The following is a 54,013-nucleotide window of genomic DNA, read 5'->3' as shown; positions in this document are numbered from 1 at the left end:
CATGTACTCCACCGGTCGCATGCTGCGTGACCTGGCGCTCAACAGCCAGGGCCCGAAGATCTTCACCAAGCTGACGAAGAGCGGCACCCCGCTCGTCGGCACCACCTTCTCGGCCCTGCTGATGCTCGTCGGCGTCTGGATCAACTACCAGTGGCCGGGCGAGGCGTTCAACTACGTCGTCTCCTTCGCGACGATCTCCGGCATGTGGGCCTGGATCATGATCCTGGTCTGCCAGATCCGCTACCGCGCCAAGGCCAACCGCGGCGAGCTGCCCGAGTCCGAGTTCAAGGCGCCCGGCGCCCCGTGGACCAGCTGGTTCGCCCTGCTGTTCATCGGCATGGTCATCGTGATGATGGGCATCGACAAGGACGCGCGGATCTCGCTGTACTGCGCGCCGCTGTGGGGCCTGATCCTCGGCGTCTCGTACCTGGTGCTGAAGTCCCGCAACCCGGAGGGCGCGGCCTTCGCCAAGCGCTCGTAGCGCCCGCTCCGTAGCCCCGCCGCACGGCGCGCTTCTGGGTGCTGTCCAGCATTCGGGCCGTCCCGTACCACTCCTCGGTACGGGACGGCCCCTTTGCTTATCCTGTCGGACATGCTGACCATCACCCGCGCCCTGTACGACCAGATCGTCGAGCACTCCCGCGCGGACCACCCCGACGAGGCCTGCGGCGTGGTCGCGGGCCCGGCGGGCACCGGCCGCCCCGAGCGCTTCATCCCGATGCTGAACGCCGCCCGCTCGCCCACCTTCTACGAGTTCGACTCCGGCGACCTGCTGAAGCTGTACCGCGAGATGGACGACCGAGACGAAGAGCCGGTGATCATCTACCACTCGCACACGGCGACGGAGGCCTACCCCTCCCGCACGGACGTCTCGTACGCGAACGAGCCCGGCGCGCACTACGTCCTGGTCTCCACGGCGGACACCGACGGCACGGGCCCCTTCCAGTTCCGCTCGTACCGGATCGTGGACGGTGTGATCACCGAGGAAGAGGTCGAGGTCGTCGAGGCGTAGCCGACGCTCCGATCGAGGTCAGGCCCCTGGGGCGGGCGGCGCACCGGCCGCCCGCTCCACGGGCAGTCCAAGAGCTGAACGCTCACCATCCGGCATGTGAGATCACATTCCGGAACCCGGACCGGGAATCGATACGATGTGCGCATGGTTTCCCACGACGTGAGCGAACAGATGCCGGGCACCTCGCTGCCCGCTCCGCTGCGCTCCGCCTCCACTCTCTTCCTGGGAGCCTTCGGATGTGGATCGGCGCGGCTGCACGTCGACCTGTGCCGCCTCGCCAGCGCGATGTGTCCGTCCCGCGCCTCGCTCTGACCACGGCCTGAGCACAGTCAACACGCACCACCACCGCACCACCCCACCCGCGCGGGGGCAAAGAGCCGCGCGCCCTTCTCGCCACTCCCGACAGGAGCCCACGTCATGGCCATCGAGGTCCGCATTCCGACCATCCTCCGCACCTACACCGACGGCGCCAAGGCCGTCGACGGCAGCGGTGAGACCATCGCCGAGCTCTTCGCCGACCTCGAGACCCGCCACACGGGCATCCAGGACCGACTCATCGACAAGGCGAACGGCGAGCAGCTGCGCCGCTTCGTCAACGTCTACCTGAACGACGAGGACGTCCGCTTCCTGGACGGCATCAACACCAAGCTCACCGACGGCGACAACGTCACGATCCTCCCGGCCGTGGCCGGCGGCATGGTCTGACATGCGCTACGACTCCCCGCTGGCGGCCGTCGGCAACACGCCCCTGGTCCGCCTCCCCCGGCTGTCCCCGTCGGACGACGTCCGCATCTGGGCCAAGCTGGAGGACCGCAACCCGACCGGCTCGGTCAAGGACCGCCCCGCCCTGCACATGATCGAGCAGGCGGAGAAGTCGGGCCGGCTGACGCCGGGCTGCACGATCCTCGAACCGACGTCGGGCAACACGGGGATCTCCCTGGCCATGGCGGCGAAGCTCAAGGGCTACAAGATCGTCTGCGTCATGCCGGAGAACACCAGCGAGGAGCGCCGCCAGCTGCTCGCCATGTGGGGCGCCGAGATCATCTCCAGCCCCGCCGCCGGCGGCTCGAACACGGCCGTCCGCGTCGCCAAGGAGCTGGCCGAGCAGAACCCCAGCTGGGTGATGCTCTACCAGTACGGGAACCCCGACAACGCGGGAGCCCACTACGCCACCACCGGACCGGAGATCCTCACCGACCTCCCGTCCATCACGCACTTCGTCGCGGGCCTCGGCACCACCGGCACCCTCATGGGCGTCGGCCGCTATCTGCGCGAGCACAAGCCCGACGTCAGGATCGTCGCCGCCGAGCCGCGCTACGACGACCTCGTCTACGGCCTGCGCAACCTGGACGAGGGCTTCGTGCCCGAGCTGTACGACGCCTCCGTCCTCACCACCCGCTTCTCGGTCGGCTCGGCCGACGCGGTGACCCGCACCCGGGAACTGCTCCAGCAGGAGGGCATCTTCGCGGGCGTCTCCACCGGCGCGGCGCTGCACGCCGCGATCGGCGTCGGCAACAAGGCCGTCAAGGCCGGCGAGAGCGCCGACATCGTCTTCGTCGTCGCCGACGGCGGCTGGAAGTACCTCTCCACCGGCGTCTACACCGCCGCCACCACGGAAGAGGCCATCGAGACGCTGCAGGGCCAGCTCTGGGCGTAAGACCCCACGAGCACAAGCACGAGCACGCTACGAGGCGAGGTGGCGGACCTGGTCCCAGACCACCGGGTCCACCACCCCCGCCCGCCTGCGGAACTCCCACACCGGAACGTCCCGCAGCTCGTCCGTCTCCAGGAAACTGGCCCGCCCCCGCGTGTCACCCACCGACCCCGGCGGCAGGGCGACCACCCCGCGCCGCTCGTCGCGGTACTTGCTGGTGATCTTGGCGACGAGGGCGCTGTCACCCCGTACGGCCATCACCAGACAGGGCCGGTCCTTCGCGCCGGGCCCGTCCTCATAGGGCACTCGCGCCCACCAGATCTCCCCCGGCCGGGGCGCCCGCGCGGGCGCGCGCCGTGGGCCGGAGGGCTTCCCGGGAGGCCGGGTCACCTCCTTGGGACGCCCGCCCCCGGAAGAGCGGCCGCGGGAGGAGCGGCCCCCGGGACGCCGGTCACCGCGCCGACGGCCGTCGGCGACCGCGACCACCAGTGCGATCACCACCACCCCGGCCAGCGCCGGCCACCAGGACGTGTCCATACCCCAGGACGTTACCGGCGCGCGCCGCGCCACGCCCGCCCGCCCCGCGCGGGCCCCGGGTCCATCCGAACCGGTGACAGCGCAGGTGAGTTCCCCCACAACGGGCCACCACTGAGGAGCGGCCGCCCCCGCCGCGCCTTACGCTCGACAGATCGCACGACCTCCCTCCCCCAGCGACCGCCCCGCTCCCGTCCACGGAGGTTCTCGCTCCATGAAGCTCACCGTCGTCGGCTGCTCCGGGTCGTTCCCGTCCGCGGAATCGGCCTGTTCGAGCTACCTCGTAGAGGCCGACGGCTTCCGGCTGCTCCTCGACATGGGCAACGGCGCCCTGGGTGAGCTGCAGCGCCACATCGGTCTGTACGACCTCGATGCCATCTTCCTCAGCCACCTGCACGCCGATCACTGCATCGACATGTGCGGCTACTTCGTGGCCCGCTACTACCGCCACGAGGGCGGCCGCTGCGACGCGCTCCCGGTCTACGCCCCGGAAGGTGCCGAACAGCGCCTGACCACGGCGTACGCGGACACCCCGTCGCCCACCTCGATGAGCGAGGTCTTCGCCTTCCACTCCCTCAAGTCCGGCACCTTCGACATCGGGCCCTTCCAGGTCCGTACGGAGAAGGTCTGCCACCCGGTCGAGGCGTACGGCATCCGGATCGAGCACGGCGGGAAGGCGCTCACGTACTCCGGCGACACCGGCGTCTGCGACGCGCTGGACGAACTGGCCGCCGGGAGCGACCTCTTCCTGTGCGAGGCGTCCTTCACCCACGGCAAGGAAGACATCCCGGCGCTCCATCTCAACGGCCGCGAGGCCGGCGCGCACGCGCGGCGCGCGGACGTCGGCCGCCTGGTGCTGACCCACATCCCGCCCTGGACGGACGGCGCCCAGAACCTGGCCGACGCGCGGGCGGTCTACGAGGGGCCGGCGGAGCTGGCGTACCCGGGCGCGGTGTACGAGATCTGAGCGCGGCCACGAGCATGGGGCCACAAGCATGGGGAAGGCCCCGGAACCGTACGGTTCCGGGGCCTTCCCGTCGCTCTTGGGGACTCACGCCTTGGTGAGGTCCTCGATCTCCTCCTCGGGCTCGCGGCCCGGGGTGGGGAGGTTGAACTTGGTGATCGCGAAGCGGAAGACGGCGTAGTAGATGGCGGCGAAGACAAGGCCGATCGGGATGATCAGCCACGGCTTGGTGGCCAGGTTCCAGTTCAGGGCGTAGTCGATGAAGCCGGCGGAGAAGGTGAAGCCGGCGTGGACGCCCAGCGCCCAGGTGACGGCCATCGAGATGGCGGTCAGCACCGCGTGGATCACGTACAGGAGCGGCGCGATGAACATGAACGTGAACTCGATCGGCTCGGTGATACCGGTGACGAAGGAGGTCAGCGCGAGCGACACCATCATGCCCATCACGGCCTTGCGGCGCTCGGGGCGGGCAGCGTGCGCGATGGCGAGCGCGGCGGCCGGGAGACCGAACATCATGATCGGGAAGAAGCCCGACATGAACTGGCCGGCGGTCGGGTCGTGGGCGAAGAAGCGGTTCAGGTCGCCGTGGACGACCTTGCCCGCGGCGTCGGTGAAGTCACCGAGCTGGAACCAGGAGACCGTGTTCACGAACTGGTGCATGCCGACCGGGATCAGCGCGCGGTTGATCAGGCCGAACAGGCCCGCGCCGACGGCGCCGAGGCCGGTCATCCACTCGCCGAAGCTGCTGATGCCGTTGCCGATGGGCTCCCAGACCAGGCCGAACACCACACCGACGAGAGTGCCGACGAAGGCCATGATGATCGGGACCAGGCGGCGGCCGTTGAAGAAGCCGAGCCAGTCGACCAGCTTGGTGCGGTGGAACTTCTGCCACAGCACCGCCGCGATCAGGCCCATGATGATGCCGCCGAGGACACCGGGGTTGTTGAACTTGGCGGGGGTGTCCTCGCCGGCCTGGATGACGGCCTCGGAGACCGGGAAGGCCTTGAGAACGTTGCTGTAGACCAGGAATCCGACGAGGGCCGCGAGAGCGGTGGAGCCGTCGGCCTTCTTGGCGAAGCCGATGGCCACGCCTATGCAGAACAGCAGCGGCAGGTTGTCGAAGACCGCGCCGCCGGCGGTGGCGAAGACGGACGCAACCTTGTCCCAGCCGAGACCGTCCTTGCCGAACACATCGGGCTGGCCGAGACGGAGCAGAATACCCGCGGCCGGCAGTACGGCGATCGGCAGCTGCAGGCTGCGACCGACCTTCTGCAGGCCCTGGAACAGGCCGGATCCCCGCTTCTTGGCGGGTGCGGCGGCCTGGGCGGTGGCCGTACTCATCAACTTCCTCCAGTAGGCAAGGCGCCGCCCGGGGCATGATCTACGGGGGACGGCGGCGTCTCAGAAGAACGCGGTGGACTGGACCGCGTGGTCTACACCAATGAGTGGTGTAGACCAGTTTTAGCACGTGAGACTTAGATAAGGAACCTTCAAATCCGTCACCCGTTCCCTACGCCCCGTGCCCGCCCGCCGGGGCATGCGGAAAGGCCCCCGGACCGACGGGTCCGGGGGCCTTTCCGACGTCTTTCGGAGCCTTGCGGGAGGCGGCCTACGCCTTGACGTTGTCCCGCTCGAACGCCTCCCCTTCTTCCTCCGGCTCGCGTCCCGGAGTGGGGATGTCGAATTTGGTGATCGCGAATCTGAAGATCGCGTAGTAGACGACGGCGAAGGCGAGGCCGATCGGAATGATGAGCCAGGGCTTCGTCGCCAGGCCCCAGTTGATGACGTAGTCGATCAGGCCGGCCGAGAAGCTGAAACCGTCCTTGACGCCGAACGCCCAGGTCACCGCCATCGAGACACCCGTCAGTACCGCGTGGATCGCGTACAGGACCGGGGCGATGAAGAGGAACGAGTACTCGATCGGCTCGGTGATGCCGGTGACGAGCGAGGTCAGGCCGACCGAAAGCATCATGCCGCTGACCTCCTTGCGCCGGTGCGGCCTGGCGCAGTGGGCGATCGCCAGGGCGGCCGCCGGGAGGGCGAACATCATGATGGGGAAGAAGCCGGTGGTGAACTGGCCGGCGTTCGGGTCGCCCGCCAGGAACATGTTGATGTCACCGTGCACGACCTGGCCGTCCGGCTTGGTGTAGCTGCCGAACTGGAACCACACCGGCACGTTGAGGAACTGGTGGAGCCCGATGACGAGAAGGGCGCGGTTGGCGACGCCGAAGACTCCGGCGCCCCACGCCCCGAGGCCCACCAGCCAGTCGCTGAAGCTCTCCAGCGCGTCGCCGACCGGCGGCCAGATCCACAGGCAGAGCGCGGCGAAGGCGATGGCGACGAACGACATGATGATCGGGACGAGCCGCCGGCCGTTGAAGAAGCCGAGCCAGTCCACCAGCTTCACCCGGTGGTAGCGCTGCCAGAACCAGGCCGCGAGCAGGCCCATGATGATGCCGCCGAAGACGCCGGGGTTCTGGTACGTGTAGCCGGCGAAGGTGTCGGCCTGTCCCAGGCAGCCGCCCCCGACGTCCTTCGTACCCTCCGGGCAGTCCTTGGGGAAGGCATGCAGAACGCCCCGGTAGACAAGGAATCCGGCCACGGCCGCGAGGGCGGTGGAACCGTCCGCCTTCTTCGCCATGCCGATCGCCACGCCGATGCAGAACAGCAGGGGCAGCCCGAGGTCCGCGTCGAGGAGCGCCCCACCGGCGCCCGCCATCACCTTCGCGACGTCGGTCCAGCCGAGCCCGTCCTTGCCGAAGACGTCCGGCTGGCCGAGCCGGTTGAGGATGCCGGCGGCCGGCAGGACCGCGATGGGAAGCTGCAGGCTGCGGCCCATCTTCTGCAGCCCCTGGAACAGGCCCTGCCACCACCTCTTCTCCGGCACGGCGGCGGCGCTCTCGGAACTCATCGCATCCTCCCGGAACAAGCCAGTCTGGCCGGCGGGGCAACTGGTGTAGACCAGTTGCGATAGGCTCTCGGAGCCCGGCCGCGGGCAGGACTCCGGTGATCGTCATCATTCGGGACGCCCTGGAATACCGCTCGCGAAGATGGGCCAACCGTGCGTTACCGTGACAAAGCGGACCTACGGTGCGCCGAGACTGCGCTCTTTGACTGCGCTTCGAAGGACAGGGAGAAAGACATGGCCAGCAAGGCTGAGAAGATCGTCGCCGGCCTCGGCGGCATCGACAACATCGAAGAGGTCGAGGGCTGCATCACCCGCCTCCGCACCGAGGTCATCGACCCGGGCAAGGTCGACGAAGCCGCGCTGAAGGCCGCAGGCGCCCATGGCGTCGTCAAGATGGGCACCGCGATCCAGGTCGTCATCGGCACCGACGCGGACCCCATCGCCGCCGACATCGAAGACATGATGTGAGCTGACCCCGGCACACCTCCGCAAGGGCCCGCCCCGACACCGGGACGGGCCCTTCGCGTACCTACGACTAGGCTCAGCACCATGTCTCGAATCGACGGCCGCACCCCCGAACAGCTCCGCCCGGTCACCATCGAACGCGGATGGAGCAAGCACGCCGAGGGCTCCGTCCTCATCTCCTTCGGCGACACCAAGGTCTTCTGCACCGCCTCCGTCACCGAAGGTGTCCCGCGCTGGCGCAAGGGCAGCGGCGAAGGCTGGGTCACCGCCGAGTACTCGATGCTGCCCCGCTCCACCAACACCCGGGGCGACCGCGAATCCGTCCGCGGCAAGATCGGCGGCCGTACGCACGAGATCAGCCGGCTGATCGGCCGCTCGCTGCGCGCCGTCATCGACTACAAGGCCCTGGGCGAGAACACCATCGTCCTCGACTGTGACGTCCTCCAGGCCGACGGCGGCACCCGCACCGCCGCCATCACCGGCGCCTACGTCGCCCTCGCCGACGCCGTCGCCTGGGCCCAGGGCAAGAAGCTCGTCAAGGCCGGCCGCAAACCCCTCACCGGCACCGTCGCCGCCGTCTCCGTCGGCATCGTCGACGGCACCCCGCTGCTCGACCTCTGCTACGAGGAGGACGTCCGCGCCGAGACCGACATGAACGTCGTCGTCACCGGCGACGGCCGCTTCGTCGAGGTCCAGGGCACCGCCGAGGCCGAGCCCTTCGACCGCAAGGAACTCAACGCGCTCCTCGACCTGGCCACCGGCGGCTGCGCCGACCTCGCCGAGATCCAGCGCAAGGCGCTCGACACCACCCTGTAGCAACCACGGACGCCCGCCGCGGCGTCCCACACGACACGGGCGTACGGGCCGAACCGTACGCCCGTCCGTACACCCGCGCACTGCCGCGCGTCCGTACATCCGTGCACTCCTGGGGGAGGACCCGTCCCATGCGCCGTCGCCGTACCGCCGCACTCGCCACCGCCACCGTCGTACTCGCCCTCACCGGCGCCGTCGGCTGCGGCGCCCTCGACAAGGCCATGGACTGCGTCCAGACCGCCGACGCGATAGCCACCAGCGTCGACAAGCTCCAACAGGCCGTCTCCAACGCCTCCAACGACCCCACGCAGCTCAACGAAGCCCTCAACGACATCACCACCGAGCTGGGCAACCTCAAGAACACCACCGACAACGCCGACCTGTCGAAGGCCGTCGACGACCTCGGCAAGGGCGTCGAGAGCGTCCGCACCGCCGTCAAGAACGGCGACAACACCCCCGACCTCAAGCCGGTCACCGACGCGGCCACCGAGATCGGCAAGGTCTGCACTCCCGGATAATCGGCGCATGACCCGTCTGATCCTCGCCACCCGCAACGCCGGAAAGATCACCGAACTGCACGCGATCCTCGCCGACGCAGGGCTCACCCATGAGCTCGTCGGCGCGGACGCCTTCCCGGAGATCCCCGACGTCAAGGAAACCGGCGTCACCTTCGCCGAGAACGCCCTCCTCAAGGCCCACACCCTCGCCCGCGCCACCGGCCTCCCGGCCGTCGCCGACGACTCGGGCCTGTGCGTCGACGTCCTCGGCGGCGCCCCCGGCATCTTCTCCGCCCGCTGGTCCGGCGCCCACGGCAACGACCGCGCCAACCTCGACCTCCTCCTGGCCCAACTCGCCGACATCGCCCCCGAACACCGCGGCGCCCACTTCGCCTGCGCGGCGGCCCTGGCCCTCCCGGACGGCACGGAAAGGGTGGTCGAGGGCCGCCTGCGGGGCGTCCTGCGCCAGGAGCCGGTGGGCGCGAACGGCTTCGGCTACGACCCGATCCTCCAGCCGGACGGCTACGACGTGACGTGCGCGCAACTGACGTCGGAGGAGAAGAACGCGATCAGCCACCGGGGGGAGGCGTTCAGGGCGCTGGTGCCGGTGGTGCGGGAACTCCTGGGCTGAGACCCGCACAAGCCGAAGGGCGCGACACCATGCGGTGTCGCGCCCTCTGTAAGTTTCGGTGCGCGAGGAGGGACTCGAACCCTCACGCCGCTAGGGCACTGGTACCTAAAACCAGCCTGTCTCACCAATTCCAGCACTCGCGCCTGCCGGCATCCTACAAGGCGCCGCCGAAAGCGCGCAGAGGTCTACGGGACGGTGCGCGCCCCACGCCGGTTACGACACCAGGCGTCGGTGAGGGCGTGACAGTTCGGGCACAGGTAGCGGAGATTCTCGGGGCGATTGTCCAGCCAGTCCCCGCTGATGTGGTCGATCTGGAGCGTGACCGGTCGTCCCAGCCATTCGCCCGGATTCCCGCACGAGGTGCAGCGATAGGGCACACCGATCTCCTGCAGGGCCCGATGGAGGCGAGCCCGGTTCGTCCGAGGGGAGCCCTCAGGGAGGGGCACCAGCGTGTCCGCAGCCTGCTTCCGCGGCGCCGCACCCCTTGTGGAGCGCGAGGTACGCCGCTTGAAGTGGGCGGTGTCGAGCTGGAGTTGCGCCACCCGGCGCTGTACGCGACGGTGGTTCGTGTCGTTCACGGCGAGGCCGAGGACGCGCATGACGTCCGCGTAGCTCGTGGCCTGTGGCACCGCGGCGCGCAATGCATCCTCGGGAGTGGTGACGCGTGAGTTGCGGAAGTGGCTCGTGTCGATTCCCTGCTCATTGAGCATCCGGCCCAGTGCGGCGCGTGACCGGCCGTCCTCGGGGACGCCGAGTGTGCGGGCCACGCCCCGGATGCTGTTCGCCGATGCGACGGCGCTCGTGAGTTCGTCGGCGGTGAACGGCAATTCGATCCGCTCACGGTTCACACCGGGAAAGTGGCTGATGTCGATCCCGGCAGCGGCGATGCGGCGCCTGATGTGCGAGAGCGTGCCCGTGGCGGGAGGCGCACCGAGCTTGGAGACGACCTCGCGGAGCGTGGTGGAGGAGGCTACCGCCCGGGCTATCGCGGCATCCGGATACTTGAGCCAGGGGCTGCGCTGCTTGAAGTGTCCGGTGTCCAAGCCATGCTCGGCGACCTGCTGTTGCAGGACGCGACGCCGGCCACCGCTCGGCCTGAGGCCCAGCCGCCGCATCAGGTCGGCCCACCCATGGGATGCGGCAACGGCCGCGGCGAGTTCACCGCGCTCGTAGCGGTTATGCATGACGACTCCTCATCGTGCCCCTCCGTCCGGTCGTCTGTTCGCGACCTCGCACGGAGTAACGAACCGAATATCGGATGGTCACGTCCGACATGCGGAAGGGCCTCCACCGCTCGGCGGTGGAGGCCCTTCCGGGACGGTGGAATCTCTCCCCGGAGCCCGGAGCCCGGAGCCCGGAGCCCGGAGCCCGGGGAGCGGCGTCTCAGACGCCCAGGTCCTTGATGATCTTGGCCACGTGGCCGGTCGCCTTCACGTTGTACAGCGCACGCTCGACCTTGCCCTCCTCGTCGACCACGATCGTCGAGCGGATCACACCCGTCACCGTCTTCCCGTACAGCTTCTTCTCGCCGAACGCGCCGTACGCCTCCAACGTCGCCTTCGACGGGTCGCCGACCAGCGTGACCTTCAGGGACTCCTTCTCACGGAACTTCGCCAGCTTCTCCGGCTTGTCCGGAGACACGCCGATCACGTCGTACCCCGCGCCCGCCAGCAGCTCCAGGTTGTCCGTGAAGTCGCAGGCCTGCTTCGTGCAGCCCGGGGTAAGTGCCGCCGGGTAGAAGTAGACGATGACCTTGCGGCCCTTGTGGTCCGCGAGCGAGACGTCGTTGCCGTCCGCGTCGGGAAGGGTGAAGGCGGGGGCGGTGTCGCCGGGCTGCAGTCGCTCGCTCATGACTCTCCTCAGGGATTCGCACGTACGCCGCACGAGCCTAATGGGGGTCTGTGACAACCTGCGGGCCACTGAGCTGACAGACTGTCCACAAGAGACCGTTCAGAGACCGAAGCGACGACCGGAGGCAGCGCAGTGTCGGATGCCAGGACCCCTGCGCAGATCGAGGCGGACATCGTCCGCCGGCGCGAGCAGCTCGCCGTCACCCTCGACGAGATCGGTGTGCGGATGCACCCGAAGACGATCATCGGGGACGCCAGGGCCCGGGTGGCCTCGACCGTCGACCAGACCGCCGGCCGGGCGTTCGTCGCCGTGAACCGGACCCTCTCCGATGTGAAGTCCCGCTTCACCCACGAGGACGGCGCCCCCCGTCTGGAGCGCGTCGTTCCCGTGGCCCTGGTCGTGGTCGGAATCGTCGGTGCGCTGGCTCTCTCCTCCCGTAAGCCGTCCCGTAAGACCTCCCGTAAGCGCAAGGGCTGACCGGAGCATGACCCGGCGGGCGTGTAGGTTCGTGGCGTGAGCGAGAACACCCACGACAAGCTGCCCATCCGGATGCTCCATGACCGTGTGCTGGTCAGGACCGACTCCCCCGAGGGTGAGCGGCGCTCCGGCGGCGGGATCCTGATTCCGGCGACCGCCGCCGTCGGGCGACGGCTGGCCTGGGCCGAGGTGGTCGCGGTCGGCCAGAACGTACGGACGGTCGAGACCGGGGACCGTGTGCTGTACGACCCCGAGGACCGCGCCGAGGTCGAGGTACGGGGCGTGGCGTACGTACTGATGCGGGAGCGCGATCTGCACGCTGTCGCCGCCGACCGGTTCCAGGGATCCGAGGACTCGACCGGTCTGTATCTCTGAAGGATCTCTTAGGGGATCTCCAGAGGATCCCAGAAGATCCGTAGTAGGGCGGGCCGGAAGGCTGAGGCCTGGTGACCATGGTCACCAGGCCTTTGCGCTGCCGCGCCCTTTGTTACGTTGGGGGGACCCCGACGAGACGCGCCGTACCGGGCTGACGCAAAGACGACGCACCGCTGTTGTTCCGTCTCTCGGAGGTGCCGTCATGGCCTGGGTTCTGCTCGTTGTCGCCGGTCTGCTCGAAGTCGGCTGGTCGATCGGGATGAAGTACACCGACGGTTTCACCCGGCTGTGGCCCAGCGTGTTCACCGGTCTCGGGATCGTCGCCTCGATGATGCTGCTGTCGCACGCGGCCAAGACGCTGCCGATCGGTACGGCGTACGGCGTGTGGGTCGGTATTGGCGCGGCCGGTGCGGCGGTGCTGGGGATGGTCGTGCTGGGGGAGCCGGCGAGCGCCGCCCGGATCTTCTTCGTCTGTCTGCTGCTGGTGGCCGTGGTGGGGCTGAAGGCGACCTCGGGCCACTAGCCACAGCCCACTGGCCGCTGGGGCGTGGGCCTGGGACTGCCGTGAGCTTTGGAGGGCCGGGCCTGCCGGGGACTCGGCGGACCTGCCATCGGCTGCGGTCCCCGGCTGCGGTCCCCGGCTGCTGTCCGTGGCCTGCGGGCTGCGCCCTAGGTGCCCGGAGGTCGGCCTCCCGGGTTCGCCCCGTCCCCGTCCCCGCCGCCGGGCGATCCACCAGGCCCGCCCGGCCCGCCCGGCCCGCCAGTCTCGCCATTCCCACCATTCCCACCGGGCCCGCCGGCCCCTTCGGCTCCGCCGCTCGTCGGTGTGCCGGGTGTCAGCCCGCCGGTGCCGGGCCCGCCCGTGTCCGTGCCCCCGGCCGGTGACCCGCCCGTCGCGGGCCCGCCGGTGGCCGGCCCGCCCTGGGTCTGGCCGCCCGCGACGGGCCCCCCGGTGATCGGACCGCCCTGGGTCTGGCCGCCGGTGATCGGCCCGCCTGTCGTCGGACCGCCCCGCGCCGCGCCGCCGGACGTGGGCGTGCCGGGCACCTGTCCTCCGAGTCCCTGTCCGCCCTCCGCGCCGCCGTCCCGGCCGGGGTGGTGGGGGTTGTGCGGACCCGGGCGCTGGTCCGGGTCCGGCATCTCCTCCGCACCTTCTGCCAGCTGGAGGTCGAAGTCCTGGACGGGGGTGCCGTCGAGCGCGTCCCTGGTGAACTGGCCCCAGATCTCCGCCGGCGCCCCGCCCCCGTTGACCCGCTCCACTCCCATCGCCCCGTACAGCGGCATCTGCGTTCCGGTGTCAGGGTCCTGGCCCATCACCGTGACGACGGTGGCGAGGTCCGGGGTGTAGCCGGCGAACCAGGCCGCCTTGTCGTCCTCCGCCGTGCCGGTCTTCCCGGCGGCGGGCCGTCCGGCCGACAGCGCGGCGGTGCCGGAGCCGCCTTCGACGACGCTCCGCAGCATCGCGGTGGTGGTGTCGGCGGCCTCGCGGCTGACGACCTGCTTCATGCCGGCCGCCGGGAGTTCGACGTCCGCGCCGTCCTTGGTCATCTTCTCGACGAGGCTGTATGTGCCGTGTCTGCCGTGGTTGGCGAGGGTCGCGTACGCCTCGGCCATGTCGAGGGCGCTCGCGGTGGCGGGGCCGAGCGCGATCGAGGGGTAGGCGCCGAGGTCGGGGGTCGACGCGGGCAGACCGAGGGCGACGGCGGTCTGCTTGACCTTGTCGGGGCCGACGTCCACCGCCATCTGCGCGTACACGGAGTTGACCGAGCTGTCGGTGGCGGCGCGGACGGTGACGAGGCCGTAGCCGGCGTCGTCCTCGTTGGAGGGGGCGTACTCGCCGCCGCTCCAGCCCTGGACGGGCCGCTTGTCGGAGCCGTCGTAGATCGTGTTCGGGGTGATCCGCAGGCCGTCCTGCGTCACCGAGCCGTGCTCGACGGCGGCGGTGAAGACGAACGGCTTGAAGGTGGAACCCACTTGGTAGTCGCGGCGCGTGGCGTTGTTGACGTACTGCTTGGTGTAGTCGATGCCGCCGTACATCGCGACGACCTTGCCGGTGGCCGGCTCGATGGCGGCTCCGCCGACCCGTACGTTCCGGTCGATGCCCCCGCCCCTGTTCAGCTTGGACATCACCTGGTCGTCGACGGCCTGGACGAAGGCGTCCTGCTTCGACCGCTCCAGGGTGGTGGTGATCCGGAAGCCGCCGCCGGCCAGGGTGTTCTCGTCGATGATGTCGTTGCTGGTGAGGTAGTCCTCGACGGCCTGGACGACATAGCCGCGCTGTCCGGACAGGCCGATCGCGGGCCTGGCCTTCTGCGGGGGCGGGAAGGCCGTCCGGGAGCGGTCGGCGTGGGTGAGCCACTTCTCCTTGACCATGCCGTCGAGTACGTAGTGCCAGCGGGCGAGCGCCTCGGTCCTGTTCTCGGGGTGGGTGGCGATGTCGTACGCGCTGGGGGCGTTGAGCAGAGAGGCGAGGTAGGCCCCCTGCGCGGTGTCGAGGGCGGCGACGTCCTTGCCGTAGTAGGCGCGGGCGGCGGCCTGGATGCCGTAGGCGTTGCGGCCGAAGTAGCTGGTGTTGAGGTATCCCTCGAAGATCTCGTCCTTGCTCTTCTCGCGGTTGAGCTTGATCGCGATGAAGAACTCCTTCACCTTTCGGGTGACGGTCTGTTCCTGTCCCAGGTAGTAGTTCTTGACGTACTGCTGGGTGATGGTGGAGCCGGACTGCTTGCCCTTCCCGGTCACGGTGTTCCAGGCGGCGCGGATCATCGCCTTGGGGTCGACGGCGCGCTCGGTGTAGAAGTCGCGGTCCTCGGCGGCGAGTACGGCGTGCTGGATGCTCTTGGGGATCCGGCCGAGCCGGACGTTCTCGCGGTTCACCTCGCCGTCGCGGACGATCTGGCTGCCGTCCCTGTAGAGGTACTGGTTGGACTGCGCGGTCGCGGTGGCGTTGGCGGGCGGGATGTGGACGAGCATGTAGCCGGCGACGAAGCCGCCGACCAGCAGCAGTGTGAGGAACAGGAACGTGCCGAGCGTCGTCCGCCAGGTCGGCAGCGCGCGGCGCCGGCCGGTGCGCCGGGGGCGCTTCCCGCCCTTGCGTGCCTTCGGGCCCCGCGGGGCAGGGGCGGGGTCCGGGACGGTGGGGTCGCGGGGTTCCCAGCCCTGCTGCTGCGGCTCGTCGCTCATGACTGTGGAGACTCCTCGGGCGCGGTCGGCATTCGCTCTCCGGCATAACGGCGTCGTATCGGGTGATTACCGTGATCGCCCCATAGTGCACTTCTTCGGGTGATCACCCCTGGAACAACTCGGCTCCCAAATCGGTCGCGGGCGTCCGGGCGGGTGAGTAGGCTCGTGGGCTTTGGTGTCCGCTGCGGAGAGGGGCATGACGTGCGGCTATACGCGGTCGTCGCGGCGGGTGGGTTCCGGCGCTATGCGACGTACCGGACGGCGACGGCGGCGGGGGTGTTCACCAACACCGTCTTCGGTTTCATCATGGCGTACACGTATATAGCCCTCTGGGACGAGCGCCCGCGGCTGGGCGGCTACGACCAGTCCGAGGCGCTGACCTATGTGTGGCTCGGCCAGGTGCTGTTGATGACCTGCGCGATGCTGGGTGGTGGGTTCAGTGACGAACTGGTCGAGCGCATCCGTACGGGTGACATCGCCATCGACCTGTACCGCCCCGCCGACCTTCAACTGTGGTGGCTGGCGGGCGACCTGGGCCGGGCGGCCTTTCACTTCCTGGGACGGGGACTGCTCCCGCTGGTCCTGGGCGCGCTCGCCTTCGACCTGGTCCTGCCCGCCGATCCGCTGACCTGGCTCGCCTTTCTGGCGTCGGTGGCGCTGGGCGTGGTGGTGAGCTTCGGGGTGCGCTATCTGGTGGCGCTGTCGGCGTTCTGGCTGATGGACGGCTCGGGCGTGACTCACATCGCGTCGCTGGCCGGGCTGTTCTTCTCCGGGATGCTGCTGCCGCTGACGCTGTTCCCCGGCGTGCTGGGCGAGGTGGCACGGGTGCTTCCCTGGTCGTCGCTGCTCCAGGTGCCGGCGGATGTCTTCCTCGGCAAGCACACGGGGTGGGGGCTGGTGGGGGCGTACGCCTTCCAGGCCGGGTGGGCGGTGACGCTGCTCGGCGCGGGGCGGTTGCTGCAGTCGCTCGCGACGCGGAGGGTGGTGGTGCAGGGTGGCTGAGCCGGGGGTGGTCGAGGCAGGTCGGTCCGGGGTGGTTGAGGCGGGCGGGGCAGGAGTGGTCAGCGGGTCCGGGGCGGTCGGCGGGTCCGGTCGTCTCGCCGTGCTGTGGGCGGGGCTCGGCGCGTACGGGCTGATCGCCATGATGTGGATCCGCTCGACGATGGCGTACCGCGCCTCCTTCGCGATGACCGTGTTCGGGAACTTCACGGCGACCGCCTTCGATTTCGTGACGATCATGCTGATGTTCACGCACACGAAGGCACTCGGCGGTTACGGCCTCGCCGAGATCGCGTTCCTGTACGGCCTGTCCGGCACGGCCTTCGGGCTGGCCGACCTCTTGATGGGCTCCATGGACCGGCTGGGCCGGCGGGTGCGCGACGGCACCCTGGACACGCTCCTCGTACGGCCGGTACCGGTGCTCGCCCAGGTGGCGGCCGACCGGTTCGCGCTGCGCCGGCTCGGCCGGATCGCGCAGGGGCTGCTGGTCCTCGGATACGCCCTGGTGGTCCTGGACATCGACTGGTCGCCGCTGAAAGTGCTGATGGTGCCGCTCGCGCTGCTGAGCGGCGCGGCGATCTTCTCGTCGTTGTTCGTGGCGGGCGGGGCGTTCCAGTTCGTGGCGCAGGACGCGGCGGAGGTGCAGAACGCGTTCACGTACGGCGGGAACACCCTCCTTCAGTACCCGCCGTCGATCTTCGCGAAGGACCTGGTGCGCGGGGTGACGTTCGTGGTCCCGCTCGCCTTCGTGAACTGGCTGCCCGCGCTGTACGTGCTGGGCCGGCCGTATCCGCTGGAGCTGCCGGAGTGGCTGGCCTTCCTGCCGCCGGTGGTGGCGGCGGTGTGCTGTGGACTGGCGGGAGTGGCGTGGCGCGTGGGACTGCGTTCGTACCGGAGTACGGGGAGCTGAACATGGACGGCAGGGAATCGGACGTGGCGGAGCTGGGCGGCGAGGGGTCGGGGCTCGTCGCACCGGGTGGCGAGGTGCCGGGGCTCGTCGAACCAGGTGGCGAGGCGTCGGAGCTCGTCGAACCGGGTGGCAGGGAGTCGGGGTTCGTGGAACCGGACCGCGCGGGGGAAGGGTTCATCCAGCTTGACGGGGTCGAGAAGGTCTTCGACGTACGGCGCCGGGTCGCCGGCAGTCGGCTGCGCCGGGAGAAACACCAGGTCAGGGCCGTCGACGGGATCAGCTTCCGGGTCGAGCGCGGGGAGATGGTCGGCTACATCGGCCCCAATGGCGCCGGCAAGTCCACCACCATCAAGATGCTGACCGGCATCCTCACCCCGAGCGGTGGCCGGCTGCGCGTCGCCGGCATCGATCCGTCACGGGAGCGCACCCGGCTGGCGCGGCGGATCGGCGTGGTCTTCGGGCAGCGCACCACGCTCTGGTGGGACCTGCCGCTGCGCGACTCGTACCGCCTGGTCCACCGGATGTACCGGATCCCGGATGCCCGCTACCGGGAGAACCTGGACCGCTGCGTCGAACTACTTGACCTCGGCGAGCTGTTGGACGTCCCCGTGCGACAGCTCTCGCTGGGCCAGCGGATGCGCGGCGACATCGCGGCGGCGCTGCTGCACGACCCGGATGTGCTCTACCTCGATGAGCCGACGATCGGCCTCGACGTCATCTCGAAGGCGAAGGTCCGTGACTTCCTGAAGGACTTGAACGAGGAGAGGGGCACGACCGTACTGCTGACGACCCATGACCTCACCGACATCGAGCAGTTGTGCAAGCGCGTCATGGTGATCGATCACGGGCGCCTGATGTACGACGGTGCGCTGGCCGGGCTCCATGAAGTGGGGGAGAGCGAGCGCACGCTGGTGGTCGATCTCGAACGGGAGAGCGAACCGATCGCGCTCGACGGCGTACGGGTGGTCAAGGTGGAGGGGCCGCGGCAGTGGCTGGCGTTCCCGGCGGCGGAGTCGGCGGCGCCGCTCGTGGCGGCGATCGCCGCGAAGTACCCCCTGGTGGATCTTTCGGTGAGGGAGCCGGACATCGAATCGGTGATCGCGAAGATGTACGCCGAGAGGTCCTGACCTCCGCGCACTAGGCTGATCGTATGACGAGTGAACTCCCTGAGATGCGAGCGTCGGATGCCGAGCGGGAGAGGATCGCCGAGCGGTTGCGTGACGCGGTCGCGGAGGGTCGGCTCGACATGGAGGAGTTCGAGGAGCGGCTGGACGCGGCCTTCAAGGCGCGTACCCGGGGCGAGTTGGAGCCGCTGGTCCGTGACCTCCCCGCGCCGGGCGGTGCGTTGGACACGGGCAGTGCCGTTGCCCCGGGCGGGATGGCGGGATCGGCCGTGGCGACAGGCCCGGGCGACTGGTCCTCACGTATCGGCAAGCAGCCCACGTCGAAGGGCGCGTTCGCGTTCTGGGGAGGCTTCGGGCGGGGCGGCACATGGACCGTTCCCCGGATCTTCAACGCCGCGGTGTTCCAGGCGGGCGGCGAGATCGATCTGCGCGAGGCGAACTTCGAGGACCGCGACGTCGTCATCCGGTGCGTGACGGTCATGGGCGGGATCGAGGTGGTCGTACCGCCGGATCTGCATGTCGAGGTCACGGGCTTCGGTTTCATGGGCGGCTTCGACCACCGGGGGGCCGGGGAGGGCACGCCGGGCTCACCGCGGGTGCGGATCACCGGATTCGCGCTGATGGGCGGCGTCGGGGTGGTACGGAAGTTGCGGAAGGCGGACAAGCTGCGGCAGAAGGAGGAGCGTCGGCTCGAGGATGAGCGGCGCCGGAAGGAGCTGGGCTGAGGGGCTGGGCTGCGGGACTGGGGGCTGGGGGCTTGTGAGGCTGGTGGGACTTGAACGGGGGTGGGCGGGGGGCCCGGGGCCGGAGAGGCCCTATGAGGTGAGGGTCGGGGCCGGTGTGGCAGGGCCTCGCCCGGCCCGGGGGAGCAGCGCTTCCAGTGGGATGTACGCACCCATCCGGCGGTACCCCGCGTCGTTCGGATGGAGCCCGTCCCCGGAGTCGTAGGCGGGGCTGAGCCGCTCGGGCACCCGCGGATCGCGCAGCACCCGGTCGAAGTCCAGTACGTCGTCGAAAAGGCCGCCGCTCCGGATCCTCTCGTTGACCGCCTTCCGTACCGGCTCCAGGTCACTCATGTCCCCGCGCCGGCCGCCGAACGGTGGCAGCGTCGCCCCCACGACGTGCAGCCCGCGCGCCCTGGCCTGCCCGGCCAGCGCGGCGAGGCCCTCGGCGATCCGGCCGGGGTCGTGCTGGTGCGGCCCGCGCAGGATGTCGTTGACTCCGAGGGCGATGACGACGGTCCTGGTACCCCGGCGGTCCAGCACGTCGCGCGCGAAGCGTGAGACGCCGCTCGGGCCCTTGCCGTCGAGCAGCAGCCGATTGCCGCCGATGCCGGCGTTGAGCACACCGTACGGCTGAGAGGCCCGGCGCAGCCGGTCGGCAAGGACATCGGGCCAGCGGCGGTTGGTACCCGGGGTGGAACCGGTGCCCGCCGTGATCGAGTCCCCGATGGCGGTGATCGCACCGGGGGAGTCGGGATTGAGTACGTCGACGGCGGTGAGGTGGTGCCATGAGGTGGTCCGCCGGGTATACGCGCCGGGTGCGGGGTCCTGAGTACGGTCGCCGTCGGCGAGGTACGAGGTCTGCTGCGCTCGGGTGTGACGGGTGGCCGGTCCGTGCGGCGCGTAGACGGTGACGAGGAGATCCCCGTCGTCGGGGACGCGGAAGGCGAGCGGGTCGCTGACGGCCTCTCCGTGGGCGGGCACGGCCACCGACGGGTGACCGGCGAAAGTCACGGCCCGCAGGGTGCCGGGAACGGCGGCGGCGCCCTGCGCCCGTACGGCCAGGGACACGTGCTCGACGTGGAGTGTCTCCCGGCCGAAGAGGTTGGAGAGGGTGAGCCGGGCGTGGGTACCGCCGATGCTGGTGTGGACGACGTTGCGGACGGAGCGGGGGGTGGAGGGGGCCTTGGTGGAATCGACGGGGGCGGCGGCCCAGGTCCCGACCCAGCGCTTCTCGGCCCGGTGCCGCTCGACTCGGCGCTCCTGCCCGTGGCCCTTCGTCGCCCCGTCGGGCGAGGCATCGCCCACGGCGCCGCAGGCGACGGCGGCGATGACGGCGAGGAGTACGCCGATCAGGGCGGCGCTGTGGCGTCGTGTGGTCATGGCACATCCATCCCCCGGTGTCGTGGTGCCGGGAACTCGATGTGCGCCCCGGGAGTACCTCAGGTAGGGACAATACGTATATGTACGCGGCACACGCGGACGGGTGGAGTGGATGGACCGTACGGACCACAGCGACGACCCCAACAAGCCCGGCCAGAACGCGTCGGGCGAGAGCGCGGCGGGCGAAACCGGGTCTGGCCAGGCCGGGCAGGGCCAGACCGGGTCGGGCGTCAGTAAGGCGGCACTCGGCGGGTCGGACCTTGACGGGTCGGACCTCGGCGGGACGGGCCTCGGCGGGGCGGAGGGGGCGGCAGGCGTTGGCGTGAGGGCCCGTCCGCCGCTCGTCGCGTTCGCCTACACCGCCGCGGACGAGGAGCGACAGCGCGGCGTCCGCCGTATGAAGACGACGGCCACCGGCATGCTCCTCCTGGTCGCCCTGATCTACGTCCTGGCCACCTGGGCGGACAACGCGGACCTGGGCGGCTGGCCCCCCTATGTCGCGGCGGCGGCCGAGGCGGGGATGGTGGGCGCGCTGGCGGACTGGTTCGCGGTCACGGCGCTGTTCCGCCGCCCCCTGGGCCTGCCGATTCCGCACACCGCCATCATTCCGACGAAGAAGGACCAGCTGGGGAAGACCCTCGGCTCGTTCGTGGGGGAGAACTTCCTTTCCTCGGAGGTCGTACGCGGCCGGCTCAGCGCCTTCGGCATCGCCGGCCGCCTCGGCGCCTGGCTCGCCGAGCCGGTCCACGCCGACCGCGTCACCGCCGAACTCGCCACGGCCCTGCGCGGCGCGCTCACCGTCCTGCGCGACTCCGATGTCCAGGCCGTCGTCGGCGAGGCGATCACGCGGCGTGCGGACGCGGCGGAGGTCGCGCCGGGCATGGGCAAGACCCTGGAACGGATCGTCGCGGACGGCGCCCACCACCGCGCCGTCGACCTGGTCTGCGGGCGCGCCCACGACTGGCTGGTGGAGCACCGCGACTCGGTGATGGACGCGGTCGAGGGCGGCGCCCCGGGCTGGACGCCCCGCTTCGTCGACAAGCGGGTCGGCGAGCGGGTCTACAAGGAACTCCTGCGCTTCGTCACAGAGATGCGCGACATGACGGGCCACCCGGCACGCGGCGCGATCGACCGCTTCCTGACCGACTTCGCCGCCGACCTCCAGGCCGACACGGACACCCGCACGCGGGTCGAGCGCCTGAAGTCGGAGCTGCTGGCCAGGCCCGAGATCCAGGACATCATCGCGTCGGCCTGGGCATCGATCCGAGGCATGATCATCTCGGCGGCGGAGGACGAGCGCAGCGAACTGCGCCTGCGGGCCCGCGCCTCGCTCATCTCGCTCGGTGGCCGGCTGGTGACCGACGGCCGTCTCCAGTCGAAGGTGGACGCGTGGGTCGAGGACGCGGCGTCGTATGTCGTCACGACGTACCGCGGTGAGATCACCTCCCTGATCAGCGACACGATCGCCGGCTGGGACGCCGACCAGACCTCGAAGAAGATCGAGGCCAATATCGGCCGGGACCTGCAGTTCATCAGGATCAACGGCACGGTTGTCGGTGCGCTGGCGGGCCTGCTGATCTACACGGTCTCGCACGCGCTGGGCGGGTGAGTCGGCCGGGTTGGAGGTACCGCCTTGCCGGGCAGCGCGTCGTGGGGTGCTGGGCCGGTGGGCCGGGGGCGGGGCCCTGAAGAAGCTCATGGCCCCAGGGGCCCGTGGTGCGGCGCGGGGCGGGCCGGTGGGCGAGGGCGGGTGAACGGGCCCTGCCCTTCCCGTTCACCCGCCCGGCCACTGTGGGGAGGCGCTCTTCAGTACGGACGGCGGGGCCGCCGCGTTCAGCCCCGACCGGACAACCTCACGCAGCCGGACACTTCGCTCAGCGGTGGTCGTCGCGGGTGACGGCCCAGGAGGCCACCGCGACCGCCCCGGCCACGGTGAACACGGCGGGCCAGGCGCCGACCTTCTTGGCCAGCGGATGCGACCCGGCGAAGGCCGCTACGTACGCGGCGCTCAGCCCGACGGCGGCCTTGTTTCCCGCCTGCCGCTGCCAGTCCCGCGCCGCGACCGCCCCGGCGGCGGCGAGGGCGATGCCTCCGAGGGGCCGCTTCTTCGTCCACCGGGCCACGCCGTACCCGCCGACGAGTCCGCTCGCCGCCACGACCGCCGCAGGAATCTTCGCCATCGTCGTACCCCTTCACTGACGTTCACTCACGCTGTGGTGCTGCCGACCGCCACGGTACGCGCGCCCCGCGCACCGCCGACGCGGCGCCCCAGCGGGGCGAGAGCGAGCAGGTAGCAGAGGCCGCCGACCGGCATCAGGTCCAGGCTGGCCGCCATCGCGACCGTGCCGAGTACGACGAGGATGAGCGAGCGGACGGCATCGCGGCCGGTGAGTGCGGCGAGGAGAGCGATGATCCCTATGTACAGGAAGACAGGTCCCACGGTGTACACCACCGGCATCACGCCGGGTATGTCCTGCACCTGCGCGAACATCTCCCTCATCTCGGGCTTGTCGGCCGCCCGGAGGCCCACGACGAGGTCGATCCCCGCCTGGGCGAGCGCCGCGCCCACACCCACACATGCGGCTATCAGCCCGGCCGACGCGACGCGCCGCCGTACCGGGCCGCCGGAGTCGGCTGCCATCCGACGCAGTCCCACGCAGGCAGCCCCGAAGAACAGCACACTCACGAAGAAGGCGATGTGCCCGGTGGTCCAGCCGACCCCGGGGGCCTTGGACCCCTCGACCAGCAGCCGGATGGAGCCGTAGGTGATGAGGAGGACGGGTGCGGCGATGAAGGAGAACCGGGTGAGCGCTGCTCGATCTGTCATGACTCAAGCGTGCCGCTCACCCGGCCCTCGTCACTATGGGTGATCACCACGACAACACCCTGATGCCGACCCTTAGGTGACTTCGGGTCAGCCCTGGATCACTCGCAGCCGACCCCGTCCCCATCGCGGTCGAGATGCCTTCCGTACCCGGGGTCCCCACGATGTACGGGCGCGGCGCCGGCGGCACGTGCGGCAGAGCAGTTCGCGTAGTACGTACTGCCACCGCCTCCGCTCCCGCCGCTGTCTCCGCCGCCCCCGCTCGTACTGCTGCCCCCGCTGTCGCCGCCACCGGAGTAGGGCTCGCAGCCGATCCCGTCCCCGTCGCGGTCGAGGTGGCTCCCGTACCCCTCGTCACCCCGTCGCACGGGCGCGGCGCCCGCCGCTCGGGCCGCGTCACAATTGCGGTAGTACACCTCATGCTTCGGAGCGACGGGCTTCTTCGACGCAACCGGCGTGGGCGTGGGCGTGGGCTTCGGCTTCGGCGCGGTGACGGTGATGCGCACAATGGCGGTGCCACCCACCGCCCCCGGCTCCGTGGGGCTCAGCCGGTACGTGAACTGGTCCTCGCCGCTGTACCCGGCTGTCGGTGTATAGGTGACCTGAGCACCCTTGAACTCCGCGGTGCCGTGACTGGGCGCGGAGCCCACCGTGAGGCGGTACTCGGTCTCCTTGAGCACCTCGGTCAGCGGTTGAGAAACTGCCGAACCAGCCGTTGTGGCGGTGTCGTTGTCGAGTACGGCGATGACCAGAGGCTTCCCCGCGTGGGCGCTCTCCTCGTCGTCCACGAGCACGGTCGTCGCCCCGACCGTCACGGACGGACTCGCCGAGACCGTCTCGACGACCTTGTTCTTGGCGCCCGTACCGTCGGCCGCCCCGCCCTCGCACCCGGTGAGAGCCATCGAGAGTGCGGCTGACGCGACGATCAGCCCTCTGCGTCTGCGTGTCGCTCCGGTTCGCATAAGCCCCCCAAGTCATCGCGGAGTTGGAGCGCCTGATGCTGGCACGGCAGGGCTCTCAGCGGGACGGAATGGTCGGGCCGGGTCCGGTTGTGAGGAAAATGTGTCCAGATGGTGGCCGGACCGTGTCTGCTACTCCTCCTCCGATGAGGAACTGCACCGTGGCGCGCGAGTCCCGCCCCTCCATCACCCACCACGTCATCGCCGACGCGCGCCATGACGTCCACGTGGACCAACCAACGGCACTGAACGTGGCGATCGCGTGGTTCCTCCCTAGGAGCCTCTGATCAGAAGGACCCCGCGGCCTGGACGAACGCCTGCCACGCCTCCCCGCCCACCGCAATAACGGAGCTCTCGGGCCGCTTTGAGTCCCGTACCAGGGCACCCTGATCGTTCCAGGCGCACTCAACGCACTCTGTACCGCTGCCGCCGCTGTACGAAGACTTGAACCAACGGAGGTTGGGTCGCGCTGCCATCAATGCTCCTCGCACACACGCTCAATGAACTCCGCGGAGGCTGTGAGGTCGAGCGCCTGCGCGCGGAGGTAGTCGAACGCCAATTTATAGCGCTCTAGTTCTTTCGGCTTCTCCATAAACAAGCCACCGCCGAGCAGGTCCGCGTAGATCACATCCAACTCGGGTGTAGGGCCACCCAGGATGACGAAGCTCCCAACTGCCGCCGCGTGGGCGCCGGTAGAGAAGGGCAGCACCTGGAGAGTTACATGAGAGAGCTTGGATAGTTCAAGGAGGTGGTGGAGCTGCTCTCGCATCGTGCCACGGCCGCCTACGAGCCGCCGTATCACCGCCTCGTCGATCACAGCCCAGATGTGCGGAGGCTCGTCTCGGTGCAGCAGTTCCTGGCGCTTCATTCGAATGTCGACCATGCGTTGGACCTCGTCCTCGTCGCAACGCATCTCTGAGGCACGGTGTACGGCCTCGGCGTAGGTGCGAGTTTGGAGCAAGCCTGGGATGTACATGCAGGCGTAGTGGTCCTCGCGTACGACTTCGTCCTCCAAGGTGAGCATCAGGTTCATCGACTCAGGGATTGAGTCTGCCAGCGACCGCCACCACCCCTGGATCTTGGCCCCTTTGGCGAGCTCGACGAGGGCGGTCCTCTCCTCGTCGGTGGCGCCGTATTCACGGCAAAGTGCGTCCACCGCCGGCCACTTGACGGAACCTTCCTTGGTCTCGTAGCGGCTGAGCGTCGCCTTGGAGATCCCCACGCGGGCACCCGCTTCTTCAAGCGTCAGGCCTACGCCCTCGCGAAGGCGTCGCAGGTCGGCCCCCAATTGGCGCCTACGAGTGGTGGGTCCGACCGGCATGTGTGGCCCTTTCCGCTGAGATCTCTGCCGAGGGTGCACGAACGATGGATCGAGCGGCAAGGCGGCGTGCGCTGGGGGCGCGACCGCTGAGGGCGTGCTACCAAGTCCCGTTTTTGAGAGTTCCATTTTGGAAGTTTCACTGCAACTCTAGGTGTTGACGCAACTGCGCTCCGCTGCGACCCAAGGGGTGATCAGTATGGATGAGTACGACTGTGGGGTTCCGCGAAAGCCCTGGGAACTGCCGTTCCTGGCGGAACCGGAGGAACTGTCCGGCTTGCGCAACATCCTGAGGATGCACCTGGGGCTTTGGGGGCTCCCAGATCAGATCGATACCGCCCAGGTGTGCTTGAGTGAGATGGTCGCCAACGTCATTACTCACGTGGGAGTCGGTACGCCTACGACGATCTCCGTGTCCATGAGCGGCACATACCTACGCCTCGAGGTACATGACCCTGACACCCGGGCAACGCCGACTCTGATCCAGGCGGGCCCGGACTGTGAGTCCGGGCGAGGCATGGCCATGGTCAACACTCTGGCTGACCGCTGGGGCGTGCACCTGTACGCCGACCGCAAAGTGACGTGGTGTGAGATCGCTACCGGGGGCAGGCCAGAAGATCGCGGCAGCTGGAACGTTCGAATGGCGCGGGCTGAGGCGGTGATTTCTCTCTACGGCGCAGCCAACTTCCCCAGCATCCCAAGTTCGACACCGTTGGCCATCGCCGTTGCGGAGGAGGCCGTTATCGACGTGTTCATTGACCTGCTCCACTGGCTTCGGGTGCGTGGTTGTGACCCGGATGGGGCGTTGGACGCGGCTCAAATCCAATTCGAGGCGGAGGTAACGGGAGCGGCATGACCTGAGACCGCTAACCAGCAGCGATGGCCGAGTAGGTCCACACATCCGCCGGGATCTCGTGTCGAAGCTTCCACGTGATTCCCATCGGCTTGCTGCCCTTGTGCTCCGCATACTCAGCCGGACCGAGGAGCATCCAGGGCTGAGGCCCACCGATGTCTGTCTTCTTGTAGCGGCGAACGAAGAGGAGGACGTGGCTGCCGTTCTCCTTGTGCGTCTGGTATCGGACACCCGTGGGGGATGTCTCCGAGGTTGTGTTCTGGGACTCCCAGTGGAAGAGGGAGTCGTTCAACGCGTAATCCCGATAACGGGTCTGCGGCGAGAAGTCCTTCTCGTCCTTATCTAGGGTGATCATGAGAGCGTCAGTCTGTATGCTCTCGCACCACCTCACGCCCTCGCGGAAATGACCAGGCATGAATCCGCCGATGAAGGACTGACCCAGGGCAGGGAGGATCTCTTCGCGGCTGTAGGAAGCGTGGATCGTCAGGGGCAGACTGGCCAGGCTTCCGACGAGGGGGACAGGCACGTGGTCGGTGCGGTCCAGGGCGTAGGCCAGCACCTGGCGGAGTTCATTGCGGAAGGCGTGCTGCGGGCGCAGTGAGTCCAATGCCTCCTGGTATGTGGAGAAGCCGCCCAGGGGCCAGAGAGAGAAGTAGAGCATGCGTGCGTAGGCCTGCTCGAGTTCCCCGAGTTCGTCATAATTCGGGGCGTCGTCCTCAAGGAGGTGTGTGTACGCCGCGATGCGCCTGGGGTCATCGATGTGGAGGAACGCGGAGACGCGCTTGAGGAGCGCATCCTCGCCATCTGGGCCGACGCTAGGCAGCAACATGGAACGGCGAAGGAGGCCCGTCCATGAGTTGCCATTGCCTCGATAGATTTCCTTCAGCTCGCGTCCGCTTTCCTCGAGATAAGCCGCGAGCTTTGGCTCGCCGTACTGGCCTACCTCACGAGCCAGCTGTGAGACATTGACGCTGATCTGGCTACGGATGTTATTGATGATCAGTTCCTTGGCTTTTGACTCAAGGATGATCTGGCAGCCGGAAGGCAGCTGCGGGAAGTCGTGCTCAATGTTCGCTAGTAGACGGTTCCGCGTCAGGTTCGTCAGGGCGCGGAACTGTTCCTCGAAGCGGAACTCCTTCCGATGCTGGCCTATGAAGTCCAAGACGGTGAGCACCGCTTTTCCTTCACTACGTCGAAGCCCTCGGCCCAACTGCTGAAGGAAGATGGTGGCGCTCGATGTCGGGCGGAGCAGCAGCAGCGTGTCCACGTCTGGGATGTCCAGGCCCTCGTTAAAGAGGTCTACCGAGAAGATGACCTGGAGCTCTCCGGAGCGAAGAGATTCGAGAGCCGCTTTGCGTTCCTCTCGAGGCGTCTCGCCTGAGAGCGCGACAGCGTTGAGGCCGGCCCGGCGGAAGAAGTCGGCCATGAAATGGGCGTGCGAAACGGAGACGCAGAACCCAAGGGCACGCATGGAGCCTGGGTCTGTGACCTTGTCCACAACTGCCTGTACGACGAGACGGGCACGGGCGTCGTTGCCGGTGAAGAGATTGCTGAGAGCCGAGGCGTCGTAAGACCCTCGCTTCCACGCAATGGCGCTCATGTCGGTGTTGTCGGTCACGCCGAAGTAGTGGAAGGGGCTCAAAAGGTCGTTCTCAAGGGCTTCCCACAGGCGCATCTCCGCCGCGATACGGCCGTCGAAGAACTCGTCCTGGACGTTGCGACCGTCCATCCGTTCCGGGGTGGCGGTGAGGCCGAGTATCTCAAGAGGTGCGAAGTGATCGATGATCTTCCGGTAGGTCGGCGACACACCGTGGTGGAACTCATCGATGACGACGACATCGAAGTGGTCGGGAGCGAATCGTTCAAGGGAGCGGGCATTGAGGGACTGGACGCTGGCGAAAACGTGCTTCCACTCCTCAGGCACGAGGTTGCTGTGCAGCTCTTCGCCGAAGTTGGCGTCCACCAGGACGTCTTGGTAGGTGCGAAGGGACTGGCGGAGGATTTCCTGCCGGTGGGCTACGAACAGCAGCCGCAGATCACGTCCGTACCTCTGCCGCAGACGCTTGTAGTCGAGCGCGGCCATAACGGTCTTGCCCGTGCCAGTGGCCGCTACCAGCAAGTTCCTGTGGCGGTCGTGGACTTCGCGCTCGACCTCAAGGCGCTCCAGCATGTCGCGCTGGTGAGGATACGGACGGACTTCCAGCCCGGACAGGGTGATGCGACGACCTTCAACAGTGCTGGTGCCGCGCCCCGCCAGGTGAAGGGCCTCATCCAGGCGCGTGGCGTCCCGGTCCGGGTCGTACGACTCGAAGGCTGACTCGCTCCAGTAGGAGTCGAACGTCGCTTCAAACTTACGGAGGACATTGGGAGTAGCGATGGAGGAGAGGCGGACGTTCCACTCCAGGCCGTCGAGGAGCGCTGCCTTCGACAGGTTGGAGCTGCCCACATACGCGGTGTCATAGCCGCTATTGCGCCGAAAGAGCCATGCCTTGGCGTGGAGTCGCGTAGAGCGCAGCTCGTAGTTGACCTTCACCTCGGCATTGAACTTCCGTACCAGACGGTCCAAGGCCCGGCGCTCGGTGGCGCCGATGTACGTCGTGGTGATGACGCGAATGGGAACCTCTCGCGCATGGGCAGCTTCGAGGGACTGCTCTATGACGCGAAGGCCGTGCCACTTTACGAAGGCGCAGAGCAGGTCCACGCGATCGGCCGTCGCAAGTTCAGCACGCAACTCAAAGCCGAGGCTTGGATCCTCAGGGGAGTTGGTGATGAGCGCAGTTTCGGAGAGTGGAGTCGCAGGTCTGATCGAGTAGACGCCTTTGGCCTCCTGCTCGGCTATGGCAAGTAGCTGCCGTGGGCCGTCAGCGACGAGGTCTACCCACTCACGCGCGCCGTCGATGGTGTTCATCGACTCCAAGATGTGGTTGGCCGCATGGACCCGTTCCGCCGCTGGCAGCCTCTCCAGGACACGACGCATCGTGTCCGCTACATGCCGTGCGATGACCTGGGGCGACGACTCTGCCCCCACCACGTCGTCGATCGCATGCCAGCCATCAGTTGCCAAGCCTTTGAGTTGGTTCTCAAGACGCAACGTAATCAGCTGCTCGTACAACCCAGAGATCGGCTGGTCGGCATTGATCGAACCGGTCATGGTCATCCCTCCCCGTTCAGACCTGCCCAGAGATATCAGGCGGCACTGACAATCTGAACACGGCACCGGCGTATCGGGTCAGTCCTCCCCATGGCACTCCCCGTACGTCCTCCCCCTCCCGCACCAGCACAGCGCCGACCTTGCCGGCGGCCACGGGGTGGCGCGGCCTCTGGCTGCCAGGGTGGTGGCGTACTGGGGGAGGAGGTCCGCGTTGGAGGGGGAGGAGGATTCGGAGGCGGCGAAGGCCTCGTAGGAGGGGACCGTCGCCGGGACGATGCCGAGGTTGGGGGTGCCCGCTGCGGAGAGTTCGCGGAGGGAGGCCTCGATGTCGGTCAGGTGGGCCTCGTACGTCGGGTACTCGGACTCCAACTCGGGGTACGCGGCGACGAGTTCGTCCAGTTCCGGTTCCGGCCAGTGGAGGACCGCCACCGGGAAGGGGCGGGAGAGGGCCGTGCGGTAGGAGCCCAGTTCGCTGCGGAGGCGGATGATCTCGGCCTGGAGTTCCGCCGGGTCCGAGGAGCCGAGGGACCACAGGCGCTTCGGGTCGTGGAGTTCGTCCAGGGGGACCTCCGCGGGGTGGAGGTCGTCCGCCAGGGTGTCCCAGGTGTCGTGGGGGAGGGCCAGGAGGCGGCGCACGCGGTGGCGCGTCGTCATGAGGGACTGGGTCGGGAAGGAGATCTGCTCGGACGAACCCGGGGCCGGCAGCAGGACGGCCAGGGCAGCCGTCGCCGTGGCCTCCGCCGTCTCCAGTTCGTCGTGGGCCTCCAGGGTCTCCGTGACGATCTCCCACGGTGACGGGTCCGTCGGAGTCGACGCCCGGATGCCCTCGATGATCGCGCGGGCCTCGGCCTCGTGGCCGTACTCCCACAGGTTGGCCGCCTTCAGGGCCTTGATCAGGTGCGGGTTCTCCGGGGAGGTCGCGAGGAGGCTGTCGTACAGGGTGGTGGCCCGGGGGCGGGCGCCGGACAGTTCGAGGTGGGCCGCGGCCTGGAGGAGGAGTGGTTCGTGGTCCTCGGGGTACTGCGCCGCGGTGCGCAGCAGGCGCTCGGCTTCGGTCGTGTGATCGGCAGGCGTGTCGGGGCGCATGCATGACACCGTACTGCTGTACGGGGGGCGCGTGGCGCCCCTGGTGGTCTGGTGAGTTGAGGTGCGAACGCCTATCGTGCGCCCCGTGCGGGAGCGGGTGCGCGTACCGGTAGTGGTGCAGGGGCGGGCGTCACGGCGGCGCGCGGCCGTCGGGCGTGGGCTGTGGGTCGGCGCCGAGCTCGCCGTCACCTTCGGCCTCGTCGTACTCCTTCTCGTCGTCCACCAGCTGTGGTGGACCAACCAGCAGGCCCGCGCCGACGCCGACCGGACCGTGCGCTCCCTGGAGGAGGAGTGGTCCTCCCCACCGCCCGTCCAGCCGGCCCCCACCGAGGAGGCCGGCCTCCCGTCCGCCCCGCCCGCCGAGAGCGGCGGCACATCCACTCCTCCGGCCCCCGAAGCGGACCGTTCCACCCCTCGCTGGGACCGCGCCTACGCGATCCTGCGCATTCCGAAGATCGGCGTCACCGCCCCGGTGGCGCAGGGCATCGGCAAGAGGAACGTCCTCGACAAGGGCTACGTCGGGCACTATCCGGGGACCGCCCAGCCCGGCGCCACCGGGAACTTCGCCCTCGCCGGGCACCGCAACACCCATGGCGAGCCCTTCCGCCGCATCGACCGGCTGCGCGGCGGGGACCTCATCCGGGTCGAGACCCGCGAGAAGGTCTACTCCTACGTCGTCGACCGGACACTCCCGCAGACCTCCCCGCGCGACAGCGGCGTCATCGCGGAGATCCCCAGGTCTCTGGCCGAGCCCGGCCACGGGTACAGCGAACCCGGCTCCTATCTGACGCTGACCACCTGCACCCCCGAGTTCACGTCCACCTACCGGCTCGTCGTGTGGGCGAAGCTCACCGGAACCCGTTCGCGCTGAGCCCCAGGGCACGAGCCATGTGCATGGGCCACATGCGCGAGCCCCATGTCCTGAAGGGGACGAGGTCGGACGGCGGGCCGAAGACCGGTTCCCGGTCCGCGCTAGGGTCCTGGAGGTGATCAGTCGTAGGCCTCACCTGTGGTGGCTGTTGCTTCCGTACGCACTCTTCGTCGTCGCCCTGCCGCTGGTGAACCGCGTGCATCTGCTCTTCCCCTGGCTGCTCGGTGCCACCCTCCTGACGCCCCTCGCCGTGGCGCTCGCCCGACGGGGGGACCGCCGGTGAACGCCGCCGTCGCCACCTCCGTCTTCGCCGCCTTCATGATCGCCACCGTCGCTCTCGGGCTCCTCGCCGTACGCGGCGGGGGCGCCGCCGGCGACGGCGCCGCAGGGGGAGGCGGGGGCGGGCTCGCCGAGTGGTCCGTCGGCGGGCGCAGTCTCGGGCCCGTCTTCATCTGGGTCCTGATGGCCGGCGAGGGCTATACGAGCTTCAGCTATCTCGGCGCTGCCGGGTGGGGCTACAACTACGGCGCCCCCGTCCTCTATGTGGTCGCCTACATGTCCTGCGGCTATGCCGTCGGATACGTCGTCGGACCCATGTTGTGGGGCTATGCGAGAAAGCACGGCCTTGTGGGGATCACCGACATGGTCGCCCACCGGTACGGGAAGCCGTGGCTCGGAGCGGCGGTGGCGGTGCTGGCGACGGTGTTCCTTCTCCCGTACATCCAGCTCCAGATCACCGGCATGGGCGTGGTCGTGTCGACGATCTCGTACGGGGCGATTTCCCTCAACTGGGGATATTTCCTCGCCTTCGCCGTCACCACCGGTTTCGTCGTGGTCAGCGGCCTGCGTGGCAGCGCATGGGTCTCCGTCCTCAAGGACGTCCTGGTCATCGCCACCCTTGGCTTCCTCGCCGTCTATGTGCCCCTGCACTACTTCGGCGGCTACGGGGAGTTCCTCGACCGGATCGTCACCGAGAAGCGGGAGTGGCTGACCCTGCCCGGGCACGGCGGGGGCGGCTTCGGGACGGCGTGGTTCGCGACCACCACGGTCCTCAACTCGCTCACCGTCGTCATCTTCCCGACGACCGTCGCCGGGTACCTCGGCGCCCGCGACGCCGACGCCCTGCGGCGGAACGCGATGTACCTGCCCGCCTACAACGTCCTGCTCTTCGTCCCGATGCTCCTCGGCATGGCGGCCCTCTTCGTCGTGCCGGGCCTGATCGGGGCCGAGTCCAACCTCGCGCTGTTCCGGCTGGTCGTGGACTCCCTGCCCGCCTGGGGCGTCGCGGTCATCGGCGTCGCCGCCGCACTGTCCTCGATCGTGCCGATGGCGGTCTTCATGCTGGTCATCGGGACCATGTGGGGCCGCAGTGTCCTCTCCCTCGTACCCCGGTGGAGCCGGCGGGAGAAGAGCGCGTCGCAGATCGTCGTGGTCACCGCCGGAGGCCTCGCGCTCCTGCTGACGTACACCGCGCCCAACACGCTCGTACGGTTGTCGCTTCTCTCGTACGAGGGGATGGCGCAGCTGCTGCCGATGCTGCTGCTCGGCCTGGTCTGGCGGCGGCTCACCCTCCTCGGGGCCGTCGGCGGGCTGGTGGTGGGAGTGGCTGTCGTCTCCGCGCTGGTCTTCAGCGGGAACGATCCGGTGTGGGGGATGAACGCCGGTATCGTCGCCCTCGCCGCGAATCTCGCCGTCGCGCTGGCACTCACCCTCGTCCGGCCGGCCGACGGTGACGCCCGGGCGGACGAGGACGTACTGGCCCGCGAGGAGTTCACCGACGCGGGCGCGGATCTCGTACGGGCACGCTGACCGCGAGGCGTCCCGGGCCACGCGCGCCATGTGACGTTCGCCCGTTCACCCCTCAACCCTCACCGCTCCCCCCTTTGCCGGCGCCCCCTGCGAGCACGCTCACCGCCCCCACCCCGGCCAGCCCCGCCGATACCAGCAGTGCCGCGTTCGCGCCCGCCGTCGAGGTGGCGATCGCCAGGGCCACACCCGCCGATGAGCCGATGTAGCGGGCGGTGTTGTTGGCGCCGGAGCCCATGGCCGCCCGCTCGGCCGGGACCGACTCGACGGAGAGGCGCGGGAGTGCGGCGTTCAGGAGGCCGCTGCCCGCGCCGGCGACCAACAGGCCGGGCAGCAGCCGGGCCCAGGACCCGGACGGGGTGATCCCGCCGAGCAGGGCCAGGACGCCGGCCGCCGAGAGGACGAAACCGAGAGCCAGTTGGCGGCGTGCCGTGAGCCGGCCGGCCAGGTGCTTGGACTGCAGGGCGACCAGGAACGCCGTACCGGACCACAGGACGAACAGCCAGGCGGCGCCCAAGGGGGACATGCCCACCGTGCGCTGGAGCAGCGTCGGCAGATAGCTGAACATGCCGATGACCGAAAGACCGGTGAAGAGCGCGCCCGCCGACGCCGCGACGAACGCCGGACGGCGCAGCAGCCCCAGGTCGATCATGGGCGTACGGCTGCGGCGCTCGACCGCGGTGAACAGGGCTCCCAGCGCCAGCGAGGCCAGCAGGAGCAGCCCCACCGGCGCGCGCAGCCAGCCGTCCCGGCCGAGGGTGAGGGCGGTGAGCAGGGCGGCGAGGGACAGGCCGAGGGCGAGCGCGCCCACCGCGTCGGGGCGGCCGCCGCGCGGCGCGCGGGACTCGGTGAGCGTACGGAAGGCGGGGAGGGCGGTCAGCAGGGCGGCCACGGCCAGGACGTCGTACGTCAGCCGCCAGTCGACGGCGGCCAGTGCGCCGGCCAGGAGCGGGCCGAGGGCGATCCCCGCGCTCACGAACGCGCCCCACACCCCGGTCGCCCTGAGGCGGGCCGGTCCCGCCGGGTAGGCGTGGACGAGCAGTCCGAGGCTGCTCGCCAGGATCGCCGCGCTCGCCGCGCCCTGGGCGACGCGGGCCAGTGTGAAGGTGAGCGTCGAGCTCGCGAACGCGCCGAGGCCGGCGGTGACGCCGAGTGCGACCGTCCCGGCGAGGAAGACCCGGCGCCTGCCGTGGTCGTCGGCGAGGCTGCCCGCCACCAGGAGGACGACGGCGAGGCCGAGCGGGGCGCCGTTGAGCAGCCAGGCCTGGGCGGAGAGCGGAGTCGCGAAGGACTCGACCATGCCGGGGAGGGTGAGCATCGGGGCGGTGTAGTTCATCAGCGCGAGGGTGGTCGCGGCGCTGGTGACGGCGAGGGTGGCGGCCGGGTGCGGCGGCGCGGCCGTCGTCGCCGGTGTGGGAGGAGGAGCCTGTACGCGCTGGGTCATGCCGGGCCTCCGCCCCGAGAGCGAGTGGGTTCAGTGAACGAACCTACCAGGGTTGGTTCGGTCATTGAACCGATACTCGCTAGGCTGGCGCCATGGCTCTCGGCAAGGACTACGCGGCGCAGCAGTGCTCCATCGCCCGCGCCCTGGAGGTCGTCGGCGAACGCTGGACCCTGCTCGTGGTGCGCGACGCCTTCTACGGCGTGCGCCGCTACAGTGACTTCCTCGCGCATCTCGGCGCCCCGCGCGCCGTTCTCGCCTCCCGGCTCCAGGCCCTCACCGAGGCCGGGGTTCTGGAGAAGTGCCGCTATCAGCAGTCGCCGCCGCGCGACGAGTACGTCCTGACCGACCGGGGTCTCGCCCTCTGGCCCGCTCTGCGCGCGCTCTCCCTCTGGGGGAGCGAGCACACCCCCGGCAGCGGCCCCATGCGTCACTTCCATCACATCCGCTGCGGTACGGAGCTCGGCCCGTACGGCGAATGCCCGGCGTGCGGGGTCGGCGTACCGCCGCAGGACATCGAGATGAGGCCAGGTCCCGGCCTGGACCCGGACCCCCAGGACCCGGTCGCCCGGGCCCTGTTGCGCCCGCGCCGACTTCTGGTGCCGCTCGGCGCCGAGCACACCGATCAGCGGTGACCATCGTGTATAACGGCTGGAGGTAATCGAACACCGGGCTAGGGAAGGAGCGGGATGATCAGGACCGTCGCTACGCGGCCCGTCGCCCTGCTGCTCTTCCTCCTCGCCCTCACCGGCGTCCTGCTCGCCGACGGCGCAGGACTCTCCGCCGCCGTCGCCACGGTCGCCGCCGTCGCGACCGCCGCCGCCACGGCTGCCGCCTGCGCCCTTCTCGGCGCCCGCAGCGCCCAGGCCGTGCCGCCCACGCGCGTACGGACGGCCATCCGCGACCGCGAGCAACGCACCGCCTTCCTTCCGCAACGCGACCCCGACGCCTCGGGTCGCAGGCGGCCCCGAGCCCCCGGGCTGCTCGTCCCGACGGCCGTCCAGGGGCGCGTTCCCTCCTTCCGGTAGCCGAGCAGCCGAGCATCCAGCCGGCCGACCAGGCTCGTGGCCGAGTGGCCGAGTGCCGAGTGCCGAGTGCCGAGCAGCCGACCAGGCTCGTGGCCGAGCAGCCGCGTTGCCCAGCAGGGCTCGCCCGCCAGTCATCCCGGAAGCCCCGACCCGCCCCTGCGCGGTTCCGTCACGCCGATCCGTACGTCACTACCGCGCGTCCTCGTACGCGCCCCCGGCACGACGAGACCCCCGGAGGGCTCCCCATGTCCGTTTTCGCCACCCTGGTCGAGCAGCTCGCCGACCTGCTTCAGCCGTTGTTCCACACCGGCGCCACCGCCGCCGCGATCGTTCTCTTCACCCTGCTCGTACGGCTCGCGGTCCACCCGCTCTCGCGCGCCGCGGCCCGGGGCCAGAAGGCCCGTACCCGGCTCGCCCCGCGAATGGCAGAGCTGCGCGCGAAGCACGGCAAGAACCCCGAGCGCCTGCAGAAGGCGGTGCTGGAGCTGCACGCCAAGGAGAAGGTGTCGCCTCTGGCCGGCTGCCTGCCGAGCCTGCTCCAGATGCCCGCGTTCTTCCTGATGTACCACCTGTTCTCCAGCGGCAGGATGGCCGGCCACACGCTCCTCTCCGCCCCCCTGGGCGGACACTGGACCGGCGCCCTCGGCGACGGCGGGGTCTTCGGGGCGGCCGGGCTCGTCTACCTGGCTCTGTTCGGCATCGTCGCCGCCGTCGCCACGTACACCTACCTGCGTACGAAGCGGCAGATGGCGAGCGCGCCCCCGGCCACGCCCAGCGACATGCCCGGGGCCGGGGTCATGGGCGCCATGACAAAGGTCATGCCGCTGCTTTCCTTCGCCACCCTGATCACCGTGGCCGTGGTCCCGCTCGCCGCCGGGCTCTACATCGTCACCAGTACGACCTGGACGGCCGTCGAGCGGGCCTTTCTCTACCGTGACGCGCCGGCCGCCGGGGTGCTTGCTACTGCCGCGTAACGGTCCAGGTTGTGAACGGGGTCTTGCGGAGTGGTCTCGCGTCTTGGAGGATCTTCCAACCCTCCGATGGCCGCAACCCGTCGCGGGGTGCCTCATCTCGACGACTCGGAGAAGACCATGAAGCTGCTGCGCGTAGGTACCGCAGGGGCGGAGCGACCCGCGCTGCTCGACCAGGACGGGACCCTCAGGGATCTGTCCGCCGTGGTCGACGACATCGACGGAGGGCTGCTCGCGGACGCGTCCGCGCTGGACCGCGTCCGGGCCGCGCTGGGCGCCAGTGTGCTGCCGGAACTGGACGCCACCGGCCTGCGGATCGGTCCGCCGGTCGGCCGGATCGGCAAGGTCGTGTGCATCGGGCTGAACTACCACGACCACGCCGCCGAGACCGGGGCGCCGACGCCCGCCGAGCCGGTCGTCTTCTTCAAGGCCGCGGACACGGTCGTCGGCCCGAACGACACCGTGCTCGTGCCGCGCCGCAGCGTGAAGACCGACTGGGAGGTCGAGCTCGCGATCGTCATCGGGCGCACCGCCCGCTATCTGGAGTCCGACGAGCAGGCGCTCGCGCACGTGGCCGGGTACGCGGTCTCGCACGACGTCTCCGAGCGCGAGTGGCAGATCGAGCGCGGCGGCACCTGGGACAAGGGCAAGAACTGCGAGACCTTCAATCCGCTCGGCCCCTGGCTGGTCACGGCGGACGAGATCCCCGACCCGCAGGCGCTCTCGCTCAAGCTCTGGGTCAATGGCGAACTCAAGCAGGACGGCTCGACCGCGAACCAGATCTTCCCGGTCGCCGAGGTGGTCCGGTACGTCAGCCAGTTCATGACGCTGTACCCGGGCGACATCATCAACACCGGTACGCCGGCGGGTGTCGCCATGGGGCAGCCGGAGCCCAAGCCGTTCCTGAGGGCAGGCGACGTGGTCGAGCTCGAGGTCGAGGGCCTCGGACGCCAGCGCCAGGAGCTCAAGGACGCGTAGCCCGGGCGGTGGCTGGGGAAGGCGTACCCGGGGCGGGCTGCAAGGCGACGACCGCGGGGACGCCTGCGGGCGGGCCACCTGGCGACGGCTGCGGCTGCGATTCAGCGGGTGCGGTTCAGGGGGAGCGGTTCAGCGGGGGCCCGCGAACCGCTCCAGCGCTTCCACCACCAGAGCGTGGTCCTCCAGCTGCGGCAGCCCCGAGACCGTGACCGTGCCGACGACGCCCACGCCCTCGACCGCGATCGGGAACGCGCCGCTGTGCGCGGCGTACCGGTCGGGGTCGAGGCGCGAGTCGCTCTCGAACGTCTTGCCCTTCGCGCGGAAGCGGCTGCCGACGAGGTACGAGCTCTCGCCGTACCGTTCGACGACCCGGCGCTTGCGGTCGATCCAGGCGTCGTTGTCCGCGCTGGAGCCCGGCAGCGCGCAGTGGAAGAGCTGCTGTGCGCCGCGGCGGATGTCGATCGCCACCGGCGCGGAGCGCAGCCGCGCCATCTCGACGAGCAGGGAACCCAGAGCCCAGGCGTCCTCGTATGTGAACCGGCGCAGTGTCAGCCGGGCCTCCTGCGCTTCCAGTTCTGGGATGTCCGGCGTCTCGGCGGCGGTCACAGCGTCACCGTGATTCCCTCGCGGGCGGACCGCCGGGCCGCCTCCAGTACGTCCAGGGCCGCGGCCGCCTCCAGGGCGGTGACCGGGTTCTCGCCCGTCCCGCGCAGGGCGGCGGCGATCCGCTCGTAGAACGCCGGGTAGTCGCCCGGCGCGGTCTCCACCGGCGTGCCGCCGCCGGTCAGCGGTGACTCCCCGGCGCCGATCGTGCCCCACATCGAGGCGGGCTCCACGCCCCACGGCTCGTCCGGGGCGGGGCGCAGCCCCTCGCGCAGGGCGGCCTCCTGGGGGTCGAGGCCGTACTTCACGAATCCGGCGCTCGATCCCAGGACCCGGAAGCGGGGGCCGAGCTGGGCCGTGGTGGCGCTGACATGGAGGTGCGAGCGCACACCGCCGGCGTGCGTGATCGCGATGAAGGTGTCGTCGTCGGTCTCGGCGCCGGGCCGGCGTGCGTCCGACTCGGCGTACACCCGCACCGCCGGCCCGAAGAGCACCAGGGCCTGGTCGACGACATGGCTGCCGAGGTCGTACAGCAGGCCGCCGATCTCCTCCGGGGCGCCCGACTCGCGCCAGCCGCCCTTGAGCTGCGGCCGCCACCGCTCGAAGCGGGACTCGAAGCGCTGCACCTCGCCGAGGTCACCGTCCGCGAGGATCTTGCGGAGCGTCAGGAAGTCGTTGTCCCAGCGGCGGTTCTGGAAGACGGAGAGGAGCAGCCCGCGCTCCTGCGCGAGGGCGGCCAGCTCACGTGCCTCGGCGGCGGTACCGGCCAGCGGCTTGTCCACGACGACCGGGAGGCCGGCCGTCAGGGCGGCGGTCGCGACGGGGACGTGTGTCTTGTTGGGGGAGGCGATCACGACGAGGTCGAGTGTGTCGGCGCGCTCCCACAGCTCTTCCGGAGAGGCCGCGAAGCGCACGTCCGGGAACTCCTGGCGGGCCTGCTCCCGCCGCTCCTCGCTGCCGGTGGTGATCGTGTCGAGGGTCAGGCCCTCGGTGCCGGCGATCAGCGGAGCGTGGAAGACGGAGCCCGCGAGGCCGTAGCCGACGAGTGCGACGCGGAGGGGGGAGCCGGTGCCAGTCATGCCCTCCACTTAAGCAACGCTGTTGCCAAAGTGCAAGCGCACGCGACAATGGGGTGGTGAACAGCCAGCCTTCTCCCACGGGGTTCAATCTGCCGGCCCTGCGCAGCCACAACGCCGCGCTCGTCCTCGACCTGCTGCGCACGGCCGGCGACACCGGCATCAGCAGGCTGGAACTCGCCGCGCGCACCGCTCTCACCCCACAGGCCGTCAGCAAGATCACCGCCCGGCTGCGGGCAGAGGGCTTCGCGCAGGAGGCGGGCCGCCGCGCGTCGACGGGCGGCAAGCCCGCGACCGTCCTGCGTCTCGTCCCGGGCGCCGCCCATGCCGTGGGCCTGCACTTGGACCGCGACGAACTGACGGCGGTACTGGTGGACCTGGCCGGCGCGCCGGCCGCCTCCCGGGTGCTGCCGCTGGACCTGGGCGCAGGCGCGGAGGCGGTCGTGGAAGCGGCGGCGACGGAGGTGGAGGCGCTGATCGCCGGGTTTGGCGGCCGGAGTACGGGGAGCCGCGGCGGTCACGGCGGCCGGGGTGCCAGGAGCCGGGGTGAGGACGGCCCGGGTGAGGACGGCCGGGGCGAGGACGGCTCGGGTGAGGACGGCCGGGCTGTAGACGGGAAGGGTGTAGACGGGAAGGGTGCAGACAGCCCGGGTGCAGACAGCCCGGGCGCAGACGGCCGGAGTGTGGATGGCCGGGGAGGGGGCGGCCGGGGTGCGCGCGGTCCGGGCGAGGGGGGCCGGGCCGGTGGGGGAGGCATCCTCGGAGTCGGGCTCGCCATGCCGGGGCCGCTCGACCACGCCACCGGCGTCCCGCACCGCGTCACCGGCTTCCCGCAGTGGGACGGCTTCCCGTTGCGCGACACCCTGGCCCGGCGGCTCGGGCTGCCCGTCGTCCTCGACAAGGACACCAACGCCGCCGCCCTCGGCCTCGCCCTCGGCCGCGGCGTCGAATCCTTCGCGTACGTCCATCTCGGTACGGGGCTCGGCGCCGGGCTCGTCCTCGGCGGCGCGCTGCACCGCGGCGCGCGGACCGGGGCGGGGGAGTTCGGGCACCAGACGATCCAGCTCGACGGGCCCCTCTGCGGCTGCGGCGGGCGGGGTTGTCTGGAGGCCCTCTGCCTCGCGGCCGTCGCCCGGGGCGACCTCGCGGAGGCGGCCAGGATCCTCGGGACCGGGGCCGCGAACCTCGTGGGGCTCCTCGACATCGACCGCGTCCTCCTCGGAGGGCGGGCCGTGGCGGGGGCGCCGGACGCGTTCGTACGGGGAGTGGCCGGCGTCCTCGCCGAACGCGCCCGCCGGGCCGGCGACCCGCGGCCGGTCCCGGTGGCCCTCGCCGGGGGCGGCACCGATCCGGTAGCGGAGGGCGCGGCGCAGCTGATCCTCCGTCCTCTCTTCGCCGGCCCGAAAATAGGCTGATGGAGGGGACTTCGGCTCCGTCCGGCGGTAGGAGGGGTCCCTCTCGCGGCGGGGGGCGGCCGGCCGTGGCAGGTTCGGGCCTACGACCGCTCGCGAGCAGCAAAGGCCCGTCATGCGACTGCGCACTGCCCTCGCCATCGGCGTCGCCGCGGCGACCGTGGGGACGGCGGTGGTCCTCAACGGCTTGTCCCCGGCCGCCGCCCACCCGGCCACCGCCCAGACTCCCCTCGCCCGCCCGGTCGCCGACCGCCCGGCCGCCGCCCAGACTCCCCTCGCCCGCCCGGTCGCCGACCGCCCCACTGCCCGTACAGCCCGTACAGCCCGTTCTGCCGTTCGCCCCACGCTCGCCGCTCCCCCCGGCGTCCCTCAGCGCGCGCCCGGCGTCGCCCGGCCGCCCACCTGCGGTGAGGTGGACGACACCGCCTTTCCCATCGGGACACGGCTGCGGGGCGGGGCCGTCGAGTACCGGCCCGGTGAGGAGTACCGCACCTGGCACGTCGAGCTGAGGAACACCACGCGCGAGCCCTGCCGGGGGGTTCACCCCGTGGTGGCCCTCACCGACCGGGACCGGGTCCTCAAGCCCGCGCAGATCCGGATGGAGTTCTACGACGGCCAGGCCCGCCGCTGGCGGCCCGTCGCCTTCGAAGCGACTGAGGAGGACGAGAACGTCGGCGTCTTCGACGACGGCTTCCCCGGCTTCGCCCTGGCCCCCGGAAAGACCCTCGCCGTGCCTGTGCGTCTTGCCTTCACCCCGGACGCCGCGCCGAACGAGGTGGCCGTCACCGCGGCGGTCGTGCAGCGCAGGGGCGACGACGGCGACTGGATCGGTGAGTCCGACGAGTACCGGTTCACTCTCGCCCCGCCCACCTCACGTGTCCCGTCCAGCCCGCGGTCGCCCCAGCCGGTACCACCCCCGGAGATGGCCAGGACGGGCCCCAGGCCGGTGGAGACGACGATTCCGGCCACCGGCGCGGCGCTCCTGGTGGGCACCGGCACGGTGTTGGTCGTCGTGGCCCGCCGCCGCAGGCGCTGACCCCCTGTCAGCCCGCCAAAGGTACGTACACCGCCCTGGGGTCAAGATCCAGACATCCTGACTACCCTGGGGGCGTCGCCACAGCGCTGTCGCGGCGTCCCCAGCACGCATGTACCTGTACGGCAGGAGTCCCGCCCCATGGCAGAGCGCAAGCCGATCGAATCCTGGCTCACCGACATGGACGGTGTCCTCATCCACGAGGGCGTACCGATCCCCGGCGCCGACTCCTTCATCAAGAAGCTCCGGGAGACCGGGAAGCCCTTCCTGGTGCTCACCAACAACTCCATCTACACGGCCCGCGACCTGCACGCGCGTCTCGCCCGCATGGGGCTCGACGTCCCCGTGGAGAACATCTGGACGTCGGCGCTGGCGACCGCGCGGTTCCTGGACGACCAGCGCCCCGGCGGCACGGCGTACGTCATCGGCGAGGCCGGGCTCACCACGGCCCTGCACGACATCGGCTATGTCCTCACCGACCACGACCCGGACTACGTGGTCCTCGGCGAGACCCGTACGTACAGCTTCGAGGCCCTCACCAAGGCGATCCGGCTGATCAACGCCGGCGCCCGGTTCATCTGCACCAACCCCGACGAGACCGGCCCCTCCGCCGAGGGCCCGCTCCCGGCCACCGGGTCGGTCGCCGCGCTGATCACCAAGGCCACCGGCAAGGCCCCGTACTTCGCGGGCAAGCCGAACCCGCTGATGATGCGCACCGGCCTGAACGCCATCGGCGCGCACTCCGAGACCAGCGCGATGATCGGCGACCGGATGGACACCGACGTGCTGGCGGGTCTGGAGGCCGGGATGGAGACCTTCCTGGTCCTGACGGGTCTGACGACACCGGCCGAGGTGGACCGGTACCCGTACCGGCCCTCCAAGATCGTCGAATCGATCGCGGATCTGGTCGACCGCGTCTGAGGAAACGCCCGACCGGCCGCCTTGCGGATGCGGAACGCGGGGAACGGGGGGAACCTGCCCTTGGGAGGTTCACGATGAGTCCAGGCCCGTTCGCTCTCCGTTCCCGTGCTCTCCGCTCCTCTGCCCTTCGGTCCGTGGGGGCGGCCGCCGTACTGATGCTCGCGTCGGCCGCCCCGGCGTACGCCCACGACGGTGTGAAGGTCACGGTCACCCCGGCGCCGCTCACGGCCGGCGCCGATGTGGACGTCCGTGTCCAGGGCTGTACGGGCACCACCGGGGCGGTGAAGTCCCCGGCTTTCGTGGCCGACGTGGAACTCTCCGGGCGCGACGGCAAGGGTCGTCCGTTGTTCGGGGACACCTCCATCAGGTCCACCGTCAGAGCGGGCACGTACCCGGTGAGTGTCACCTGCGACGGACACGACCACGCGGACGCCGGGTCCCTCAGGATCGGAGTCGCGCAAAGGGGTTCCCAACCGGATCAGGACCGCCGGCAGGACCCGGAGCGGCCGGACCCTGAGCCGCAAGACCATCAGCAGTCCCCGCGGCAGGACCATGAGCGGCCGGAGCATCAGTCCCCGCGGCAGGACCCGGATCTTGACACGGACCTGGGCCCGGACCTGGGCCCGGAGCCGGACCGCGAGCAGGCCGAGCGGCCGCAGGCGGTCCACACCCCCGTCGCCCCGGTGCGCGCCGGCGGCGGGGGGACGGCCGCTCTGGCCGCCGACGCCCCTCCCGCGCCTCCCCATGGGGAAGGGCAGGGCCCCGGCACTCCGCACACCGTGATCGGCCTGATCCTCGCCGCCGTGGCGGCCGTGCTCGTCGCCGTGCGCGGTGTGCGCCGCCGCCGCAGCGGCACCGACTGACATGCCGTCCGGCGAACGCTCGGCCGGCACCGAGCGGCTGTTCACCGGGGTGGCCTGGGCAGTTCTCCTGCTCGGTCTGTGGCTGTGGGGCAAGGAGGCGACGGGCGGCTCGGGCGGCAGCTCCGCACCGACCACGGGTGACGTCGCGGCCGTCGGCAGGCCGCTCGGCGTCGCCCTGCCTCCGGCCCACGAACCGCTGGCCCCCTCGAAGCCGTACCGGGTGGACATCCCGTCGATAGGGGTCAGCGCCCCCGTGATCCCGCGCGGCCTCGACGCCCGGGGAGCGATCGACCCGCCGCCGTTCGAGACGCCGCAGACGGTGGGCTGGTTCGACGCGGGTACGCAGCCGGGGGCGACCGGCGCCGCGCTCCTCGTCGGGCATGTCGACACCCGGACGCGGCCCGCCGTCTTCTACGGGCTCAGCGCGGCCCGCCCCGGAGAGAAGGTCGAGGTGACGCGGGCGGACGGAACGGTCGCCGAGTTCACCATCGACGACGTGCAGGTCGTCAGCAAGGACCGGTTCGACCCGAAGAAGGTCTACGGCCACCGGCAGGCGCACCGCGCGGAGCTGCGGCTGATCACATGTGGCGGCACCTTCGACCGGGAGGCGGGCGCGTACACCGCGAACGTGGTGGTCTCCGCGTATCTCACCGGCGTGGCCGGCGCCCGGACCGAGAGCGCGTAGCCGGCGCATCCCCCGCCGCACGACCGAGGCCCCCTCACCGATGGTGAGGGGGCCTCGACTCTGCGTGCGCCGCCAGGGACTCGAACCCCGGACCCGCTGATTAAGAGTCAGCTGCTCTAACCAACTGAGCTAGCGGCGCCTGCTGACCTGGAGAACTTTACCCGATGCTCCGGGGTGGTTCCGACCAATACCCGTCCGCTTCGGCCTGTCGGATAGTCGCTTTTTACCTTCAATCAGTCAAAATGCCATACGTCTGGACAGTTGAGACGGTGGCGCCCGTGTGGAAGCGCCAAGAGATCGTGACGAGTGCGGAGGGGAAACGCATGAGCGTGCCGGTCTTCGAGGAGTACGAGCCCACCGCCGACTGCGCCTGCCCCGGATGCGCCAGGGAGCGCCGGGATCTCGCGCTCGGACTGCCCGTGCGAGCCGGCGGCCACCCGGCGGCGCACGGTGCCCGCCGCGCGCTCGTGCTGGTCACGGCCGCGGGCGTGGTACTCGGCGGGGGAGGGGCGCAGTGCGCGAGCGCCGTGGCGCGGCCGGCCGGACCGTTCGCGCCGGCCGGACCCGAGCGGGCCGTCATGCCCGAGGCGGCCGACCCGGAACCCGACACGCCACAGGGCGGCACCGGCCCCCTGCACGGCCGGCCCTCGGCCGGACCCCAGGACATCCCCGCCCCCGCCGTCACGTCGACGGCCAGTCGGATCGACACGCCCACACAGTCGCTGAGGCAGACCACCCGCGCCACCATCATCACCCGCGCCAAGCGCTGGATCGACGCGAAAGTGCCGTACTCGATGTCGAAGTACTGGTCGGACGGGTACCGCCAGGACTGCTCCGGATTCGTCTCCATGGCGTGGAACCTGCGCGGCAACGAGTGGACGGGGACCCTCGCGCGGTATGGGACGAAGCTGAGCCGTGCGGATCTGGAGCCCGGCGACATCCTGCTCTTCCACAACCCCGCCAACCCGAGCAAGGGATCGCACGTCACGATCTTCGGCGGCTGGGCCGACTACACGCACACCTACTACATCGCCTACGAGCAGGCACCGCCGCGCGCCCGTAAGCAGCCCACGCCGATGGCGTACTGGAGCAACTCCGCCCGCTACACCGCCTACCGCTACAACGGCCTCGTCGGCGGCGCCGGCGCGGGCGGCAGCGGGCCGGAGACGACCGCGTTCCCCGGCGCCGGCTTCTTCGGGCCCGGAGCCGCCAACGCCCATGTGGCCCGTCTCGGCCAGATGCTCGTCGAGCGCGGCGGCAAGCGTTTCTACAAGGAGGGCCCGGGGCCCCGTTGGGGAGGGGCGGACCGGCTGGCCACCCAGGCGTTCCAGAAGGCGCAGGGCTGGAGCGGCGCGGAAGCGGACGGGCTGCCGGGGCCGCAGACCTGGCGCCTCCTGGTGAACAAGCTGGGCAAGGGCATCCCGGCCGCGGCGTCCGGCTCACCCGGATCCCCGCCCGCCACGGGCCCCCAGACCTCCGCGCCCGCCTACCCCGGCCGCGGTTACTTCCGCCCCGGCCGCTCCAGCCCGCATGTCGAGAAGCTCGGCCGCCAGCTGGTGAAGCGTGGCTTCGGGAAGTACTACCTGGCCGGTCCTGGCCCGCGCTGGAGCGAGGCGGACCGGCGCAATGTCGAGGCGTTCCAGAGGGCGCAGGGATGGCGCGGCGGCGCGGCCGACGGCTATCCCGGCCCCGAGACCTGGCGCCGGCTGTTCCGCTGACCTTGATCGAGTGAGAGCGTGAGGTGGGAGCCATGAGCATGGCGACGTCGGAGCCGGACACCCCGGGACCGTCGGACACCGGGGTGCGGCGCATCCCGGTGATCGGATCCGAGACGACCGGGACGATCCCTGTCCATCTGCTGTTCCGGGACGAGGGAAGGTCGGCCTCCGGCATGTCCGGGCCGACCATGCTGTCGGCGTCCGCGCCCCGGTCCTCCCGGCCGGCGGACAAGGACGACGAAGACGACGGCGGCCCGGCGACGGAGCCAATGCCGCCCCTGGACCCGACGGAGGACGACGCGCCGGCGGCTGGGGCGGCCCCGTTCGTACGGGCAGCCGCCGCGTCGGACCCGTCGGGCGGCTACGCGAAGCCGGTGCGGGAAGCCCACGTCGTCCGCGTGGCAGGCCCGGCGGATCCGCCGAGCTCGGCGAGGACGGTCGATCGGGGCCGGTACGCGGGAGCGAGGCCGACCGGGTCGGGCCCGTACGCCGGGCGGGGGAGGACCGTTCGGGCGGCGACGGCGATCGGCTGGGGCACGTACGCCGGGCCGGGGGGTGCTGCCCTCGGGTCGAGGGCGATCGGGGCGCCGGAACTGTCGGGCGGGTGGCAGGTCGAGTTGGCGAGGTCGGCGAGGGCGAAGGCGTCGGGCCGGTGTGCCGGGTCTGAGGGTGCGGCTCGTGCGGCGAGGGCGGTCGGTCTGCCGGATCTGTCGGACGGGTGGAGCACGGCTCCCGAGGCGATGGCGCTGAGTGCGCCGGATCCGTCGGGCGAGCGTCCGGTGGAGTCGCCGGGTCCGGTGAGGGCCGAGGCGCCGGGCGGCTATGTCGGGTCGGCTGTGGCCTCCGTGGCGACGGCGGTTGGCACGCCGGATCCGTCGGGCGGGTGGAGCACTGCCCCCGTGGCGACGGCGGTTGGAACGTGGGATCCGTCGGGCGAGCGTCCGGTGGAGTCGCCGGGTTCGGTGAGGGCCGAGGCGCCGGGCGGCTACGCCGGGTCGGCTGTGGCCTCCGTGGCGCCAGCGGTTGGCACGCCGGAACCGTCGGCCGGGTGGAGCACTGCCCCCGTAGCGCCCGCGGTTGGAACGCCGGATTTGTCGCCCGGGTGGAGCACTGCCCCCGAGGCGACGGCGGTCGGCACGCCGGAACCGCCGGCCGGGTGGAACGCCGCCCCCGAGGCGACGGCGGTTGGAACCTGGGAACCGTCGGCCTCGTACCCGGCGGACCCGCGCTCGGTGAGCATGGACGGTCGCGGCGGCGACGCGCCCCCGCCGTCGGCGGTCGGATCGTCCGAGGCGGCTCCCGAGCCGACGGAAGGCGCATCCGCCGAAGACTCCTGGGAGCCCCCGCTCGCCCCCGCCGCGTCGGGGGCCGCGGACGACGCGACGGTGACCGGTTCGGCCCGGCCCACGGAGCCCGCGCCCGAGGTGCGCTTCGTGACCGGGCTCGGCTCGGTCGGGGTCGCCCCCGGCGGGACCGGGGAAGAGTTCCCCCTCGACCCGCCCGCCCCGGCTCCCGACTCCTCGGGACGCGCCTCCGACGCAGAGGACGACGGATTCCCTCTCTCTCCGCCAGGGCCGGCGACCGGCGCCGCCCCCGCGGCGTCCCGGTACGAGACCGCGGAGGGCGCCGCTCTGGACGACTCGTTGCGCAAGGCGACGGACCACCGCCTGGCGCCTCCGCCGGGATCACCCGTGAACTCGGTGGATCCCCGGTCCGCGCTTCTGGCCGGTCCGCTCCCGCACGCGGCCGACCTTCAGCCGACGTCTCCCGCCGACCCGACCCCCTCCCCGCCCCCGCCCACCACCGATTCCCAGCCGATGCCCTCCGCTCCTGCCGCCAACGGACGCCCCGGCGGGGCCACCGCCGTACGACGGACCGGGGCGGCGGCCGGGCGGTCGCTTGGGGCCAGGTCACGGAACTCCGCACGGGCCGTGCCGATCGTCGAGCCGAGGCTCAGGGAGCGGCCCGGGCCGGTGTTGCCCGGGTGGACCGGGCTCGTGGCAGGGGCCGCCGCGCTCGGCGGGTGCGCGCTGGTGCTGTGGGGCGCCGGGGCGGTGCCCCAGGCGGTGACCCAGCGGCTCGGGCTGCCCTCCAATCCGTACCAGGGCGTCCACCTGGGCCAGTGGGTCCTGCTCGCGCTCGGCGTGATCATCGCCCTCTTCGCCCTGGGCGGCCTCGGGCGCGGCCGGGTCGGATACGCCTGGGTGCTCACGCTCTTCGGTGAGTACCGGGGGAGTGTGCGGCGGACCGGCCTGGTCTGGGTGAGCCCGCTTCTGCTGCGCCGTCGCGTCGACGTACGGCTGCGCCACTGGCGCAGCGAGCCGCTGCCCGCCGTCGACGCCAAGGGCACGGCGCTCCGGGTGGTCGTGCTGGTGGTGTGGCGGGTCCGCGACACGGTCCGCGCGGCGCTCAGCGTCGAGGACCACGAGGACTACCTGCGCGAGCAGGTGGAGGCGGCGATGGCGCGGGTGCTGTCGCAGCTGCCCGCCGACGCGTTCCACGAGGACGCTCCGACGCTGCGCGACGCGGAAGTCGTCGGCGAGGCGCTGACCCGGATGCTGTCGGCGGAGTGCGCACCCGTGGGCATCGAGGTGTTCTCGGCCCAGCCGACCGGGATCGAGTACGCGCCGGAGATCGCGGCCGCGATGCAGCGCCGCAGGATCGCGGCGATCGACGCCAAGCACCGGGACAGTGTGCTGACGTCCGTCGTGGACGCCGTCGACGACATGGTCCACCGGCTGACCACACGTGGTCTGGTCGAGTTGGACGACTACGAACGCAAGGGCCTGGTCAAGGACCTGACGGTGGCGTTCTACACGGGCCGCAGTGGTCCGGTCGAGGTCCCGTAATTGGTCTGGACCCGTTCCTCCGATTGTCTGGACACCGCCAACCCCCGCTCCTACATTGGAACTTGGTCTAGACCGGAATCAGCTCTACCGCACGCGTGCAGCACGGGTCACTGGAACTCCCCCACGTTCTCTGGAGCGGACAGCATGCGACACAAGATAGGTACGGCGGTGGTGGCCCTCGGCGTTGCCGGGGCCTCCCTCCTCGCCACCAGCAGCGCCAGCAGTCACGGGTACACCGACTCCCCGATCAGCCGCCAGAAGCTCTGCGCCAACGGCACGGTGACCAACTGCGGCAACATCCAATGGGAGCCGCAGTCGGTCGAGGGCCCCAAGGGCTTCCCGGCCGCCGGCCCCGCCGACGGCACGATCTGTTCCGGCGGCAACGGGCAGTTCGCCCAGCTCGACGACCCGCGCGGCGGCTCCTGGCCCGCCACCAGGGTGTCGTCCGGCCAGAGCTACACCTTCCGCTGGCAGTTCACCGCACGGCACCGCACCACCGACTTCAAGTACTACATCACCAAGAACGGCTGGAACCCGAGCCAGAAGCTGACCCGGGCGGCCCTTGAGTCACAGCCGTTCCTCACCGTCCCCTACAACAGCCAGCAGCCGCCCGCCACGCTGTCGCACTCCGGCACGATCCCCGGCGGGAAGTCCGGCAAGCACCTGATCCTGGCCGTCTGGACGATCGCCGACACGGCGAACGCGTTCTACGCCTGCTCGGACGTTCAGTTCTGACGGACAGTCAGCTAGCCTCCGCCCCATGCGGAGCGCGGACACCGTGGCGGAGCTCGTACAGCGGCAATGGGGCGACCACAGGGCGGGGTTGAGGAGCCACGACCTCGCGCTGAGTCATCACCAGGTCGCCGCGGGCGCCGCCGCGCGGGCCGCGCTGCTCGTGGAGCTGCTGCCCCGGGGCGCAGAGCCGCACCTCGGGGTACTGCTCGACAACACACCCGAGTTCCCGCTGTGGCTGAGCGCGGCGGCCCTCTCCGGGGCCGCCGTCGCCGGCATCAACCCCACCCGCCGCGGCGCCGAACTCGCGCGCGACATCCTGCACACCGACTGCCGTGTCCTCGTCACCGAGCGCGCGCACCTTCCCCTGCTCGACGGTCTCGAACTGCCGGGCGTGCGGGTGCTGGTGACCGACACGGAGGCGTACGCGCGGCTGCTCGCCCCGTACGAGGGCGCGAAGCCGGGTGAGGCGGTGGTGGGACCGGTCGGGCCCGGCAGCCGGATGCTGCTCTACTTCACCTCCGGGTCCACCGGCGCGCCCAAGGCGGCGATCTGCAGCCAGGGCAGGCTGGCCGCGGCGGGCCGGTCGCTGGTCGCGCACTTCGGCGTGCGCCCCGACGACGTGCACTACATCTGCATGCCGATGTTCCACGGGAACGCGGTCATCGCCGACTGGGCGCCCGCGCTGGCCGCCGGCGCCTCGGTGGCCCTGCGCCGCCGCTTCTCGGCATCCCGTTTCCTGCCCGACGTGCGCGAGTTCGGAGCGACCTACTTCACCTACGTCGGCCGGGCGGTGCAGTACCTGCTGGCCACCCCGGAGGATCCCGGCGACCGCCAGCACCCGCTGCGGCTCGGCTTCGGCACGGAGGCGGGCGCCGTGGACGCCGCCCGCTTCGAGGCGCGCTTCGGCGTACGGCTGGTGGAGGGCTACGGCTCCTCGGAGGGCGGCGCGGCCGTCCAGCGGACCCCCGGCACCCCGGTGCGGGCGATCGGCCGGGCGGCCCCCGGCGACGATCTGGCGGTGGTGGACCCGGAGACCGGCGAGGAACGGCCGCCGGCCGAACTGGACGGCGCGGGGCGGCTGCTGAACGGCGACGAGGCGATCGGCGAACTCGTCAACCGCGGCCGCAGCCCCTTCGAGGGCTACTGGCGCAACCCCGAGGCGGACGCGGCCCGGGTGCGTGCCGGCTGGTACTGGACCGGGGACCTCTTCTTCCGCGACGCGGAGGGTTTTCTCTACTTCGCCGGACGTACGGACGACCGGCTGCGGGTCGACAGCGAGAACCTGGCGGCCGCGATGATCGAAGGCATCCTGACCCGCTGGGACGCGGCCGCCGCCGTCGCCGTCTACGCGGTGCCCGATCCGGTCGCGGGCGACCAGGTCATGGCCGCGATCGCGCTGCGCGAGGGCGCGTCCTTCACCCCGGAGTCGTTCGCGGCCTTCCTGGGCGAGCAGCGCGACCTCGGCACCAAGATGGCCCCGCGCTTCATACGTCTGGTCCCCGCGATGCCGGTGACGGCGACGAACAAGGTCCACCGGGTCGCGCTCCGGCGCGAGGGTTTCCGCTGCGACGACACCGTCTGGTGGTCACCCGACGGCGGGCCCTACCGCCGCCTGACGGCCGGGGACCGCGCGGCGCTCGAAGCCGAGTACGCGGCGAGCGGCAGGGCGGATCTGCTCGGCCGGTGAACGACGGAAGCCCGGGCGGACCGCTGACGGCCTGCCCGGGCTCCCGTGCGAACGACTAGTAGGCGCCGACCTGCTTGGGGTTCGGGCCGTACTGGTTCTGGCCCGGCTTGCTGTCCGAGGCGAGGAAGACGATCAGGATGATGAAGCCGACGAGCGGGATCAGGCCGATCAGGAACCACCAGCCGGAGCGGTCGGTGTCGTGCAGACGGCGGACGAGAACGCCCAGGCTCGGCAGGAACACGGCGACCGTGTAGATCAGCTGGAGCACCTGGCCGGTGCCGAGCATCCTGTCGAGGACGAGCAGGACGATGCTGATCACCGAGCTGATCAGCGTGAACATCCAGTACTCCTGGCGGCGCGCGCGACCGCTGAACACCGCGTACTTCTTGAGTACGTCTACGTACCAGTTCATGGGATTCCCCCCGATGGACGGTGTGTGGACCCGTCCAGATGGATCGAGCCAGGGGGAGAACGTATGGGCTTGTAATGATCAGGTCAACGGATTTGAGGTCACCGTTCGGTGAACCCTGCCCGGCGAACTCCGTGCTGGTCGTCGGGCTGCCGCTGCTCCGCCTCGCCGCCCTCTCCCACCTGCGGGCACAACGAAAAGGCCCCCCGCGTCCGCGAGGGGCTTCTTCCGTCTGTGCGCCGCCAGGGACTCGAACCCCGGACCCGCTGATTAAGAGTCAGCTGCTCTAACCAACTGAGCTAGCGGCGCCTGCTGACAGCGTTAATACTACCTGCTGTCCGGGGGTGCTCCTGACCACCCCCGCGCAGGTCCCGCAGTGGCCCGGCGCGGCGCCCGCCCGGCGGCTAGATCGCCAGGGAGAGCACCACCGGAGCCGCCCGCCGGTTCAGCGCGTCCGCCGCCGAGCGGAGCCGGTGGGCGTGCTCGATGGGGAGGGACAGGGCCAGGCATCCGACCGCGGACCCGGCCGTCAGCGGCACCGCCGCGCAGACCGTCCCCACCGCGTACTCCTGGAGATCGAGCACCGGGACGGTCGGCGGCTGGCTGTCCAGCTTGGAGAAGAGCACCTTCTCGTTGGTGATCGTCCGCGAGGTCAGGCGGGCGATCTTGTGACGCGAGAGGTGGTCCCGGCGGCCGTTCTGGTCGAGCTGGGTCAGCAGACACTTGCCGACCGCGCTGGCGTGCGCGGCCGAGCGGAAGTCGACCCACTCGTTGACCTTGGGCGTGCGCGGGCCGTCCGCGACCTGGGTGATCTTCACCTCGCCGTCGATGTACCGGCTGATGTAGACGGCGGCGCCCACCGTGTCCCGCAGCTCCGTGAGGGTCTCCTGGAGCTTGCTCTCCAGGGCCTCGCGGCGCGTGGCGCCGGAACCGAGCAGGACGAGGGAGTCACCGATCACATAGGCGCCGTCGGCGACCTGCTCCACGTACCCCTCGCGACGCAGCATGAGCAGCATCGAGGAGAGATGGGCGACCGGAAGACCGGTCTCGCGGGCGATCTGGGCGTCGGTCACTCCGCCGCCGTGCCTTGAGACCGTCTCGAGGACGCGAAGGGCGTACTGCACCGAATGGAACGGCGCGGTGGGCTCGGGCTTCAGCGCCACGGTTTCCCCCTAGCAGGTTGTGACCGCAAGCTTCCGTACCACGATAGCCGCCAAGGGCCGTTTCGGGGGCGGCTGTTGGCGAGATTGATGCGGCGCCCCAGCGCCATACGCTGGGGCGCGCGACGATGGCATATGCCAGAGTCACAACTGACCGATAGAAGGAGAGGTCAGAGCACCGCACCGAGGAACTCGCGGGTACGTTCCCGCGCCGGGTCTCCGAAGATTTTTTCCGGAGAACCGGACTCGATCACCTTCCCGGAGTCGAACATCAGCACCTCGTCCGAGATGTCACGGGCGAATCCCATCTCGTGCGTGACGCAGAGCATGGTGATGTCCGTGGAGCGGGCGATGTCGCGGAGAAGATCGAGCACGCCGGCCACCAGCTCCGGGTCGAGTGCCGAGGTGACCTCGTCGAGCAGGAGCACCTTGGGCTCCATCGCCAGGGCCCGGGCGATCGCGACCCGCTGCTGCTGTCCGCCGGACAGTTGCGCGGGCTTGGCCTCGCACTTGTCGGCCAGCCCGACCAGATCGAGCAGCTCGCGCCCGCGCTGCTCGGCCTCGTCGCGGCTCCGGCCGAGCGCCCGTACCGGCGCCTCGGTGATGTTCCGCAGAACAGACATATGGGGAAAGAGATTGAAGTGCTGGAAGACCATTCCGATCTTCTTGCGCGTCTCACGGCGGTGTTTCTCGTCGGCCGGATAGAGCTGCCCGCCGTTCACCCGGATCGTGCCCGCGTCGGGCTTTTCCAGGGTCATCAGCAGCCGCAGGATCGTCGTCTTTCCGGAACCGGAAGGTCCGATCAGCGTGACATGCCGCCCGGGATTCACCGAGAAACACAGATCGTCGAGGACGGTGTTCTCCCCGAAACGCTTGGTGACGTTCTCGAATCGGATCAGGTCGTGGGTCGGGTCAGCGGACAAGGCGGCGCTCCAGGGTTCGGACGAGCAGAGAAGCCGGGTAGGCGATCAGGACGAATGCGATACCGACGACCGTGAGCGGCTCGGTGTACTGGAAGGTGGCGGCGGACTCCAGCCGGGACTGCTGGAGCATTTCCAGCACGCTGATCCCGGCGAG

58 protein-coding genes, 3 tRNA genes and 1 riboswitch (2 of these 62 running past the window's edge) are annotated in these 54,013 nt (G+C 70.4%); of the genes, 36 read left to right on the top strand and 25 right to left on the bottom strand.

The features are described 5' to 3' along the window. The 5 genes from ACZ5VC_RS05795 to ACZ5VC_RS05775 form a co-directional block, all read left to right on the top strand. A protein-coding gene (locus ACZ5VC_RS05795) for an amino acid permease (RefSeq protein WP_468710833.1) crosses the window boundary here: on the top strand, positions 1–481 show its 3' portion. It extends 947 nt beyond the left edge of the window; the window shows 481 of its 1,428 coding nt (coding positions 948–1,428); the start codon falls outside the window, past its left edge; the stop codon is at positions 479–481. Positions 482–592: 111 nt separating this feature from the next. Then, on the top strand, positions 593–1,012 hold the full coding sequence (locus tag ACZ5VC_RS05790; RefSeq protein ID WP_469118808.1) for a M67 family metallopeptidase: 420 nt from the start codon (positions 593–595) through the stop codon (positions 1,010–1,012). A 144-nt stretch (positions 1,013–1,156) separates the two neighbouring features. After that, positions 1,157–1,324 carry a putative leader peptide gene (locus ACZ5VC_RS05785; protein ID WP_469118807.1) on the top strand — a complete coding sequence of 56 codons (168 nt, stop codon included), beginning with the start codon at positions 1,157–1,159 and terminating at the stop codon, positions 1,322–1,324. A gap of 105 nt (positions 1,325–1,429) precedes the next feature. Beyond that, positions 1,430–1,717 carry a MoaD/ThiS family protein gene (locus ACZ5VC_RS05780; RefSeq protein ID WP_469118806.1) on the top strand — a complete coding sequence of 96 codons (288 nt, stop codon included), beginning with the start codon at positions 1,430–1,432 and terminating at the stop codon, positions 1,715–1,717. Between the two features lies 1 nt (position 1,718). Beyond that, on the top strand, positions 1,719–2,669 hold the full coding sequence (locus tag ACZ5VC_RS05775; protein WP_469118805.1) for a PLP-dependent cysteine synthase family protein: 951 nt from the start codon (positions 1,719–1,721) through the stop codon (positions 2,667–2,669). Between the two features lie 27 nt (positions 2,670–2,696). On the opposite strand, the gene ACZ5VC_RS05770 is transcribed toward ACZ5VC_RS05775, so the two are convergent. Further along, positions 2,697–3,203: a type II toxin-antitoxin system PemK/MazF family toxin gene (locus tag ACZ5VC_RS05770; RefSeq protein WP_469118804.1), complete on the bottom strand. Its 507-nt coding sequence runs from the start codon at positions 3,201–3,203 to the stop codon at positions 2,697–2,699. Between the two features lie 211 nt (positions 3,204–3,414). Between ACZ5VC_RS05770 and ACZ5VC_RS05765 the strand changes: the two genes are divergently transcribed. Then, complete coding sequence (locus ACZ5VC_RS05765; RefSeq protein WP_469118803.1) at positions 3,415–4,167, top strand: MBL fold metallo-hydrolase; 753 nt, start codon at positions 3,415–3,417, stop codon at positions 4,165–4,167. 84 nt (positions 4,168–4,251) lie between these two features. On the opposite strand, the gene ACZ5VC_RS05760 is transcribed toward ACZ5VC_RS05765, so the two are convergent. Together ACZ5VC_RS05760 and ACZ5VC_RS05755 are read right to left on the bottom strand one after the other, a co-directional pair. Next, positions 4,252–5,505, bottom strand: coding sequence for a PTS transporter subunit EIIC (locus tag ACZ5VC_RS05760; RefSeq protein ID WP_469118802.1), 1,254 nt, complete (start codon positions 5,503–5,505; stop codon positions 4,252–4,254). A gap of 268 nt (positions 5,506–5,773) precedes the next feature. Continuing rightward, a complete protein-coding gene (locus ACZ5VC_RS05755) occupies positions 5,774–7,075 on the bottom strand; it encodes a PTS transporter subunit EIIC (RefSeq protein ID WP_469118801.1) in 1,302 nt (433 codons plus the stop codon). A gap of 231 nt (positions 7,076–7,306) precedes the next feature. Between ACZ5VC_RS05755 and ACZ5VC_RS05750 the strand changes: the two genes are divergently transcribed. The 4 genes from ACZ5VC_RS05750 (at position 7,307) to rdgB (ending at position 9,478) form a co-directional block, all read left to right on the top strand. Continuing rightward, the gene (locus tag ACZ5VC_RS05750; protein ID WP_468710821.1) at positions 7,307–7,540 is read left to right on the top strand and encodes a PTS sugar transporter subunit IIB; all 234 of its coding nucleotides are present in this window, start codon (positions 7,307–7,309) and stop codon (positions 7,538–7,540) included. An 81-nt stretch (positions 7,541–7,621) separates the two neighbouring features. Then, the gene (gene rph / locus ACZ5VC_RS05745; RefSeq protein ID WP_468710819.1) at positions 7,622–8,353 is read left to right on the top strand and encodes a ribonuclease PH; all 732 of its coding nucleotides are present in this window, start codon (positions 7,622–7,624) and stop codon (positions 8,351–8,353) included. Positions 8,354–8,481: 128 nt separating this feature from the next. Beyond that, positions 8,482–8,868: a hypothetical protein gene (locus tag ACZ5VC_RS05740; RefSeq protein ID WP_469118800.1), complete on the top strand. Its 387-nt coding sequence runs from the start codon at positions 8,482–8,484 to the stop codon at positions 8,866–8,868. Between the two features lie 7 nt (positions 8,869–8,875). Beyond that, positions 8,876–9,478, top strand: coding sequence for an RdgB/HAM1 family non-canonical purine NTP pyrophosphatase (rdgB, locus tag ACZ5VC_RS05735; protein WP_468710816.1), 603 nt, complete (start codon positions 8,876–8,878; stop codon positions 9,476–9,478). Positions 9,479–9,537: 59 nt separating this feature from the next. Here rdgB and ACZ5VC_RS05730 read toward each other — a convergent pair. The 3 genes from ACZ5VC_RS05730 to bcp form a co-directional block, all read right to left on the bottom strand. Further along, a tRNA-Leu gene (locus ACZ5VC_RS05730) sits at positions 9,538–9,621 on the bottom strand. A 42-nt stretch (positions 9,622–9,663) separates the two neighbouring features. Then, positions 9,664–10,662: an HNH endonuclease signature motif containing protein gene (locus ACZ5VC_RS05725; RefSeq protein WP_469118799.1), complete on the bottom strand. Its 999-nt coding sequence runs from the start codon at positions 10,660–10,662 to the stop codon at positions 9,664–9,666. A 199-nt stretch (positions 10,663–10,861) separates the two neighbouring features. Then, entirely contained in the window at positions 10,862–11,329 is a 468-nt protein-coding gene (gene bcp, locus ACZ5VC_RS05720) for a thioredoxin-dependent thiol peroxidase (RefSeq protein ID WP_468710812.1), read from the bottom strand. Positions 11,330–11,461: 132 nt separating this feature from the next. Between bcp and ACZ5VC_RS05715 the strand changes: the two genes are divergently transcribed. The 3 genes from ACZ5VC_RS05715 (at position 11,462) to ACZ5VC_RS05705 (ending at position 12,704) form a co-directional block, all read left to right on the top strand. Then, on the top strand, positions 11,462–11,806 hold the full coding sequence (locus ACZ5VC_RS05715; protein WP_469118798.1) for a DUF3618 domain-containing protein: 345 nt from the start codon (positions 11,462–11,464) through the stop codon (positions 11,804–11,806). A 36-nt stretch (positions 11,807–11,842) separates the two neighbouring features. Then, on the top strand, positions 11,843–12,181 hold the full coding sequence (locus ACZ5VC_RS05710; RefSeq protein ID WP_468710809.1) for a GroES family chaperonin: 339 nt from the start codon (positions 11,843–11,845) through the stop codon (positions 12,179–12,181). Between the two features lie 100 nt (positions 12,182–12,281). Then, a riboswitch (guanidine-III (ykkC-III) riboswitch) is annotated at positions 12,282–12,353 on the top strand. A gap of 30 nt (positions 12,354–12,383) precedes the next feature. Next, a complete protein-coding gene (locus ACZ5VC_RS05705) occupies positions 12,384–12,704 on the top strand; it encodes a DMT family transporter (RefSeq protein ID WP_469118797.1) in 321 nt (106 codons plus the stop codon). A 146-nt stretch (positions 12,705–12,850) separates the two neighbouring features. Here the strand turns inward: ACZ5VC_RS05705 and ACZ5VC_RS05700 are convergent, their stop codons facing one another. Then, a complete protein-coding gene (locus ACZ5VC_RS05700; protein WP_469118796.1) occupies positions 12,851–15,361 on the bottom strand; it encodes a transglycosylase domain-containing protein in 2,511 nt (836 codons plus the stop codon). A gap of 201 nt (positions 15,362–15,562) precedes the next feature. Between ACZ5VC_RS05700 and ACZ5VC_RS05695 the strand changes: the two genes are divergently transcribed. From ACZ5VC_RS05695 to ACZ5VC_RS05680, 4 genes are read left to right on the top strand one after another with little or no spacing between them, the layout of a single operon-like run. After that, positions 15,563–16,363 (top strand): ABC transporter permease, encoded by an 801-nt coding sequence (locus ACZ5VC_RS05695; RefSeq protein ID WP_469118795.1) that lies wholly within the window; start codon positions 15,563–15,565, stop codon positions 16,361–16,363. Between the two features lie 55 nt (positions 16,364–16,418). Beyond that, entirely contained in the window at positions 16,419–17,270 is an 852-nt protein-coding gene (locus ACZ5VC_RS05690; protein WP_469118950.1) for an ABC transporter permease, read from the top strand. A 2-nt stretch (positions 17,271–17,272) separates the two neighbouring features. Continuing rightward, positions 17,273–18,397, top strand: coding sequence for an ABC transporter ATP-binding protein (locus ACZ5VC_RS05685; RefSeq protein WP_469118794.1), 1,125 nt, complete (start codon positions 17,273–17,275; stop codon positions 18,395–18,397). A gap of 23 nt (positions 18,398–18,420) precedes the next feature. Further along, positions 18,421–19,119 carry a DUF1707 SHOCT-like domain-containing protein gene (locus ACZ5VC_RS05680; RefSeq protein WP_469118793.1) on the top strand — a complete coding sequence of 233 codons (699 nt, stop codon included), beginning with the start codon at positions 18,421–18,423 and terminating at the stop codon, positions 19,117–19,119. A gap of 90 nt (positions 19,120–19,209) precedes the next feature. Here ACZ5VC_RS05680 and ACZ5VC_RS05675 read toward each other — a convergent pair whose 3' ends face one another. Beyond that, positions 19,210–20,499, bottom strand: coding sequence for an SGNH/GDSL hydrolase family protein (locus ACZ5VC_RS05675; RefSeq protein ID WP_469118792.1), 1,290 nt, complete (start codon positions 20,497–20,499; stop codon positions 19,210–19,212). Between the two features lie 112 nt (positions 20,500–20,611). On the opposite strand from ACZ5VC_RS05675, the gene ACZ5VC_RS05670 reads away from it, so the two are divergent. Continuing rightward, positions 20,612–22,108: a DUF445 domain-containing protein gene (locus ACZ5VC_RS05670; RefSeq protein WP_469118791.1), complete on the top strand. Its 1,497-nt coding sequence runs from the start codon at positions 20,612–20,614 to the stop codon at positions 22,106–22,108. A gap of 265 nt (positions 22,109–22,373) precedes the next feature. Here the strand turns inward: ACZ5VC_RS05670 and ACZ5VC_RS05665 are convergent, their stop codons facing one another. The 3 genes from ACZ5VC_RS05665 to ACZ5VC_RS05655 form a co-directional block, all read right to left on the bottom strand. Next, a complete protein-coding gene (locus ACZ5VC_RS05665; RefSeq protein WP_469118790.1) occupies positions 22,374–22,679 on the bottom strand; it encodes a hypothetical protein in 306 nt (101 codons plus the stop codon). A gap of 26 nt (positions 22,680–22,705) precedes the next feature. After that, on the bottom strand, positions 22,706–23,326 hold the full coding sequence (locus ACZ5VC_RS05660) for a hypothetical protein (RefSeq protein ID WP_469118789.1): 621 nt from the start codon (positions 23,324–23,326) through the stop codon (positions 22,706–22,708). 98 nt (positions 23,327–23,424) lie between these two features. After that, positions 23,425–24,225, bottom strand: coding sequence for an excalibur calcium-binding domain-containing protein (locus tag ACZ5VC_RS05655; protein WP_469118788.1), 801 nt, complete (start codon positions 24,223–24,225; stop codon positions 23,425–23,427). Positions 24,226–24,428: 203 nt separating this feature from the next. On the opposite strand from ACZ5VC_RS05655, the gene ACZ5VC_RS05650 reads away from it, so the two are divergent. Next, positions 24,429–24,569, top strand: a complete 141-nt coding sequence (locus ACZ5VC_RS05650; protein WP_469118787.1) for a hypothetical protein — start codon at positions 24,429–24,431, stop codon at positions 24,567–24,569. On the opposite strand, the gene ACZ5VC_RS05645 is transcribed toward ACZ5VC_RS05650, so the two are convergent. Together ACZ5VC_RS05645 and ACZ5VC_RS05640 are read right to left on the bottom strand one after the other, a co-directional pair. Further along, entirely contained in the window at positions 24,570–24,758 is a 189-nt protein-coding gene (locus ACZ5VC_RS05645; protein WP_469118786.1) for a DUF397 domain-containing protein, read from the bottom strand. After that, positions 24,758–25,603 carry a helix-turn-helix domain-containing protein gene (locus ACZ5VC_RS05640; protein WP_469118785.1) on the bottom strand — a complete coding sequence of 282 codons (846 nt, stop codon included), beginning with the start codon at positions 25,601–25,603 and terminating at the stop codon, positions 24,758–24,760. The genes ACZ5VC_RS05645 and ACZ5VC_RS05640 overlap by 1 nt, the downstream gene beginning before the upstream one ends. 196 nt (positions 25,604–25,799) lie before the next feature. Here ACZ5VC_RS05640 and ACZ5VC_RS05635 point away from each other — a divergent pair, with 196 nt between their 5' ends. Further along, complete coding sequence (locus ACZ5VC_RS05635; protein ID WP_469118784.1) at positions 25,800–26,456, top strand: ATP-binding protein; 657 nt, start codon at positions 25,800–25,802, stop codon at positions 26,454–26,456. Positions 26,457–26,466: 10 nt separating this feature from the next. Here the strand turns inward: ACZ5VC_RS05635 and ACZ5VC_RS05630 are convergent, their stop codons facing one another. Together ACZ5VC_RS05630 and ACZ5VC_RS05625 are read right to left on the bottom strand one after the other, a co-directional pair. Further along, a complete protein-coding gene (locus tag ACZ5VC_RS05630; protein WP_469118783.1) occupies positions 26,467–29,604 on the bottom strand; it encodes a DEAD/DEAH box helicase in 3,138 nt (1,045 codons plus the stop codon). A gap of 78 nt (positions 29,605–29,682) precedes the next feature. Further along, a complete protein-coding gene (locus ACZ5VC_RS05625) occupies positions 29,683–30,690 on the bottom strand; it encodes an SEC-C domain-containing protein (protein WP_469118782.1) in 1,008 nt (335 codons plus the stop codon). A gap of 85 nt (positions 30,691–30,775) precedes the next feature. Here ACZ5VC_RS05625 and ACZ5VC_RS05620 point away from each other — a divergent pair, with 85 nt between their 5' ends. From ACZ5VC_RS05620 to ACZ5VC_RS05610, 3 genes are all read left to right on the top strand, one after another. Continuing rightward, positions 30,776–31,561 (top strand): class E sortase, encoded by a 786-nt coding sequence (locus ACZ5VC_RS05620; RefSeq protein ID WP_469118781.1) that lies wholly within the window; start codon positions 30,776–30,778, stop codon positions 31,559–31,561. 115 nt (positions 31,562–31,676) lie between these two features. Continuing rightward, on the top strand, positions 31,677–31,844 hold the full coding sequence (locus ACZ5VC_RS05615; protein WP_469118780.1) for a hypothetical protein: 168 nt from the start codon (positions 31,677–31,679) through the stop codon (positions 31,842–31,844). After that, positions 31,841–33,370 carry a sodium:solute symporter family protein gene (locus ACZ5VC_RS05610; protein ID WP_469118779.1) on the top strand — a complete coding sequence of 510 codons (1,530 nt, stop codon included), beginning with the start codon at positions 31,841–31,843 and terminating at the stop codon, positions 33,368–33,370. The genes ACZ5VC_RS05615 and ACZ5VC_RS05610 overlap by 4 nt, the downstream gene beginning before the upstream one ends. A 52-nt stretch (positions 33,371–33,422) precedes the next feature. Here ACZ5VC_RS05610 and ACZ5VC_RS05605 read toward each other — a convergent pair whose 3' ends face one another. Continuing rightward, positions 33,423–34,811 (bottom strand): MFS transporter, encoded by a 1,389-nt coding sequence (locus tag ACZ5VC_RS05605; protein WP_469118778.1) that lies wholly within the window; start codon positions 34,809–34,811, stop codon positions 33,423–33,425. Between the two features lie 92 nt (positions 34,812–34,903). On the opposite strand from ACZ5VC_RS05605, the gene ACZ5VC_RS05600 reads away from it, so the two are divergent. The 4 genes from ACZ5VC_RS05600 to ACZ5VC_RS05585 all read left to right on the top strand — a co-directional run bounded on the left by ACZ5VC_RS05600 (position 34,904) and on the right by ACZ5VC_RS05585 (position 37,785). Beyond that, the gene (locus tag ACZ5VC_RS05600) at positions 34,904–35,443 is read left to right on the top strand and encodes a winged helix-turn-helix transcriptional regulator (protein ID WP_469118777.1); all 540 of its coding nucleotides are present in this window, start codon (positions 34,904–34,906) and stop codon (positions 35,441–35,443) included. Positions 35,444–35,497: 54 nt separating this feature from the next. Then, positions 35,498–35,836 (top strand): DUF6412 domain-containing protein, encoded by a 339-nt coding sequence (locus ACZ5VC_RS05595; RefSeq protein WP_469118776.1) that lies wholly within the window; start codon positions 35,498–35,500, stop codon positions 35,834–35,836. A 245-nt stretch (positions 35,837–36,081) separates the two neighbouring features. Further along, positions 36,082–36,810 carry a YidC/Oxa1 family membrane protein insertase gene (locus ACZ5VC_RS05590; RefSeq protein WP_469118775.1) on the top strand — a complete coding sequence of 243 codons (729 nt, stop codon included), beginning with the start codon at positions 36,082–36,084 and terminating at the stop codon, positions 36,808–36,810. A gap of 117 nt (positions 36,811–36,927) precedes the next feature. Beyond that, the gene (locus ACZ5VC_RS05585) at positions 36,928–37,785 is read left to right on the top strand and encodes a fumarylacetoacetate hydrolase family protein (RefSeq protein ID WP_469118949.1); all 858 of its coding nucleotides are present in this window, start codon (positions 36,928–36,930) and stop codon (positions 37,783–37,785) included. Positions 37,786–37,914: 129 nt separating this feature from the next. Here the strand turns inward: ACZ5VC_RS05585 and ACZ5VC_RS05580 are convergent, their stop codons facing one another. Both ACZ5VC_RS05580 and ACZ5VC_RS05575 read right to left on the bottom strand, forming a co-directional pair. Next, entirely contained in the window at positions 37,915–38,391 is a 477-nt protein-coding gene (locus ACZ5VC_RS05580) for a heme-degrading domain-containing protein (protein ID WP_469118774.1), read from the bottom strand. Then, positions 38,388–39,467, bottom strand: a complete 1,080-nt coding sequence (locus tag ACZ5VC_RS05575; protein WP_469118773.1) for a Gfo/Idh/MocA family protein — start codon at positions 39,465–39,467, stop codon at positions 38,388–38,390. Before ACZ5VC_RS05575 ends, ACZ5VC_RS05580 begins: the two co-directional genes overlap by 4 nt. A gap of 56 nt (positions 39,468–39,523) precedes the next feature. On the opposite strand from ACZ5VC_RS05575, the gene ACZ5VC_RS05570 reads away from it, so the two are divergent. The 5 genes from ACZ5VC_RS05570 (at position 39,524) to ACZ5VC_RS05550 (ending at position 44,378) form a co-directional block, all read left to right on the top strand. Continuing rightward, entirely contained in the window at positions 39,524–40,879 is a 1,356-nt protein-coding gene (locus tag ACZ5VC_RS05570; RefSeq protein WP_469118772.1) for an ROK family transcriptional regulator, read from the top strand. A 112-nt stretch (positions 40,880–40,991) separates the two neighbouring features. Next, positions 40,992–41,912 (top strand): hypothetical protein, encoded by a 921-nt coding sequence (locus ACZ5VC_RS05565; protein WP_469118771.1) that lies wholly within the window; start codon positions 40,992–40,994, stop codon positions 41,910–41,912. Positions 41,913–42,050: 138 nt separating this feature from the next. Beyond that, positions 42,051–42,830 carry an HAD-IIA family hydrolase gene (locus ACZ5VC_RS05560; RefSeq protein WP_469118770.1) on the top strand — a complete coding sequence of 260 codons (780 nt, stop codon included), beginning with the start codon at positions 42,051–42,053 and terminating at the stop codon, positions 42,828–42,830. Between the two features lie 134 nt (positions 42,831–42,964). Then, positions 42,965–43,693, top strand: a complete 729-nt coding sequence (locus ACZ5VC_RS05555; protein ID WP_469118769.1) for a hypothetical protein — start codon at positions 42,965–42,967, stop codon at positions 43,691–43,693. Position 43,694: 1 nt separating this feature from the next. Beyond that, entirely contained in the window at positions 43,695–44,378 is a 684-nt protein-coding gene (locus ACZ5VC_RS05550; RefSeq protein WP_469118768.1) for a class F sortase, read from the top strand. Between the two features lie 65 nt (positions 44,379–44,443). On the opposite strand, the gene ACZ5VC_RS05545 is transcribed toward ACZ5VC_RS05550, so the two are convergent. Next, a tRNA-Lys gene (locus tag ACZ5VC_RS05545) sits at positions 44,444–44,517 on the bottom strand. A gap of 184 nt (positions 44,518–44,701) precedes the next feature. Between ACZ5VC_RS05545 and ACZ5VC_RS05540 the strand changes: the two genes are divergently transcribed. After that, a complete protein-coding gene (locus ACZ5VC_RS05540; RefSeq protein ID WP_469118767.1) occupies positions 44,702–46,096 on the top strand; it encodes a peptidoglycan-binding protein in 1,395 nt (464 codons plus the stop codon). A 361-nt stretch (positions 46,097–46,457) separates the two neighbouring features. Here the strand turns inward: ACZ5VC_RS05540 and ACZ5VC_RS05535 are convergent, their stop codons facing one another. Beyond that, entirely contained in the window at positions 46,458–46,823 is a 366-nt protein-coding gene (locus ACZ5VC_RS05535) for a hypothetical protein (RefSeq protein WP_469118766.1), read from the bottom strand. 505 nt (positions 46,824–47,328) lie between these two features. Here ACZ5VC_RS05535 and ACZ5VC_RS05530 point away from each other — a divergent pair. The 3 genes from ACZ5VC_RS05530 (at position 47,329) to ACZ5VC_RS05520 (ending at position 51,367) form a co-directional block, all read left to right on the top strand. Further along, positions 47,329–48,945, top strand: coding sequence for an SPFH domain-containing protein (locus ACZ5VC_RS05530; RefSeq protein WP_469118765.1), 1,617 nt, complete (start codon positions 47,329–47,331; stop codon positions 48,943–48,945). 144 nt (positions 48,946–49,089) lie between these two features. Next, positions 49,090–49,680: a lytic polysaccharide monooxygenase auxiliary activity family 9 protein gene (locus ACZ5VC_RS05525; protein ID WP_468710759.1), complete on the top strand. Its 591-nt coding sequence runs from the start codon at positions 49,090–49,092 to the stop codon at positions 49,678–49,680. A 25-nt stretch (positions 49,681–49,705) separates the two neighbouring features. Further along, positions 49,706–51,367, top strand: coding sequence for an AMP-binding protein (locus ACZ5VC_RS05520; RefSeq protein ID WP_469118764.1), 1,662 nt, complete (start codon positions 49,706–49,708; stop codon positions 51,365–51,367). A gap of 55 nt (positions 51,368–51,422) precedes the next feature. On the opposite strand, the gene ACZ5VC_RS05515 is transcribed toward ACZ5VC_RS05520, so the two are convergent. From ACZ5VC_RS05515 to ehuD, 5 genes are all read right to left on the bottom strand, one after another. Next, complete coding sequence (locus ACZ5VC_RS05515; protein ID WP_469118763.1) at positions 51,423–51,779, bottom strand: DUF805 domain-containing protein; 357 nt, start codon at positions 51,777–51,779, stop codon at positions 51,423–51,425. Between the two features lie 232 nt (positions 51,780–52,011). After that, positions 52,012–52,085 (bottom strand) — tRNA-Lys (locus ACZ5VC_RS05510). 95 nt (positions 52,086–52,180) lie between these two features. Beyond that, a complete protein-coding gene (locus tag ACZ5VC_RS05505) occupies positions 52,181–52,939 on the bottom strand; it encodes an IclR family transcriptional regulator (protein ID WP_469118762.1) in 759 nt (252 codons plus the stop codon). Between the two features lie 167 nt (positions 52,940–53,106). Next, positions 53,107–53,859 (bottom strand): ectoine/hydroxyectoine ABC transporter ATP-binding protein EhuA, encoded by a 753-nt coding sequence (ehuA, locus tag ACZ5VC_RS05500; RefSeq protein WP_469118761.1) that lies wholly within the window; start codon positions 53,857–53,859, stop codon positions 53,107–53,109. Next, positions 53,849–54,013 carry the final stretch of an ectoine/hydroxyectoine ABC transporter permease subunit EhuD gene (gene ehuD, locus ACZ5VC_RS05495; protein ID WP_469118760.1) on the bottom strand. The gene runs 486 nt beyond the window's last position, so 165 of the gene's 651 nt are visible here — the last part of the coding sequence; its start codon lies beyond the right edge, outside the window; the stop codon is at positions 53,849–53,851. Before ehuD ends, ehuA begins: the two co-directional genes overlap by 11 nt.

The organism is Streptomyces sp. NPDC033174 (genome assembly GCF_055577795.1).
This window is presented reverse-complemented; position numbering and strand designations above follow the sequence as displayed.

Coding starts and splice junctions, on each gene's coding strand:
- ACZ5VC_RS05790 (WP_469118808.1), top strand. CDS start 593: ATGCTGACCATCACCCGCGCCCTGTACGACCAGATCGTCGAGCACTCC.
- ACZ5VC_RS05785 (WP_469118807.1), top strand. CDS start 1,157: ATGGTTTCCCACGACGTGAGCGAACAGATGCCGGGCACCTCGCTGCCC.
- ACZ5VC_RS05780 (WP_469118806.1), top strand. CDS start 1,430: ATGGCCATCGAGGTCCGCATTCCGACCATCCTCCGCACCTACACCGAC.
- ACZ5VC_RS05775 (WP_469118805.1), top strand. CDS start 1,719: ATGCGCTACGACTCCCCGCTGGCGGCCGTCGGCAACACGCCCCTGGTC.
- ACZ5VC_RS05770 (WP_469118804.1), bottom strand. CDS start 3,203: ATGGACACGTCCTGGTGGCCGGCGCTGGCCGGGGTGGTGGTGATCGCA.
- ACZ5VC_RS05765 (WP_469118803.1), top strand. CDS start 3,415: ATGAAGCTCACCGTCGTCGGCTGCTCCGGGTCGTTCCCGTCCGCGGAA.
- ACZ5VC_RS05760 (WP_469118802.1), bottom strand. CDS start 5,505: ATGAGTACGGCCACCGCCCAGGCCGCCGCACCCGCCAAGAAGCGGGGA.
- ACZ5VC_RS05755 (WP_469118801.1), bottom strand. CDS start 7,075: ATGAGTTCCGAGAGCGCCGCCGCCGTGCCGGAGAAGAGGTGGTGGCAG.
- ACZ5VC_RS05750 (WP_468710821.1), top strand. CDS start 7,307: ATGGCCAGCAAGGCTGAGAAGATCGTCGCCGGCCTCGGCGGCATCGAC.
- rph (WP_468710819.1), top strand. CDS start 7,622: ATGTCTCGAATCGACGGCCGCACCCCCGAACAGCTCCGCCCGGTCACC.
- ACZ5VC_RS05740 (WP_469118800.1), top strand. CDS start 8,482: ATGCGCCGTCGCCGTACCGCCGCACTCGCCACCGCCACCGTCGTACTC.
- rdgB (WP_468710816.1), top strand. CDS start 8,876: ATGACCCGTCTGATCCTCGCCACCCGCAACGCCGGAAAGATCACCGAA.
- ACZ5VC_RS05725 (WP_469118799.1), bottom strand. CDS start 10,662: ATGCATAACCGCTACGAGCGCGGTGAACTCGCCGCGGCCGTTGCCGCA.
- bcp (WP_468710812.1), bottom strand. CDS start 11,329: ATGAGCGAGCGACTGCAGCCCGGCGACACCGCCCCCGCCTTCACCCTT.
- ACZ5VC_RS05705 (WP_469118797.1), top strand. CDS start 12,384: ATGGCCTGGGTTCTGCTCGTTGTCGCCGGTCTGCTCGAAGTCGGCTGG.
- ACZ5VC_RS05700 (WP_469118796.1), bottom strand. CDS start 15,361: ATGAGCGACGAGCCGCAGCAGCAGGGCTGGGAACCCCGCGACCCCACC.
- ACZ5VC_RS05685 (WP_469118794.1), top strand. CDS start 17,273: ATGGACGGCAGGGAATCGGACGTGGCGGAGCTGGGCGGCGAGGGGTCG.
- ACZ5VC_RS05680 (WP_469118793.1), top strand. CDS start 18,421: ATGACGAGTGAACTCCCTGAGATGCGAGCGTCGGATGCCGAGCGGGAG.
- ACZ5VC_RS05675 (WP_469118792.1), bottom strand. CDS start 20,499: ATGACCACACGACGCCACAGCGCCGCCCTGATCGGCGTACTCCTCGCC.
- ACZ5VC_RS05670 (WP_469118791.1), top strand. CDS start 20,612: ATGGACCGTACGGACCACAGCGACGACCCCAACAAGCCCGGCCAGAAC.
- ACZ5VC_RS05665 (WP_469118790.1), bottom strand. CDS start 22,679: ATGGCGAAGATTCCTGCGGCGGTCGTGGCGGCGAGCGGACTCGTCGGC.
- ACZ5VC_RS05660 (WP_469118789.1), bottom strand. CDS start 23,326: ATGACAGATCGAGCAGCGCTCACCCGGTTCTCCTTCATCGCCGCACCC.
- ACZ5VC_RS05655 (WP_469118788.1), bottom strand. CDS start 24,225: ATGGCTCTCACCGGGTGCGAGGGCGGGGCGGCCGACGGTACGGGCGCC.
- ACZ5VC_RS05650 (WP_469118787.1), top strand. CDS start 24,429: ATGAGGAACTGCACCGTGGCGCGCGAGTCCCGCCCCTCCATCACCCAC.
- ACZ5VC_RS05645 (WP_469118786.1), bottom strand. CDS start 24,758: ATGGCAGCGCGACCCAACCTCCGTTGGTTCAAGTCTTCGTACAGCGGC.
- ACZ5VC_RS05640 (WP_469118785.1), bottom strand. CDS start 25,603: ATGCCGGTCGGACCCACCACTCGTAGGCGCCAATTGGGGGCCGACCTG.
- ACZ5VC_RS05635 (WP_469118784.1), top strand. CDS start 25,800: ATGGATGAGTACGACTGTGGGGTTCCGCGAAAGCCCTGGGAACTGCCG.
- ACZ5VC_RS05630 (WP_469118783.1), bottom strand. CDS start 29,604: ATGACCGGTTCGATCAATGCCGACCAGCCGATCTCTGGGTTGTACGAG.
- ACZ5VC_RS05625 (WP_469118782.1), bottom strand. CDS start 30,690: ATGCGCCCCGACACGCCTGCCGATCACACGACCGAAGCCGAGCGCCTG.
- ACZ5VC_RS05605 (WP_469118778.1), bottom strand. CDS start 34,811: ATGACCCAGCGCGTACAGGCTCCTCCTCCCACACCGGCGACGACGGCC.
- ACZ5VC_RS05600 (WP_469118777.1), top strand. CDS start 34,904: ATGGCTCTCGGCAAGGACTACGCGGCGCAGCAGTGCTCCATCGCCCGC.
- ACZ5VC_RS05595 (WP_469118776.1), top strand. CDS start 35,498: ATGATCAGGACCGTCGCTACGCGGCCCGTCGCCCTGCTGCTCTTCCTC.
- ACZ5VC_RS05590 (WP_469118775.1), top strand. CDS start 36,082: ATGTCCGTTTTCGCCACCCTGGTCGAGCAGCTCGCCGACCTGCTTCAG.
- ACZ5VC_RS05585 (WP_469118949.1), top strand. CDS start 36,928: ATGAAGCTGCTGCGCGTAGGTACCGCAGGGGCGGAGCGACCCGCGCTG.
- ACZ5VC_RS05575 (WP_469118773.1), bottom strand. CDS start 39,467: ATGACTGGCACCGGCTCCCCCCTCCGCGTCGCACTCGTCGGCTACGGC.
- ACZ5VC_RS05565 (WP_469118771.1), top strand. CDS start 40,992: ATGCGACTGCGCACTGCCCTCGCCATCGGCGTCGCCGCGGCGACCGTG.
- ACZ5VC_RS05560 (WP_469118770.1), top strand. CDS start 42,051: ATGGCAGAGCGCAAGCCGATCGAATCCTGGCTCACCGACATGGACGGT.
- ACZ5VC_RS05550 (WP_469118768.1), top strand. CDS start 43,695: ATGCCGTCCGGCGAACGCTCGGCCGGCACCGAGCGGCTGTTCACCGGG.
- ACZ5VC_RS05540 (WP_469118767.1), top strand. CDS start 44,702: ATGAGCGTGCCGGTCTTCGAGGAGTACGAGCCCACCGCCGACTGCGCC.
- ACZ5VC_RS05525 (WP_468710759.1), top strand. CDS start 49,090: ATGCGACACAAGATAGGTACGGCGGTGGTGGCCCTCGGCGTTGCCGGG.
- ACZ5VC_RS05520 (WP_469118764.1), top strand. CDS start 49,706: ATGCGGAGCGCGGACACCGTGGCGGAGCTCGTACAGCGGCAATGGGGC.
- ACZ5VC_RS05515 (WP_469118763.1), bottom strand. CDS start 51,779: ATGAACTGGTACGTAGACGTACTCAAGAAGTACGCGGTGTTCAGCGGT.